The sequence below is a fragment of the Exiguobacterium sp. s183 genome (assembly GCF_018617655.1).
GTDB classification, from domain to species: Bacteria; Bacillota; Bacilli; order Exiguobacteriales; family Exiguobacteriaceae; genus Exiguobacterium; species Exiguobacterium aestuarii_A.
Genome location: NZ_JACSKN010000001.1, coordinates 516394 through 574064, shown reverse-complemented (window position 1 = coordinate 574064; position 57671 = coordinate 516394). Strand labels below are relative to the sequence as shown.

General features: G+C 46.5%; 59 protein-coding genes, 1 other RNA gene and 3 riboswitches (2 of these 63 only partly in view). Of the genes, 20 read left to right on the top strand and 40 right to left on the bottom strand.

Going from position 1 to position 57671, the window contains the following annotated elements; translation table 11 throughout:
* Both KNP62_RS02990 and KNP62_RS02985 read right to left on the bottom strand, forming a co-directional pair.
* On the bottom strand, positions 1-1076 hold the 5' portion of the coding sequence (locus KNP62_RS02990; protein WP_214782929.1) for a hypothetical protein. It extends 136 nt beyond the left edge of the window; the window shows 1076 of its 1212 coding nt (coding positions 1-1076); the start codon lies at positions 1074-1076; the stop codon falls past the left edge of the window.
* 55 nt (positions 1077-1131) lie between these two features.
* Positions 1132-2304 (bottom strand): MalY/PatB family protein, encoded by a 1173-nt coding sequence (locus tag KNP62_RS02985; protein ID WP_214782926.1) that lies wholly within the window; start codon positions 2302-2304, stop codon positions 1132-1134.
* Positions 2305-2419: 115 nt separating this feature from the next.
* Between KNP62_RS02985 and KNP62_RS02980 the strand changes: the two genes are divergently transcribed.
* Positions 2420-3073, top strand: a complete 654-nt coding sequence (locus KNP62_RS02980; RefSeq protein ID WP_214782923.1) for a M48 family metallopeptidase — start codon at positions 2420-2422, stop codon at positions 3071-3073.
* A 21-nt stretch (positions 3074-3094) separates the two neighbouring features.
* On the opposite strand, the gene KNP62_RS15635 is transcribed toward KNP62_RS02980, so the two are convergent.
* The 4 genes from KNP62_RS15635 to KNP62_RS02960 form a co-directional block, all read right to left on the bottom strand.
* A complete protein-coding gene (locus KNP62_RS15635; RefSeq protein WP_214782920.1) occupies positions 3095-4000 on the bottom strand; it encodes a methyl-accepting chemotaxis protein in 906 nt (301 codons plus the stop codon).
* A 157-nt stretch (positions 4001-4157) separates the two neighbouring features.
* Positions 4158-5456: a hypothetical protein gene (locus tag KNP62_RS02970; RefSeq protein WP_214782917.1), complete on the bottom strand. Its 1299-nt coding sequence runs from the start codon at positions 5454-5456 to the stop codon at positions 4158-4160.
* Complete coding sequence (locus tag KNP62_RS02965; protein ID WP_214782915.1) at positions 5453-6742, bottom strand: hypothetical protein; 1290 nt, start codon at positions 6740-6742, stop codon at positions 5453-5455. Before KNP62_RS02965 ends, KNP62_RS02970 begins: the two co-directional genes overlap by 4 nt.
* A 97-nt stretch (positions 6743-6839) precedes the next feature.
* The gene (locus KNP62_RS02960) at positions 6840-7223 is read right to left on the bottom strand and encodes a DUF302 domain-containing protein (RefSeq protein WP_214782912.1); all 384 of its coding nucleotides are present in this window, start codon (positions 7221-7223) and stop codon (positions 6840-6842) included.
* Between the two features lie 161 nt (positions 7224-7384).
* Between KNP62_RS02960 and KNP62_RS02955 the strand changes: the two genes are divergently transcribed.
* Positions 7385-7780 (top strand): Spx/MgsR family RNA polymerase-binding regulatory protein, encoded by a 396-nt coding sequence (locus tag KNP62_RS02955; protein WP_012726343.1) that lies wholly within the window; start codon positions 7385-7387, stop codon positions 7778-7780.
* Between the two features lie 30 nt (positions 7781-7810).
* On the opposite strand, the gene KNP62_RS02950 is transcribed toward KNP62_RS02955, so the two are convergent.
* The 5 genes from KNP62_RS02950 to KNP62_RS02930 form a co-directional block, all read right to left on the bottom strand.
* Positions 7811-8473 (bottom strand): methionine ABC transporter permease, encoded by a 663-nt coding sequence (locus KNP62_RS02950; RefSeq protein WP_214782909.1) that lies wholly within the window; start codon positions 8471-8473, stop codon positions 7811-7813.
* Positions 8445-9479 carry a methionine ABC transporter ATP-binding protein gene (locus KNP62_RS02945; protein WP_214782906.1) on the bottom strand — a complete coding sequence of 345 codons (1035 nt, stop codon included), beginning with the start codon at positions 9477-9479 and terminating at the stop codon, positions 8445-8447. Before KNP62_RS02945 ends, KNP62_RS02950 begins: the two co-directional genes overlap by 29 nt.
* An 11-nt stretch (positions 9480-9490) precedes the next feature.
* A complete protein-coding gene (locus tag KNP62_RS02940; RefSeq protein WP_214782904.1) occupies positions 9491-10312 on the bottom strand; it encodes a MetQ/NlpA family ABC transporter substrate-binding protein in 822 nt (273 codons plus the stop codon).
* A gap of 73 nt (positions 10313-10385) precedes the next feature.
* Positions 10386-10489: riboswitch (SAM riboswitch) on the bottom strand.
* A gap of 41 nt (positions 10490-10530) precedes the next feature.
* Entirely contained in the window at positions 10531-11547 is a 1017-nt protein-coding gene (locus KNP62_RS02935) for an iron-containing alcohol dehydrogenase (protein ID WP_214782901.1), read from the bottom strand.
* Entirely contained in the window at positions 11544-12719 is a 1176-nt protein-coding gene (locus tag KNP62_RS02930; protein WP_214782898.1) for an aminotransferase class I/II-fold pyridoxal phosphate-dependent enzyme, read from the bottom strand. Before KNP62_RS02930 ends, KNP62_RS02935 begins: the two co-directional genes overlap by 4 nt.
* Positions 12720-12797: 78 nt before the next feature.
* Positions 12798-12897, bottom strand: a riboswitch (SAM riboswitch).
* Between the two features lie 158 nt (positions 12898-13055).
* Between KNP62_RS02930 and KNP62_RS02925 the strand changes: the two genes are divergently transcribed.
* The 3 genes from KNP62_RS02925 (at position 13056) to KNP62_RS02915 (ending at position 17309) form a co-directional block, all read left to right on the top strand.
* Positions 13056-14156, top strand: a complete 1101-nt coding sequence (locus KNP62_RS02925) for an AI-2E family transporter (protein WP_214749008.1) — start codon at positions 13056-13058, stop codon at positions 14154-14156.
* Positions 14157-14425: 269 nt separating this feature from the next.
* Entirely contained in the window at positions 14426-15670 is a 1245-nt protein-coding gene (locus KNP62_RS02920; RefSeq protein ID WP_214782895.1) for an MDR family MFS transporter, read from the top strand.
* 145 nt (positions 15671-15815) lie between these two features.
* Entirely contained in the window at positions 15816-17309 is a 1494-nt protein-coding gene (locus KNP62_RS02915; protein ID WP_214782892.1) for a peptide MFS transporter, read from the top strand.
* Positions 17310-17351: 42 nt separating this feature from the next.
* Here the strand turns inward: KNP62_RS02915 and KNP62_RS02910 are convergent, their stop codons facing one another.
* Entirely contained in the window at positions 17352-18647 is a 1296-nt protein-coding gene (locus KNP62_RS02910) for a glutamine synthetase family protein (RefSeq protein WP_214692487.1), read from the bottom strand.
* Between the two features lie 189 nt (positions 18648-18836).
* Between KNP62_RS02910 and KNP62_RS02905 the strand changes: the two genes are divergently transcribed.
* A complete protein-coding gene (locus KNP62_RS02905; RefSeq protein ID WP_214782889.1) occupies positions 18837-19877 on the top strand; it encodes an SDR family oxidoreductase in 1041 nt (346 codons plus the stop codon).
* A 27-nt stretch (positions 19878-19904) separates the two neighbouring features.
* On the opposite strand, the gene KNP62_RS02900 is transcribed toward KNP62_RS02905, so the two are convergent.
* Together KNP62_RS02900 and KNP62_RS02895 are read right to left on the bottom strand one after the other, a co-directional pair.
* Positions 19905-20225 carry a YflT domain-containing protein gene (locus tag KNP62_RS02900; RefSeq protein WP_214782886.1) on the bottom strand — a complete coding sequence of 107 codons (321 nt, stop codon included), beginning with the start codon at positions 20223-20225 and terminating at the stop codon, positions 19905-19907.
* 88 nt (positions 20226-20313) lie between these two features.
* Complete coding sequence (locus tag KNP62_RS02895; protein WP_214782883.1) at positions 20314-20532, bottom strand: hypothetical protein; 219 nt, start codon at positions 20530-20532, stop codon at positions 20314-20316.
* Between the two features lie 84 nt (positions 20533-20616).
* Between KNP62_RS02895 and KNP62_RS02890 the strand changes: the two genes are divergently transcribed.
* Together KNP62_RS02890 and KNP62_RS02885 are read left to right on the top strand one after the other, a co-directional pair.
* Positions 20617-21675, top strand: a complete 1059-nt coding sequence (locus KNP62_RS02890) for a GTP pyrophosphokinase (protein ID WP_274664382.1) — start codon at positions 20617-20619, stop codon at positions 21673-21675.
* An 88-nt stretch (positions 21676-21763) separates the two neighbouring features.
* Positions 21764-22201: a MarR family winged helix-turn-helix transcriptional regulator gene (locus KNP62_RS02885; protein WP_074034413.1), complete on the top strand. Its 438-nt coding sequence runs from the start codon at positions 21764-21766 to the stop codon at positions 22199-22201.
* A gap of 91 nt (positions 22202-22292) precedes the next feature.
* Here the strand turns inward: KNP62_RS02885 and KNP62_RS02880 are convergent, their stop codons facing one another.
* The 5 genes from KNP62_RS02880 to KNP62_RS02860 all read right to left on the bottom strand — a co-directional run bounded on the left by KNP62_RS02880 (position 22293) and on the right by KNP62_RS02860 (position 27714).
* Positions 22293-22940 carry a class F sortase gene (locus tag KNP62_RS02880; RefSeq protein WP_251125563.1) on the bottom strand — a complete coding sequence of 216 codons (648 nt, stop codon included), beginning with the start codon at positions 22938-22940 and terminating at the stop codon, positions 22293-22295.
* Entirely contained in the window at positions 22885-23682 is a 798-nt protein-coding gene (locus tag KNP62_RS02875; protein WP_214782880.1) for a DUF4397 domain-containing protein, read from the bottom strand. The genes KNP62_RS02880 and KNP62_RS02875 overlap by 56 nt, the downstream gene beginning before the upstream one ends.
* A gap of 248 nt (positions 23683-23930) precedes the next feature.
* Positions 23931-24638 carry a glycerophosphodiester phosphodiesterase gene (locus tag KNP62_RS02870; protein ID WP_214782877.1) on the bottom strand — a complete coding sequence of 236 codons (708 nt, stop codon included), beginning with the start codon at positions 24636-24638 and terminating at the stop codon, positions 23931-23933.
* Positions 24635-26107 (bottom strand): carboxypeptidase M32, encoded by a 1473-nt coding sequence (locus KNP62_RS02865; RefSeq protein WP_214782874.1) that lies wholly within the window; start codon positions 26105-26107, stop codon positions 24635-24637. Before KNP62_RS02865 ends, KNP62_RS02870 begins: the two co-directional genes overlap by 4 nt.
* Positions 26108-26181: 74 nt before the next feature.
* On the bottom strand, positions 26182-27714 hold the full coding sequence (locus KNP62_RS02860; RefSeq protein WP_214782871.1) for an FAD-dependent oxidoreductase: 1533 nt from the start codon (positions 27712-27714) through the stop codon (positions 26182-26184).
* Positions 27715-27907: 193 nt separating this feature from the next.
* Between KNP62_RS02860 and KNP62_RS02855 the strand changes: the two genes are divergently transcribed.
* On the top strand, positions 27908-28879 hold the full coding sequence (locus KNP62_RS02855; RefSeq protein ID WP_214782868.1) for a D-alanyl-D-alanine carboxypeptidase family protein: 972 nt from the start codon (positions 27908-27910) through the stop codon (positions 28877-28879).
* A 337-nt stretch (positions 28880-29216) separates the two neighbouring features.
* Positions 29217-30698 carry a sodium/proline symporter PutP gene (putP, locus tag KNP62_RS02850; protein WP_214782866.1) on the top strand — a complete coding sequence of 494 codons (1482 nt, stop codon included), beginning with the start codon at positions 29217-29219 and terminating at the stop codon, positions 30696-30698.
* A 50-nt stretch (positions 30699-30748) separates the two neighbouring features.
* Here the strand turns inward: putP and KNP62_RS02845 are convergent, their stop codons facing one another.
* The 8 genes from KNP62_RS02845 to rnpB form a co-directional block, all read right to left on the bottom strand.
* Entirely contained in the window at positions 30749-31054 is a 306-nt protein-coding gene (locus KNP62_RS02845) for a hypothetical protein (protein WP_083600139.1), read from the bottom strand.
* A gap of 15 nt (positions 31055-31069) precedes the next feature.
* Complete coding sequence (locus KNP62_RS02840; RefSeq protein ID WP_214782863.1) at positions 31070-31624, bottom strand: hypothetical protein; 555 nt, start codon at positions 31622-31624, stop codon at positions 31070-31072.
* 79 nt (positions 31625-31703) lie between these two features.
* On the bottom strand, positions 31704-32525 hold the full coding sequence (locus KNP62_RS02835) for a YihY/virulence factor BrkB family protein (protein ID WP_214782859.1): 822 nt from the start codon (positions 32523-32525) through the stop codon (positions 31704-31706).
* A 102-nt stretch (positions 32526-32627) separates the two neighbouring features.
* Entirely contained in the window at positions 32628-34046 is a 1419-nt protein-coding gene (locus KNP62_RS02830; RefSeq protein ID WP_214782855.1) for an alanine/glycine:cation symporter family protein, read from the bottom strand.
* Between the two features lie 59 nt (positions 34047-34105).
* Positions 34106-35017, bottom strand: coding sequence for a Gfo/Idh/MocA family protein (locus KNP62_RS02825; protein ID WP_353047503.1), 912 nt, complete (start codon positions 35015-35017; stop codon positions 34106-34108).
* Between the two features lie 44 nt (positions 35018-35061).
* Entirely contained in the window at positions 35062-35244 is a 183-nt protein-coding gene (locus tag KNP62_RS02820; RefSeq protein WP_251125562.1) for a hypothetical protein, read from the bottom strand.
* 117 nt (positions 35245-35361) lie between these two features.
* Positions 35362-36528 (bottom strand): THUMP domain-containing class I SAM-dependent RNA methyltransferase, encoded by a 1167-nt coding sequence (locus KNP62_RS02815; RefSeq protein ID WP_214782847.1) that lies wholly within the window; start codon positions 36526-36528, stop codon positions 35362-35364.
* A 125-nt stretch (positions 36529-36653) separates the two neighbouring features.
* Positions 36654-37021, bottom strand: an RNA gene (rnpB, locus tag KNP62_RS02810) — RNase P RNA component class B.
* A gap of 120 nt (positions 37022-37141) precedes the next feature.
* Between rnpB and KNP62_RS02805 the strand changes: the two genes are divergently transcribed.
* Positions 37142-37546 (top strand): hypothetical protein, encoded by a 405-nt coding sequence (locus KNP62_RS02805; protein WP_214782845.1) that lies wholly within the window; start codon positions 37142-37144, stop codon positions 37544-37546.
* A 44-nt stretch (positions 37547-37590) separates the two neighbouring features.
* Here KNP62_RS02805 and KNP62_RS02800 read toward each other — a convergent pair whose 3' ends face one another.
* Entirely contained in the window at positions 37591-39039 is a 1449-nt protein-coding gene (locus tag KNP62_RS02800; protein WP_214782842.1) for a S8 family peptidase, read from the bottom strand.
* Positions 39040-39133: 94 nt separating this feature from the next.
* The gene (locus tag KNP62_RS02795) at positions 39134-39541 is read right to left on the bottom strand and encodes a type III PLP-dependent enzyme domain-containing protein (protein WP_214782839.1); all 408 of its coding nucleotides are present in this window, start codon (positions 39539-39541) and stop codon (positions 39134-39136) included.
* A gap of 169 nt (positions 39542-39710) precedes the next feature.
* Between KNP62_RS02795 and KNP62_RS02790 the strand changes: the two genes are divergently transcribed.
* The 5 genes from KNP62_RS02790 to KNP62_RS02770 all read left to right on the top strand — a co-directional run bounded on the left by KNP62_RS02790 (position 39711) and on the right by KNP62_RS02770 (position 44400).
* Positions 39711-40604 carry a hypothetical protein gene (locus KNP62_RS02790; protein WP_214782836.1) on the top strand — a complete coding sequence of 298 codons (894 nt, stop codon included), beginning with the start codon at positions 39711-39713 and terminating at the stop codon, positions 40602-40604.
* 70 nt (positions 40605-40674) lie between these two features.
* A complete protein-coding gene (locus KNP62_RS02785) occupies positions 40675-41340 on the top strand; it encodes a response regulator transcription factor (RefSeq protein ID WP_214782833.1) in 666 nt (221 codons plus the stop codon).
* Positions 41337-42683, top strand: coding sequence for a sensor histidine kinase (locus KNP62_RS02780; RefSeq protein WP_214782830.1), 1347 nt, complete (start codon positions 41337-41339; stop codon positions 42681-42683). Before KNP62_RS02785 ends, KNP62_RS02780 begins: the two co-directional genes overlap by 4 nt.
* Before the next feature lie 68 nt (positions 42684-42751).
* The gene (locus KNP62_RS02775; RefSeq protein WP_214782827.1) at positions 42752-43765 is read left to right on the top strand and encodes an ABC transporter permease; all 1014 of its coding nucleotides are present in this window, start codon (positions 42752-42754) and stop codon (positions 43763-43765) included.
* Complete coding sequence (locus KNP62_RS02770) at positions 43762-44400, top strand: ABC transporter ATP-binding protein (protein WP_214782824.1); 639 nt, start codon at positions 43762-43764, stop codon at positions 44398-44400. Before KNP62_RS02775 ends, KNP62_RS02770 begins: the two co-directional genes overlap by 4 nt.
* Here KNP62_RS02770 and KNP62_RS02765 read toward each other — a convergent pair.
* Positions 44390-44800, bottom strand: coding sequence for a hypothetical protein (locus KNP62_RS02765; RefSeq protein WP_214782821.1), 411 nt, complete (start codon positions 44798-44800; stop codon positions 44390-44392). The genes KNP62_RS02770 and KNP62_RS02765 overlap by 11 nt on opposite strands.
* 179 nt (positions 44801-44979) lie before the next feature.
* Between KNP62_RS02765 and KNP62_RS02760 the strand changes: the two genes are divergently transcribed.
* Entirely contained in the window at positions 44980-45903 is a 924-nt protein-coding gene (locus tag KNP62_RS02760) for an alpha/beta hydrolase (protein WP_214782818.1), read from the top strand.
* On the opposite strand, the gene KNP62_RS02755 is transcribed toward KNP62_RS02760, so the two are convergent.
* Positions 45836-46531, bottom strand: coding sequence for a CPBP family intramembrane glutamic endopeptidase (locus KNP62_RS02755; RefSeq protein WP_214782815.1), 696 nt, complete (start codon positions 46529-46531; stop codon positions 45836-45838). The two genes, KNP62_RS02760 and KNP62_RS02755, sit on opposite strands and share 68 nt — an antisense overlap.
* Before the next feature lie 86 nt (positions 46532-46617).
* Here KNP62_RS02755 and KNP62_RS02750 point away from each other — a divergent pair, with 86 nt between their 5' ends.
* Positions 46618-47301, top strand: coding sequence for a lytic transglycosylase domain-containing protein (locus KNP62_RS02750; RefSeq protein WP_251125600.1), 684 nt, complete (start codon positions 46618-46620; stop codon positions 47299-47301).
* A gap of 28 nt (positions 47302-47329) precedes the next feature.
* A complete protein-coding gene (locus tag KNP62_RS02745) occupies positions 47330-47920 on the top strand; it encodes a DUF1643 domain-containing protein (protein ID WP_074035263.1) in 591 nt (196 codons plus the stop codon).
* Positions 47921-47933: 13 nt separating this feature from the next.
* On the opposite strand, the gene KNP62_RS02740 is transcribed toward KNP62_RS02745, so the two are convergent.
* The 7 genes from KNP62_RS02740 to KNP62_RS02710 all read right to left on the bottom strand — a co-directional run bounded on the left by KNP62_RS02740 (position 47934) and on the right by KNP62_RS02710 (position 53858).
* Positions 47934-48668, bottom strand: coding sequence for an energy-coupling factor transporter transmembrane component T family protein (locus KNP62_RS02740; protein ID WP_214782808.1), 735 nt, complete (start codon positions 48666-48668; stop codon positions 47934-47936).
* The gene (locus tag KNP62_RS02735; protein WP_214782805.1) at positions 48650-49993 is read right to left on the bottom strand and encodes an ABC transporter ATP-binding protein; all 1344 of its coding nucleotides are present in this window, start codon (positions 49991-49993) and stop codon (positions 48650-48652) included. The genes KNP62_RS02740 and KNP62_RS02735 overlap by 19 nt, the downstream gene beginning before the upstream one ends.
* Entirely contained in the window at positions 49986-50561 is a 576-nt protein-coding gene (locus KNP62_RS02730) for an ECF transporter S component (RefSeq protein WP_214782800.1), read from the bottom strand. Before KNP62_RS02730 ends, KNP62_RS02735 begins: the two co-directional genes overlap by 8 nt.
* The gene (locus KNP62_RS02725; protein WP_214782797.1) at positions 50554-51144 is read right to left on the bottom strand and encodes a Ykof family thiamine-binding protein; all 591 of its coding nucleotides are present in this window, start codon (positions 51142-51144) and stop codon (positions 50554-50556) included. Before KNP62_RS02725 ends, KNP62_RS02730 begins: the two co-directional genes overlap by 8 nt.
* An 82-nt stretch (positions 51145-51226) precedes the next feature.
* Positions 51227-51327: riboswitch (TPP riboswitch) on the bottom strand.
* 59 nt (positions 51328-51386) lie between these two features.
* Positions 51387-52586: a GTP-binding protein gene (locus KNP62_RS02720; RefSeq protein ID WP_214782794.1), complete on the bottom strand. Its 1200-nt coding sequence runs from the start codon at positions 52584-52586 to the stop codon at positions 51387-51389.
* 111 nt (positions 52587-52697) lie between these two features.
* Positions 52698-52964 (bottom strand): hypothetical protein, encoded by a 267-nt coding sequence (locus KNP62_RS02715; RefSeq protein WP_214782791.1) that lies wholly within the window; start codon positions 52962-52964, stop codon positions 52698-52700.
* Between the two features lie 12 nt (positions 52965-52976).
* A complete protein-coding gene (locus tag KNP62_RS02710; RefSeq protein ID WP_074034353.1) occupies positions 52977-53858 on the bottom strand; it encodes an SMP-30/gluconolactonase/LRE family protein in 882 nt (293 codons plus the stop codon).
* Positions 53859-54006: 148 nt separating this feature from the next.
* On the opposite strand from KNP62_RS02710, the gene KNP62_RS02705 reads away from it, so the two are divergent.
* A complete protein-coding gene (locus KNP62_RS02705; RefSeq protein ID WP_214782788.1) occupies positions 54007-54606 on the top strand; it encodes a class I SAM-dependent methyltransferase in 600 nt (199 codons plus the stop codon).
* Positions 54607-55038: 432 nt separating this feature from the next.
* On the opposite strand, the gene KNP62_RS02700 is transcribed toward KNP62_RS02705, so the two are convergent.
* The gene (locus tag KNP62_RS02700; RefSeq protein WP_009374086.1) at positions 55039-56361 is read right to left on the bottom strand and encodes an ISL3 family transposase; all 1323 of its coding nucleotides are present in this window, start codon (positions 56359-56361) and stop codon (positions 55039-55041) included.
* Between the two features lie 160 nt (positions 56362-56521).
* A protein-coding gene (merA, locus tag KNP62_RS02695) for a mercury(II) reductase (protein ID WP_002440486.1) crosses the window boundary here: on the bottom strand, positions 56522-57671 show its 3' portion. The gene runs 491 nt beyond the window's last position; 1150 of the gene's 1641 nt are visible here — the last part of the coding sequence; its start codon lies beyond the right edge, outside the window — the gene reads right to left on this strand; the stop codon is at positions 56522-56524.

Here is a 57671-nt window from a genome sequence, read left to right as displayed (position 1 = left end):
ATACGTTGTTGATTTGCCAGGGCATGACCGATTTTCTCTTCCATCTGAAATTTCGAGATGTCACGATACGCGACTTCTTGGATGTACGTCTCTTCATCGGTCTCAAACTGTTGCCAAATCCCCATGACAAGTTGACCGAGGGCTGAAACCCGTCGTTCCGGTAACGTGATCGTCCCTAACGTCTGACTCACTTCCTTGAGACATTCGTTAGGGTCATCCGATACCGCAAACAATCGCTTGGCCGTATTGTTCATAACGCGATAGCGACGCTTCCCGCTCTCGAGTCTGAGTACTTGCGCATAAGGTTCGACCGGCACTCCGTGAAAGAATGTCTCTGTTCCACCCCATGCGAACCCGAAGGAAGGGTCGAACTTTCGAATCGTCTGCATGAACGACATCATGAAGTCCTCGACTTCTCTCCGCTCGAGTCGGAGCCATTCGGCAAGGGCGAGTGTGCCTTTGTTTTTTGAGATACGGTCGACTGGGAAGAAGAGTTCTCCGTCTGCCAGACGATGAGGCTTTAACTCGACGCCATCCGCCCGATAATCGGTCGATGGTCTACCGCCCCTACCCGCGTAAATGACCCATTCCTCATCTGTACTCTCGATGGCATACGCCTGGTGGGCCCAAGGTGGGGTCACATACAAGGCAGGATACTCCTCGAATGTGTCGAGATGGATATAGGAGCGGTCATTCCACAAATGGGCGACGAGTCGGACGACCTCTCCCGTCTCAGAATCTTTCGGGGTGATGTAGTTTCCCGTATCACCGATGAACGTCAGTACATGGAACCCGTATCCGTTGTACAAATGACGTATGATCCTTTCGAACACGGCAGTCACCATCCGCTCGAATAAGGGATGGTCCTCGTTTCGATCAAGAGTCGGCGAATCGACCGCACACATGAGCCAGCCCATCCGCTCATACAATCGGACACGGAGCGGATAAGAGATCAACGGAGAAGAGCTCGCATGAATCTCAGTCAAGCGAATATTGGACATGTTTTCGACTTGCAAGGTGAATCCACTGCGCCTTAACTGTTCCTCCATTTTTTTCTTCCAATTGATCGTCTCCATCCCATCCACTCACTTTCTCTCATCATCTCATTGTGAATTTTTCCCGATTCTCGTTTTACACAAACGCTTTTCGTTCCATTTGCGTGCTGAGACGATGGATTGCCTCGTCTAGCAATTCGCGACGCGTCCCGATATTCATCCGTTCAAACGCTTCACCTTGAGGACCGAACGGACTACCCGGTGACAAGAAGATTCGTACGTCTTGATGTAGCCAAGACTTTCTCTCCTCGACAGACATCGGGAGCTCCGAAAAGTCAATCCACAATAAATAGCTCGCCTCAGGACGCGCCGTGCGGAGCATCGGTAGATGGGTTTCAATCGAGTCGATGACCTCGCTCATTTGTTGCTCGAGTTCTTCACGTAACTGATCGAGCCATTGCTCCGCACGTTTGTCTGTATAGGCCGCGATGATGGCTGTGTTCGCAAACGGAGTCGGGAGGACGTGATGTTTGTTCTGTACTTTCGTGATCTGTTTCCGCCATTCATCGACCGGACAGATGATGTAGGACGCAAATAATCCCGCGATGTTAAACGCTTTTGAGGGCGCACTTACCGTGATGACGCGGGAATCGAGTGAGCCGATTGCGGTATGTTTGTGAGAAGGGAACGTCAAATCCGCATGGATCTCATCTGCGACAACGATGACATCATATTGATTTGCAAGCTCGACGACCTTTTCCAGTTCTGCTCTCGTCCAAACACGTCCGACCGGATTATGCGGAGAACAGAGCAAGAAGAGCTTCGCTTGTTTCATCGCTTCCTCCAAGGCGACAAAGTCCATCTCATAGCGTCCATCGTTCTCATTCAATGGCGCATCGAATACCTGTCGCTTCGAACCGATGACGAGTTCATGGAAAGGTGGGTAGACGGGTGACTGAATGACAACACCATCCCCGACTTCCGTCAGCGCCTCGACGATATGTGTCAATGCGGGAACGACCCCACTTGAGAACAAGACATGTTTCGGGTCAACATCTAAATCGTGACGTCGTCCATACCAAGACTGAACCGCTTCCTGCGCTTCAGGTGCGAACAAGGTATAGCCGAATTCTCCTTGAGCGGCCTTGTTGGTGAGTGCCTCCGAAATAGACGGTGCTGTACGGATATCGATGTCGGCCACCCAGAGCGGCAACACCTCTTCTGACAGATGGAACCAACGCTCCAACCCATCCCACTTCACTGAGTTCGTACCAGTACGTTCAAGTTGTTGTTGTAAAATTGATTTCATGTTCATCCCTCCTCCTCTTACTGTATCAAAGTTGATTCGACTGCGTGCCAAAAAAGCATGGCAGTTTCTTGCCGACTTCGTTATACTCAATCGAGATATAGAGAGGAGGTAATGTATGAACGTCAACATCGTCAGACATAAACGAAGAAAAAAAGCCGCATTTTATGTCACACCAAATGGCATCGAGCTACGTATCCCAGCACGTTTGTCAAAACGAGTCGTCGATCGCATTTTAGAAGAGCACGACTCATGGATTCGTCATACATGGCACAACCTTCCGAAACAGACGTCTGTTCTTGATGAGGGGCTCGTCTTTCATGGAAAAAGCTATCCGACCAAAAAAGATGATGGCACGACACTCAGACATGACGGTTCCTCATTTTTCGTCCCGAGGACATGGGACGAAAACACTCTGTCTAAACATTATGAGGCATGGCTACGCGAACGTGCACTTGAATATGTGACCGAGCGGGCACCGACTTACGAAAGAATCTTAGGCGTGAAAGCGAAAAAGATTCGGATCGGTCACCAAAAGACACGTTGGGGGGCATGTAGTTCAAATGGGACCATCTCCATCAATGTCCGCCTCATGCTCGCACCAAAAGAAATGATGGACTACGTCATCGCTCACGAATGGGTACATCTCGTCCACTTCGACCACTCTGCCTCATTTTGGAACACATTACGTACCGTATATCCAGAAACAGATCAAGCGAAAGCTTGGTTGAAGCAGAACGGTCATACATTACAGCTCAAAAAAACCGACTGACCCATCAAAGGGTCAATCGGTTCACAGGTTAGAAGTGAACGTGTCAGCCGTATCATGTAATTCGGCTGCGGCCTGCTCGAACGCATGGAATCGATCCATGGTCTGTTCCATCGTCTTTGCACTCAACTGAATTTCTTGATTGGATGCGGTGACACCTTCTACAATTTTTCGTAGTTCAAAGTTCATCCCTTCCGTATTTGAATTGACGTCGACGACCGCACGTTCCACCATACGGGAGAGATTCCGCACTTCCGTCGCCACGACATTAAATCCAAGTCCATGTTCACCGGCGCGAGCGGCTTCGATGGCGGCATTCAGGGACAATAGATTCGTTTGTGCGGCAATCTCTTTGATGGACAGTGCGATTTTCGCGATATCATCTGCTTGACGACGCAAGTTCTGAAGGGCATCGAGGTTGTCCGCTGCATCTTTAGCAAGCCGTTCAATCGTCTCATTCAATACTTTCGTATCTTGCATACCCGTCTTCGCCCGTTCATCGAGCACATCGGTCATCGATTTGAAGCGATACGCATAATCCTCAATCACCTGTTGCCGCTTCGTGATATCCGATGCGATTTTGACGACACCGATTACGTCATCCCCTTCAAAGATTGGCATATACGTCGCCTCGAGCCAAATCGTCTCTCCTTTTGCATTCTCACGCTCCACTTTATCCGAGAAACTGAATCCGCTCCAAAGTTTCTCCCAAAATGCCGAATACTCTGGACTATTGACAAAGGAAGAAGGGCAGAACAAATGGTGTTGCATGCCAACCATCTCTTCGCGTCTATATTTCATCGCTTTTGCGAACGTATCGTTCACATCGACGACCCGGCGTTGGCGATCAAATCGAATCAGCGCCATGTTCGTCTCGATGGACCGGAATACGTCATCTGAATGGATCATTTTCTGGTTCAATGTACTCATTAAAGATAGCAACCTTTCTTCTTCGTAGGATATTCGTACTAAATCGTGAACCTCAGTGTAACGTATTGTGAAGCAATCCATTGCATCCTTTTTATACAGAAGGTCAATATCTTAAGTTTGAAGTATTTACCAAATGAAAAGACGCCAATTGGCGCCTTTACTCTTTCAAATCGGGAAAATAGCTGAAGAATGTCTCTGCTCCTGTGCTCGACAATTTGAACGTCTGATTTCGCTTTGGATCGGTTAAGTACACATCCAGCTTTTTCGAGCGTTTCTGAAAGCTTAATTGAAACTCCTGACCGACCCACCCGTCGATAATCGTAAGCAGCGAATACTCCTCTATCTCCCCTTCTCGCTTGACCGGTTCTGCCTCATCGATTGCTTTCATCAACTCAGACATGTCAATCCCTGCAGCCTTTAGCACGTTCGGGTAATCAATCGTTGCCTTTTCGTCTAAAGGAGTCTTGTGGACGAACACGAACGGACCACTTGGTACGGCGGGATTCGATTCTATGTCTGCTTCAATTGATTCATTCGTTGCAAATTCGCGATCTGTATAGATGAGACGGGCGTCTTCCGTCACACGTTTCCCGTTCTCCATGTAAGAGAATGTGTAAATCGGTGTCTCGACACCTGGTTCGAGCGATTCTGCTTGCAGTACCCGCTCGACTTTGAGCCCTTCAAATTGCTTTGGTTGCTGCTCTGGTTGCGAATAATCATCTTTTGTTATAAGGACAATCGGGTCATAAGAAAGTAACCCACCTTCCGACTTAGCGAAAAAGTAAGCCTCTTTGGATTGTTCGTCGTAGCCGAGTGCGATTGTCATGCTTCCCATTTGCGCGTGATAAGGTTCAATGATTGAGAGCGGAAAGATCCCTTCGTCCTCTCCGATGGTTAAATGGATACTTCCATTCAAGGAAGGGGTCACTTGAATCATCGTTTCGTCAATGAGATGGACGGGATCCTCGAAAACATCGGAATAATCGCTTTCCTTCAAACTCTCTTCTTGTTCCGGAGTTCCATTTGCAATTGTCGGGTTACTTGGGATGGTGACACCTTCAGAAGCCTGTACAAACGAAGGGAACTTCTCAACAAGTCCGACTCTCATCTTTGGAGAAAAGCCGTCCTGACAAATGACATAATTCTGTTCGCCTTTTACATACGTCACTAGCTTATAGGCATGTGCATCGTAGTCGGAAATCATGGCTTTTCGGTTCAAAACATACGAATGATAGACCGTGACGTCCTCATTGATTTGGGGAACCGGGTCATCGGTGCATGCAAGGAGTAAATCGCTCGCCCACGTCTCAGGACCAGTAGTAAAGCTGTTCGAGTTCATGTCTCGTACATCCCATTGTGAGGGCATATGGTCCAGTTTGACGACCTTTACCTCTTCACCACCACAACCCGATAAAATTCCAACTGTACATAACGTGAATAATAGTCGTTTCATCATGATTTTTCGTACTCCGGGAAAATATCCAAGAACACTTCCGCCCCTTTACTAGATAATTTAAATGTCTGCTCGCGAAGCGGATCTGTCAGATAGATGTCGATTTTTTTTGACCGCTGTTTATAGCTGATTTCAAATTCTTGCCCTTTCCATCCATCCATCAACGTCAAGTATCGATAGTCTGCAGGCTCACCTTTGCGGCTGACCGGTTCTGCCTCCTTCAATACTTCCATGAATTGTTCAGATTCTTCCGTCGAGATTTCAATAAAATCAGGATAAGCGAGCTCATTTCCATCAAACGGTTTCCGGTGTGAGACGACTCTTGGACCATCTTCTTGGGCCGGCATCCACTCTTCATACATCGAATCGGGTTCTTCGCCTTCTTTCAGCAACGTACCTTCAACAAAGCGAACCGTCATCGTTTCAGTCACGGGTTCACCATCCCGCATGTAATGGAACGTATATATGGGAATCGCTTCTCCTTCTTTTAGCTCTCCAGTTTCGACGATGGTGTCGACGCTTAACTTATCAAAGGCCTTTTGTTCTCTTGACGCAGGGTCTTCTAGTTCTTCAAACTGTAATGGTTGAAAAACAAAGCGTTCATTAAGTGCGAAAAGAATGTAAGGCTGAGATGTTTTTCGATCGAGTCCAATGGCGATTTGTCGATGCGGCATCTCGATTCCAGTCGGTCCAAACTGGGCAAGAGGGTGTCTCGTCGCTTTACCATCCAGTTCTAGTTCAATTTCTCCGAATAGTGCCGGTTCAATTTCAAGTAACGTATCTCGGAACGGAATGATGTCGATTTCATCGATGTTCAGTTCGTCTGTTTTCATTAGCTTGTCCTTTGAGGATGATGATGTTTGATGAAGGTTAGGTAATCGGGGGACGCTGATTCCTTCAGAAGTATTCACGAAGTCCGGGAACTCATCAATCGCCTCCGCCATCAATTGATTCGTATAATCTTCGCGACAGACGACATATCGCTCGTCACCTTCTAAATAGGTAACTATCTTCATCGAGTACGGATCAACGGATGAAACTCCAGCTCTCCCTGCAATCACCGTTTGATACGTGGTAATCTCCCCTTTCAACTCTGTCACCCGTTCGCCCTCACACGCCTCGAGCACTTCTCGCACCTCATGGATTTTAAAAATTTCTCCTTCTTTCGTATAACTCTCGAGATTCCATTGATTTTCTATGTAATCTAGTTGAATGACTTCTATGTCAGATGCTCCACATGCGCTTAACATGAAAGCGCCAAGCAACATCGCCATACCACGTTTGAACATCCAATCCCTCCACTCATGCTTCTATCCAATTTTACCATTATCTAACTATCTTATACAAAAAAATCCGCTCATGTTTCATGAACGGATAGTACATCGATTATTTACTTTGGTCGATCGCACGTTGCAATCTAGATTCGACGTCCGCTGCGACGGCTTGTAAGGATTCGTCATCTATGAGGCGAATCAACGTTGTCGGTTTCGGCATGCCGATTTGTGTGTGATTGTCCTTTTCGAAAACGGCAATTTTACACGGGAGGAAGTAGCCTCCCTCTAGATGGTGTGACAGCACTTCTTTTGCTGCCTTCGGGTTGCACACTTCTAAAATGCGATACTTCCCTTCAATGGCCTGCCCTTTTTTCTCTAACGTGTCGCTCAAATCAAAGTCCCATAATACACCGAATGCCTCATCTTTTAGCGCTTCTCCAAGACGGTCGATGACGTCCTCAACGGTACGGTCAGACTGTACAGTATAATCAAACATCTTCATTCCTCCTTATGTGGTCACTCTTGAAATCTGTACCCGAACGAAGTCTTCTTCAATCAAAAAGAAACTGTATGTGATTTGAAACATAATCACGAAACGTAACGTATAAAAAGAGATAATAGTTAGAACCAAACTGATGTAAAGGAGAAGTGGTTGTCGTGACGGTCACGGTATTCACGCATACGAGCTGCAGTTCTTCCAGAAAAACGATTGATTGGTTGCGGGAACAAAAGATTCCCTTCATCGAAAAGAAATTGACAGACCAAGGCTTATCCTTTGGTGAATTTAAAGAAATGCTAAGTCTGACCGAGAATGGGACGACCGACTTGCTGTCGGTACAGAAGAGCGTCTATAAGCAAGCGGCTGAGAAACTCGACGAGATGTCGATCCGCGAACTGTACAGTTTTGTCGCATCAAACCCTCAAATCCTGAAGAGTCCGATTGTCTTCGACCATCATCGCATCCAGGTCGGTTTCAGTGAGAAAGAGATTCGGACGTTCATTCCTCGGCATGACCGCATCGCTGAACTAAAACGTTTGCTCCACAACGCATAAATCGTGTCGCCTTGGCGACACGATTCTTTTTTAGGCTCGTTTTAATCTAGCTGCCAATCGGATTCCGAATGACTGAATCGATTGAACAAGGAGGATAAGGACAAAAATCGTCACATACATGACTTCCGGTTCGAAACGAAGGTGTCCGTATTGATACGCGATATCTCCAAGCCCACCGGCTCCAACGAGACCTGCCATGGCTGTCGCACCAATCAACCCGATTGTCGCAATCGTCAATCCGAGAACGATGGAAGAACGTGCCTCACGGATGAGGACGTACCAGATAATCTTTCTCGTTGAGATGCCCATCGCCTCATACGCCTCGATGACCCCGCGGTCGACTTCAAGAAGAGCAGACTCCATGAGCCGTGCGATGTATGGGGCGGTGAAGACGATGAGTGGTAGAAGCACACCTTGGACACCAATCGTTGTACCCATGATGAAACGTGTGAACGGCAAGATGAAAAACAAGAGAATGATGAACGGAATCGAACGGATGACGTTGATGACGCTCGATAATCCACCGTACACGAACCGGTTCGCGAGACGCCCGTTCGGTCTCGTCAGTACAAGCAACGTCCCGAGCGGAAGTCCAATCAAGGTCGAGATGAGGAGCGCGATACTCGTCATCGTCAACGTTTGAATCGTCCCCGTCCAAATCAGGTCACCCCAGTCTGTCCAGAACTGTTGCATGGTTCGACACCTCCCTTACGTGTACGCCGCTCGTCTTCAAATAACGGACAGCAAGTTCTGTTTGATCGTGATCCCCGTCAAGGTGAACGAGCAGATTTCCGACAAGACCCGCTTTCAATTTCTTGATCCCGCCTCCGATGATGTTCGGTAAGATCCCGAATCGTTTCGTCAACTGCGCGAGCACCGCTTGCTCCGTTTGACTACCGATGAATGATAAATGAACGAGCGTGCCTCGCGTCTGTAATTCCGACACCACTTCTTCCGGAACATCGAGATTCGTCTTCAAGAACCGCTGCGTCGTTTCGTGTCTCGGGTTTGAGAAGACATCCAACACGTTGCCTTGTTCAATAATTTTCCCATGATCGATGACGGCGACTCGGTCACAGATTCGTTCAATCACTTCCATCTCATGCGTGATCAAGAAGATGGTCAATCCGAGTTCTCGGTTGATCTCGAGCAACAACTCTAAGATCGACTCGGTCGTCTCAGGGTCGAGCGCACTCGTCGACTCGTCGCTGAGGAGGATGTCCGGTTCATGGGCGAGCGCTCGCGCAATGGCGACACGCTGTTTTTGACCGCCTGATAATTGTTCCGGATAATGGTTCCGATGTTCAGATAAACCGACGATGTTGAGATAGCGGTCGACCCGTTCACGGATGACTTGCTTCCCGAGCCCTTCGAGGCGGAGCGGGATGGCGACATTCTCTTCGACGGTCGCGGTCTTTAATAGGTTGTAATGTTGAAAGATCATGCCGATTCGCTGACGTAAATTCGACAGACCTTTTTTCTTTAGCAGCGTGATGTCTTGTCCCTCAATCTCAACGACACCTGTCGTCGGGCGTTCTAATAGATTGATCATCCGGATAAGGGTACTCTTTCCGGCACCGCTTCGGCCGATGATGCCGAAGATCTCCCCTTTTTCGATTGTAAGGGAGACGTCGTCGAGCGCGGTGATCGTATCTCCATTGACGTGAAATTGCTTGGTGATTTGTTTCAGTTCAATCATCGAATCCCTCCTCAGAACGCTGGTACGACAGATCCATTGAATTCCTCTTCGATGAAGGCACGTACTTCATCCGAATGGTAGTAAGACTTCAACGTCTCAACGACCTCATCTTCTTTGTTGGCCGAACGGACAACCACATAGTTCGGATACGGGTTGTCGACCGTGTCCTCATGGAACAGGGCATCCTCGTTGATAGAGAGACCTGCACCCATCGCGAAGTTCGTATTGATGGCTGCAAGGGCCACTTCCGGAAGTTGTGTCGGGAGCTGTGACGCTTCGAGTTCGATGAATTCGAGATTGAGCGGGTTTTCCGCGATATCTCGTTTCGTCGCTTTATCCGTCAGACCTTCTTTTAGTGTGATCAGACCTGCTGTTTCATATAGTCGCAAGGCACGAAGTTCGTTTGCCGGATCGTTCGGGACGGCAACTTTATCTCCTTCTTTTAAATCCTTGATATCTGTCAACTTCTCAGAATAAAGACCCATCGGGAATGCGACCGTTTTGAATACGTCGTCAATTTTATACCCTTTGTCTGACTTTTGAAGTTCGAGGAACGATAACGTCTGGTAACTGTTTACATCAAGGCTTCCCTCGTCGAGTGCCGTGTTCGGTGTGTTGTAATCATTGAATACTTTGATATCGATCTCAAGACCGTCCTCTTTCGCGAGTTCTTGTACTTTCTCCGCAATTTGCTCGTGTGGGCCACCAGTCACGCCGATCGTCAGTTCTTCCGTGCTGAGCGTCTCGCTCGCCTCGGATTGTCCACACGCAGAAAGTGCGATTGCTGCAAGGAATGACGTGCCTGCCAAAAGTGTTTTTTGTTTGATGTTCATGAATAGTTCCTCCTCCAAATGAAAAGCCCGCTACTCACGAAGAGCGGCGGGCACGACAAGTGAAAGTCGGACACGCTCATCTCCCAGACGTCTCGTCTGTTGGAATTAGCACCATGATCATACTGATCTGGTTGCCGGGTTTCATCGGGCCAGTCCCTCCACCACTCTTGATAAGCAAACGGTTTTATTATTTTGTTATTATATTACTGATAAAAGCATTATTTGTAAACTACTTCTTGAAGATTGATGAGAATTTCTTTTAACTGCTCTGAATCTTGAAGATTCCGAATCCCTTGAATCGTGATTTCTTCGACGATCGAAGTGACCAATTCATCGACTTGATCAGGATGAATCCCAAGTTGGGTAAGTGAAGTTGGCGCATCGATGGATTGAAGCCAGTCCTCGAGCAGGAGGGTGTCATCGGATCGAATCAACCGTTCTTGAACAATCAATCCGAAGCCAACCTTGTCTCCGTGTAGCCAATGGTGGGTCGATCCAAAACGACTAAGTGCATTATGAACGGCGTGAGCGACAGCAACACGAGTGCCGGCATCCCCAAACCCACCAACCGCACCACCGATTGCGAGAACATGGTCGACGATATACCGAATGTCCTTACCGTAGCGACGGAAGTCCTGTTCGCGGATTGACAGGTCCATCAATTTACCGCACTGCGCAGCAAGTGATAACCCTGACTGAATCCCTGCATCCTTTGAAGTCGTCCCGCTAATATAACGAGCCTCGAACCACTTTGCGACCGTGTCGATGACGCCAGCCTTGAAATAGTCATAAGGCGAATCACGTAACAGTCGTTCATCTGCGATGACGCGTTCGATGACGACCGGAAACGTGTCATAGCGAATGTAAGACCCTTCCTCACTGTAGATGACGCTGAGTGGTGTGAAGGCTGCACAGTTTGATACGAGTGTCGGGACGACAATGAGCGGGACCGACTGGGTGAATGCAATCCGCTTCGCCGTATCGATCAATTTACCTCCGCCGACGGCAATCCATACGTCGGGTCGATAGGCATTCAAACGATTTATTTCTTCGTCTGTACATTCCCCGTTGAACTGTACACTCGGAAGATTTGCTAGACGAGGGAACACGCGAACCGCTTCACCGTATCCGTTCGATCCTTTCAAAACGAGTGCCTTCCGGTTTCCAATCAACGTATGAAGGTTCTCGAGCGCATCATGCGAATGGTCATATTCGAGCACGGCCTGACGAATCACAAATGTACCTCCTCATAGGCTGCAAACAGTCTCTCAATCCGTTCTACCGCTTCATCAATCTTCTGTTCAGACGATACGAGACCGAAACGGATGTGGTGCTCTCCCTCTGTTCCGAAGAAGTAGCCTGGTGTGACGGCGACTCCCGCCTCGTGGAGTAACTTTGTCGAGAACGATTTTGCATCCCCCTCAGGTACTTTCGCCCATACAAAGAACGAACCCTTCGGTGCCTCAATCTCCCACCCCGCCCGGCGTAACCCATTAATCAATCGGTTTCGTCTTGTTTCGTAAAGTGAGGCTAGGTCATCACGTAAGTCGCGCGGGGATTCTAACGCCACAATCGCTGCCTCTTGAATGGCTGAGAAGACAGACACGTGGACGTGATCTTGATACGTGTTGATGGCTTCAATAATATCGGCATTTCCGACCGCGAACGCGACACGCCACCCCGACATATTGAACGCCTTCGACATCGTGTATACTTCAATTCCAATTTCTTTCGCACCATCTGCCTGAAGAAAGCTCGGGGGAACATAACCGTCGAACCCAATGCTTCCATAAGCGAAATCGTGGACGACCATCACATCATGCTTCTTTGCAAACGCGACGGTCTCTTCAAAGAATGCCGGCGTCGCGACAGCCCCAGTCGGATTGCTCGGGTAGTTCAAATACATGAGCTTTGCGTGTGCCGGGTCGAGTGTTGAATAGTCCGGAAGAAAGCCGTGTTCCTCTTTTAACGTCAAATCGATGATTTCCGCACCTGCGAGCCTCGCTCCAGAGATGTAATCCGGATAACCCGGGTTCGGGAGTAAAATCCCGTCACCTGGTTCGAGAAGACATTGTGGGAGTGTGATCAAACCTGATTTACTACCAATCAAGATGGCGACTTCTCGTTCCGGGTCGAGTTCGACACCATATTCACGAGAGTAAAATGATGCGACCGCTTCTTTCAATCGGGTCTGTCCTCGAAATGGACCGTATTGGTGTGTGGTCGGGTCCGTGATGGCACGTTCGAGCGCCTCACAGATTGGAGCGGGTGTCGGTAAATCGGGTGTCCCTTGCCCGAGTCGGATGACGCTCTTTCCGCTTGCCTCTACCGCTGCGACCTCTTCTGCCAATCCGACGAAGTGTTGCGTCGGTAAAGATTTTAATAACTGTGAACGTCTGTCTGCCATGATTCTTCCTCCTGATACGAAAAAACACCCCTTTCTGAGGAAAGGGGTGCTCAATACAGACGTATGTAGTCAACCACCTTCCCATCTCTCAAGGTCACCTTGCTGGAATTAGCACAGTATTTTGCAATCTGTTGCTGAAGCTTCATCGGGCCAGTCCCTCCGCTTCTCTTGATAGAAAGTGTTATTCGCTATGTAATTTTTGTATGTCCCTAAGTTAACCAGACATTTCCAACGGTGTCAAACATTTTTTTCAAAGTGAACATCTATTGAATCCTTTTCAAAAAACATTCATAGTAAAAGAGTAGAAAAATTATATTTGTATGAGGGGATAGAGCATTGGAGCTTAATCGTCAACTTATTTGGAAACTCAGTGTGATCGGTCTGATTTTACTCGTCTTATGGCGGGTCATCAGTGAACCGGATACCATCTCACGTGTTTTGCAGTACACGTTTCAGTTACTGACCCCAATCATCATGGGGATTGCCATCGCTTTATTACTTAACACCGTACTCTCTTATATTGAAGAACGGTTCCATTTGAAGCGATATCAAGGTCTGCTCATCGTCTATATCACGTTTATCGGGATTTTAGCGATCTCGGTCGTCACGTTGTTCCCGCGGATCTACTCGAGTCTTTCATCACTCATCGAGGAGTTACCCGTCTACATCCGTCAAATCGATGCGTTCTTAGGTGATGTAAACAATTACTTGAAAGACTATAATGCGACGATCGCCCAGGCGATTGATTTTGCACGCTTCGAGGATCGTTATTCCGGATGGGTCGAGACGGCCGTCCTCTCTTCTGTCAGTTATGTCTCTAGTTTCACGATGACATTGATCAACTTCTTGATTGGGATTGTCATCTCCATCTATCTGTTAAAAGACAAAGAAGTCTTCGCTCGCATGTTCAAACGCCTTCTCTACGCGCTCTTACCAGTGGGCACTGCGAAGACGACAATCGATATCTTTCAGGAGATGGACTACATTTTTAAACGATACATCATCGGTAAATCACTCGATTGTCTGATCATCGGTGTTCTCGCTGTCATCGGACTCTTAATCATCGGGGCGCCATACGCGTTACTTCTTGGTGTCATCGTCGGGGTGCTCAATTTTATCCCATACGTCGGTCCGCTACTGGGGATGATCCCAGCGTTTATCATCACTTACTTCTATGATCCGTTCACCGCCGTATTGGTGCTCTTGTTCATCTTCTTGTTGCAGCAATTTGACGGGTTATGGCTCGGGCCGAAGATTTTGGGTGACAGCGTCGGAATCACTCCGTTTTGGGTCATCACATCGATTATCATCGGAGGAAGTCTATTCGGTCTCGTCGGCATGTTTGTGAGCGTTCCGATCACGGCGATGATTCAAGTCGTCTTGTCTAGACTGATTGATTATCGTTTGAATCGAAAAAATTTAAATGAATTACTCTAAATCCTCCCAATAATTTGTTGACACATTGATGAAATGTGTCATACAGTTGAAGAGAAGAACAACAATTAACAGAAAGGAGAGGTTCCCATGTCAGTAGTATCTTCGAAACCATTCATTCAAGTTCATACTGATTGGCAGGCACCTCTTCGATTGATTCATATCTAAGACGCCTGCCTAACTAGGCATGCATAAACAACGTGGGACGTCGTATGCCTTCATGCATATGACGTCCCTTTTGTGTCTAAAATTAAATAAAGCAGGTGACCTGTATGTTTCAATCACTCAAGCAACTCGACCGCAACATTTGGATACGTTTCTTAGGAGAAACGATCACGGGAATCATGATGTTCATGATTGCCCCATTCTTAGTCCTTTATTATAGTGACCAGTTAGACAGCTATCTTCAAGTCGGAATCATCATGGCGACGGGACCAATCATGGCGCTCCTCGGCTCGATGATTGGGGGACGGCTTGCTGATCTATACGGACGCAAACCAATCATGATGATCGCCATCGTTGGTGACGCGCTCGCCCTCATCGGTTTTGCGTTCGCCGACTCGTTTTGGCCGTTGCTCTTACTCAATGCCATGCTCGGCTTGACCAATTCATTGTTCCACCCCGCTGCCAGTGCAATGGTCGCTGATGTCACGGAACCCGAGCATATGAACGAGGCGTTCGGCCTCTTACGAATGGGGCATAACATCGGAGCCGCATTCGGACCGCTTCTCGGGAGTGCGGTACTGTTTATCGACAGGGAGCTCATTTTCTTTGCGGCTGCTTTCATCTTTGGATTATATGCCCTCGTGCTTGGGGCATTTATTCACGAGTCGTTGCCGGAGTTCACGGAAGATGAGACCCCGAGCAACCGTGAAGTGTTGCGCGTATTCTATAACGACCGCGTGTTTCTGATCTTTATCTTTGCGGGTATATTCATATCAATGGGGTTCTCGGTCGTCGAAAGTATGTTGCCGCTCTTTTTGAAAGAGTCGCTCCCGACGTATACGGATCAACAAAACCCATTCCCTTACCTGTTGGCACTTAACGGGATTCTCGTCGTTCTTTTCCAGTTCCCGATTGCATCGAAGCTTGGGAATAAGCCTTTTGGGAAAGTCATGTTTGCTGGAGCTACCGTATTCGGGATTGGGATGGTCTTGATTGCAATCGTCCCGAGAGCATTGTACGCTCTCGACGTTCCTTATCTCCCACTCGTCGGGATTTTACTCGCCGTCTACGCGTTTTACACGTTTGGTGAGATGATCATGTCTCCTGTCCAACAGACATTCATCGCCTTGATTGCGCCAGAGAACATGCGCGGTGCCTACAATGGTGCTGCGAGTGTCCAGTGGCTGATCGGCGGTGTGACGGCACCGATTATCGCGAGTGTCTTCTTCGATCATCGTGCCGGACATATCGCACTGATTTTGATCGGCGGAGCGAGTTGTCTGTCAGGTATTATTTACTGGCAACTCGGACGTCACGTTCAAGCGACAGAAGCAAAGCAAAAATCCGCGTAATCACTCATTGACCACACTCTCTGTTTTTTAGAAAGTGTGGTCTTTTCATTCTTTTCATTCTTATTAAAATTTGAAATTATCATTCAATTCACTTTACAATCATAATAATCCTTTTTATGATAAAACGGTTAAGGAGGGATCTTTCATGGAAAGGATCGATAAACAGACAATCGTGGACAGTGTTCCACAAAAAGGCTTCTTCGGACAACCGAAAGGGTTGTTCACCCTATTCTTCACGGAGTTTTGGGAACGTTTCTCGTACTATGGCATGCGGGCCATCCTCGTATTCTATATGTACTATGAGGTTTCTGAAGGTGGACTCGGACTCGACCGTAATGTCGCGCTGTCCATCATGTCCGTCTATGGTGCGCTCGTTTATATGTCAGGGGTCATTGGGGGATGGCTTGCGGACAGAGTATTCGGGACGTCACGTGCGGTCTTCTACGGTGGTGTGTTCATCATGCTCGGGCACATCGTCCTCTCGATTCCAGGTAGCGTCGTCTTCTTATTCATCTCCATGGCGTTGATTGTTATTGGTACAGGTTTATTGAAACCGAACGTATCAAGCATCGTAGGAGATATGTATAGCGAAACGGATCGCCGTCGCGACGCTGGATTCAGTATCTTCTACATGGGGATCAACTTGGGCGCGTTCATCTCACCGCTCATCGTTGGACAAGTTCAAAAAGACTACGGCTTCCATTGGGGCTTCGCCCTTGCAGCAATCGGGATGTTCGTCGGACTCGTCGTCTTCGTGTTGACACGTAAAACGAACCTTGGCCTTGCTGGTTCATATGTACCGAACCCGTTGTCTCCAGACGAGAAAAAGAAAACGATTCGCATCGTCAGTCTCGTCACGATCGGGATCGCCATTTTGCTCGCGATCTTGATTCCGCTCGGATGGTTCACGATCAACACGTTCATCTCGCTCGTCGGAGTGTTCGGGGTTGCGATTCCGACGATTTACTTTATCATTATGTACCGCAGTCCGAAGACGACAGAGGTCGAGCGTTCGCGCATCATCGCCTATATCCCGCTCTTCATCGCCTCCGTCATGTTCTGGGCGATTCAAGAGCAAGGGGCAACGATCCTTGCGAGTTATGCCGATACACGGACTGACCTTGAATTCTTCGGATTCACATTGTCACCAGCATGGTTCCAGTCGTTGAACCCGCTCTTCATCATTCTGCTCGCACCGGTATTCGCTTGGTTGTGGGTTCGCCTTGGTGACCGTGAGCCGAGTATCCCGACGAAATTCGCTTTCGGGATCTTGTTTGCAGGGATCAGTTTCTTGGTCATCCTACTCCCTGCTTACTTCAGCGGTCCGGATGCCCTCGTCAACCCACTCTGGCTCGTCTTGAGTTACTTTATCGTCGTGTTGGGCGAGTTGAGCTTGTCGCCGGTCGGTTTGTCGGCTACGACTAAACTTGCACCCGCTGCGTTCTCTGCTCAAACGATGTCACTCTGGTTCTTATCGAACGCTGCCGCGCAAGGGATCAATGCCCAGCTCGTCAAGTTCTACTCACCAGAGAATGAGATGCTCTATTTCGGAGTCATCGGCGGGGTCGCCATCATCTTAAGTTTGATTCTGTTCGCACTCGCACCAAAAATCAAAGTATATATGCGCGGAATCCATTAATCATCAAAAACGCCAGCCGATTCGATCGGCTGGCGTCATTTTTTATTTGCGTACTTGAATGAGTGACAAGTAGCGGTCAATCATATTGTGGTTAAAGTAATCATGGAAGTTGTCTTGTTTCAGCGATTGAATCGATTCATGGAATGTCGCAGGAAGAGATGCGATTCCTTGGCTTTCGATTTGTTTCGCTGAATACTCGAACAAGTCGTCCTCGTTCGGCTTAGACGGTTCGAGCTTCTGCTCGATTCCTTCTAAACCAGCGTAAATGAGGGCAGCAAGTGCCAAGTATGGGTTTGCACTCGGGTCAGGGTTTCGGACCTCTACTCGAGTCGCGCTTCCACGAGAAGCCGGGATTCGAATCATCGAACTACGGTTCGATGGACTCCAGCAAATGTTGACCGGTGCCTCGAATCCAGGAACGAGACGCTCATATGACTCAGGAAGCGGATTTGTAAAGATGGCCGTCGCACGGGCATGCTTTAAGATCCCTTCGATGAAATGACGAGCTGTTTGAGAGAGGCCATAATCGGCGTCAGCCTCGTCAAACGCGTTGCTTGTCGCTTTGCCTGCTTCGTCGTTCTTCCATACCGAGATGTTCAAATGCATCCCAGAACCGTTCACGTCACGCAACGGCTTCGGTAAGAACGAGACAGATGCCCCTTTTTCTTTCGCCGCGATCTTGACGATTTCTTTGAAAAACTGAATGTTATCTGCCGTATGGAGCGCATCGTCATATTTGATTCCGATTTCATGTTGTGCCGGAGCGACCTCATGGTGGACCGCTTCGATGTTGAATCCGACATTGCTCAAGCGATTTGCAATATGCTGACGTACTTCGTAACCTTTGTCTTCTGAACGAGTCGAGAAGTAACCGGCCTCATCATAAAACTCTCCATTTTCATCAAAGATGAAGAATTCTGGCTCTGCGCCGACGAAAACCGAGTAGCCATCGCGTGCAGCTCGCTCGAGTGCATCCTTCAACACATTACGTGGGTCGTATTCATATCGCTCACCCTCTGGTGTACAAACATCACAGAAGAACGCCAAAATACTCTCATCACCATCTTGCTCATAACGTGGACGATCTAAATCCGGTCTCAAGAATAAGTCGGAGTTTTTGATGGAAGAGAATCCGTTGATTGAAGAGCCATCAAACATTGTTTTTCCTTCAAAAACCTCTGGCAACAATTTTGCCGAAAGCGTCAAGAGTTTCAAATCACCGAGGACATCTGAAAAGTAGAGATGGATTTGGGTAATATTTTTCTCTTGTACCGTTTTCTCAATTTCTTGTTGCTTTTTTGCTACGTCATCCTTGTCTGTTCCGAATAGATTTGCCATGATTCTTAAAAACCTCACTTCAATGGATTTGACAGGCAAGCTGTCGTTACGCACCTTTCGTACGCTTCTCTATAGTTCATAACCGACTTCGTTTTTTTCTAAACATGAAATTTTGAAAGACGCAAAGTGGCTACATGACGGAAGACTTGATATGATGGATGCAGAATGTCACAGAGAGGGAGAACGCGATTGTATATTTTTATGACTGGTGGAACTGGATTTTTAGGAGGTCGACTCGCCAAAGAGTTGATTGAACGGGGGCATCGGATTTGCATGCTCGCCCGAACACCGGAAAAAGTAAATGCTCAGTTCACGGTGGAAGAAAGAAAATCAATCGATGTGTTGCCTGGCGATTTGACGGCACACGCACTCGGTGCTAATGAACAATTTATCGATTCACATAAAGGAAAAATCGATTTATTCCTACACATGGCAGCACTCGTCAAATTTGATGAAGAGTTACGCGATGAATTGTTTGAAACAAATGTAACGGGGACGAAAGAAGCTCTTCGATTAGCTAAGTTGATTGATGTTCCTCGGTTTTTCCATGTAAGTACCGCCTATACACTCGGGGCAAAAGAAGTCGGCGGCGAGACATTGTATGATGTATCCCAATCCTTTTTAAATCCATATGAAGAGAGTAAGGCACATGCCGAACAGGCTGTCTGGCAATCACGGGATGAACTCGACGTATCCATCTTCCGTCCAGCCATCATCGTTGGTGACTCTAAGACCGGAGAAGCGGATTCAAAGTTCACGATGTATGGCTATATGCGTGCACTCGAGCTGTTCAAACGGAAATTGGAGCGCCGCGGTCATGACTTTGAATCCATCCGTTTAATCGGATCGGCGACGGGTACCTCAAATCTTGTACCCGTCGATTATGTCGCGGACGTACTTCTGGCCGCTATCGAGCATGCGAAAGCGGGCACGATTTACAATGTCACGAATGATAAGCCACCGCACAATGAGATGATGCTTGACTATATGAAAGAGTCGCTCTCTTTCCCGCATTTGACGATCACGGAGACGCCATCGTCTACACTCAGCTCTGTCGAACAGTCATTTAACGACATGGTGAAAGTATTCAATCCTTATTTGAATCGAAACATCACCTTCCATGATGAAAACACAAAACAATTGTTAAAAGATGCGGGATTCTCTCCACTTCGACTTGACCAGCAGTCGTTGCGACGAATCGTGAATGCCTATTATCAAACAAAACACTAAAAAATGGACCGGGCTTCCGGTCCATTGTCATTTATCACAGACTAATACGATTTTTCCATCTTTGATTTCGCGCTCGAGTGAGTCGACCATCTCTTTCGTAAGACCGAGGCTTTCCATCTGTTCCATGCGATCTTCCGAGTTGCTCGTGAATTTCGAGAGCAACGATTCGAACATTCCCTTTTCCGGGATGCGGTACGGTTGGATACCAGCTTCCGCTGCCAGTCGAATCGTCAGTTCTTCATCTTTAGCAAACAAATAGATGTGTTCGTTCACACACCCACCTGAGACCATCTCGTTCACTTCATGGTCTACCGTTGTCATATCATTTACTACCCTTGTCTCTAACATGCACCATCCTCCTAAACGTTCACAGTCGTGGTTTTCACTGTTTTTGTTATTCCCGAAAAATGAGGTAGTAAACATAAATCGTCATCGGTTAATCATGAAAAGTCCATTCTTCCACATCAAAATGCTGCACGATTCCTCCGATGCGCTCACGTTCCCCTTCCATGGTGACACGACCCAATAATCGCGCGGTCACAACGAATTGATTCCCATCTTCTCGGATACGCGATATCCGGTAATCCGCCTGTTGCAATAAACCAGCGATGATCTCCAGCTTTTCTCTCTCGGATGACCGAAATGTATGGTTCATATTCATTCCCCCTCTGTATATATGCTACCATATCGTTTCATGATGTAGATGATATACTAAAGACAGCGAAAAGGAGTGAGTGACGTGCCTAAACAAGATCTGAATACAATCATGCTGGAATATTTGAATGAAAAAGAAGATTATGAAGCGTTTGCCACAAAACTGAAAGCGCTCCTCAGTGAATTATTGACGGAAGCCGGGATCCAGTTTCATTCGATTGTCGCCCGAGCGAAAGAAGCGGATAGTCTCTATGCCAAACTCTCGCGTAAACCATACCAATACCGTTCGTTACGCGACGTCCAAGACCTCGCCGGGATTCGGATCGTTACTTACTTTCATGATGATGTTCGAGCAGTCGCACAAATATTAGAGGATGAGTTTACCATTGATCGAGAACAATCGATTGATAAATCGACTCTACTCGATGCGAATGAGTTCGGTTATTTATCGGTGCACTACGTCGTGGAACTAAGCGAGAAAAGACTTGCACTCGGGGAGTACCGACGCTTTGCAGAAAAAGAAGCGGAGATTCAGGTCCGTTCGATTCTACAACATGCCTGGGCTGAAATTGAGCATGATCTCGGTTACAAAAATCCAAATGCCGTCCCTCCTGAAATCAAGCGTAGTTTCAGTCGTGTCGCCGGGCTTCTCGAGATTGCTGACTCTGAGTTTGTGAACATCCGTAAACAACTAAGGACATTTGAACAAGAAACAGTTGAACAAATCCTCGATTCTCCTGAGAAAGTAGCCATTACTCGGGACAATTTAAACTATTATATTGCCAACGACCAAACCGTTGAAAAATTGGATCAAGCCATCTTCCAAAGCGAATGGTTACTCGAAACTGATCTTTCGGCAATCGTGGAACTGACTCGGATGTTCCATTATGCAGATATTCGAACGTTCAAAGATTTGAACGACACGCTTTCGACCTACTTCACGCAAGCCATTCAATGTGCGACCTTACTCCCTTCTTCCCTTTTACCAAGACAAGGGATGGGTGTCGTCTATGCCGTCCTGGCCAAACTATTGGCAGAAGGTGATGATCCGCAGATTGAATTCTTCTTTAGACGTTTCTATCCAGATTTGAAACATTATGAGGAAATCATTCAACAAATCCGTTCAAAAGACGAGCCTTTATAACTTTACAGACAACATGTTTTTAATGTAGAATGTTTCTATGTTCTGAAGTATATATGAATAATATTATCACTAGGAGGTAGTTTCGAGGATGACAACACCTGTACCAACTGCTTCACGTCGTCAGCTCGTCGCTGATGCTGAACGTGGAATCCGGATGAACTATCGCGGAGTGAAAAAAAATCTCCGTTCGATGTTCTCACAATATTTGACTCGTAATGAATTCTTCATTCTACGTTCTCTTTGTCAACAGAGTCCTCAAATCGCCTCTGCTTTGTCGAATGAGTTTCAATTTTCAGCTTCAATGATTACAGCACTCGCTGATGAGTTGACGAAGAAAGGATTAATCTCTCGTGAACGCAGTGAACGAGACCGCCGTGTCGTCGAACTTCAAGCGACAGACGAAGGTCGCGAGTTGTTCGAGACGTTAGAGAGCATGAAAATTGAATACTTGATGGATGTATTTACTGATTTCTCTGATGAAGAACTCATTTTACTCTCGAAATTATTAGACCGCATGGATGCTTAATCCATGAACAGACCTCAGCCGATGGTTGGGGTCTATTTTTTATGAAACATGAAAAAGGAGATGCAAAACGTTTGTTTGCATCTCCTTGCTGTCAGTTTGTTTCAATCAGGTGTGCCGTGACGACAATCCGGTCACGATACCCAAGATTTTCATCGTATGGCCCTGCACATGTAATCAGTTGAATCCGTTTCGCCTGAGTCGCCGCAAAGATTGATGCAAGCGGGACTTGATCAAGGCGATATTGCTTCACACTGACTACTTCATACGTTGCGACTTGACCTTCCGTCTGGAGCGTCACCAGTTCTCCTAGCGGAAGTTGACCAAGATTTGCAAAGATGGCGGGACCGTTCAAGTCATCAAGATGACCCGACAAGACGACGTTTCCAGTCGCCCCTGCTTTCGCACCATACTGATACCAACCGACTTGATCCACTTTAGACGGTGTATCCATTCGACCAGCCTCATCTTTCCCGACCGCTTCAATCGATGCGTCGACATCAATTGATGGAATGACGAGTCGTTTCGGGATAAAACTTTTCGAATGAAACAATTGTCTGTCGACCTGTTTAGAGGTCAAGACGAGTGGTTCAGCGAATTCGGCCGTCGGCATGACAAATGGTTTGTCTGGCGCTTCAGCTTGAGCGCCCGTCACTAGAAAAGTGATGGTACCTAGAAAGAACAGCTTAAGCGTCTTGCTTCTGACGACGAAAGACGAAGAATCCAGCCGCTGCTGCTCCAACTACTGCTGCTGCGAGCAACCAGTTCATTGACGCTGTTTGAGCGAGGCCACCTTGTCCTGTTTCAGGGGCCATCGCCATTTCTCCACCATCAGCGGCAAGGAGTACTTCAAACGCTGGTTCTCCTTCAAGGAGTCCGATTGCGAATGCTGTATAGTTCTTACCACCTTCGAGTGCAACTCCGTCAAGTGCTTTCACGACATCCGTTGCTCCTGCTGGACGAACTTCAAGGTCATACGTACCAGCATCGAGTGTGCCATAATCACTTACTGCTTTGAACTCGAGGTTCGAGAAGAGTGGGTCTCCACCTTTAGGTGCGACATCCACTGCTGGCGCATCTGGTGCAAAGTGTGCGACGCGGACTTTTGATTTACCGTCTTCGAAGTTCGCATCATCTTCCATTGCAGCGATTTCGATGTTTTCAAGTTGACCGATCGCAGCAGCTGTGTAGAATTTGCCTGCTTCGATTGAAAGGTCTGCTGCGACGACGACTGTTTCTGCGTCACCTGCTGGCTTGATTTCAACGTTGTAATCCCCTGCAGGAAGTGTCAAGTAGTCAGTGAGATCCTTGAACTCTGCTCCCTCGACCGCGACTTCCCCATCCACATACACGTCAACTGCCGGTGCATCAGGTGAAGCATGTAGCACACGGACCATCGCATTTTCATGTCCATCGGCGCTAACCGGTAGGATGAAAGCGAAGGCCAGTGCTAGTGTACCCAGTAAAGACATCAACTTCTTCATGTGAAATTTCCTCCTTTTGTCTACGGTAACCTACGACTTGCATACAACAAGTGTGATGCAGTGCTACATGGTGTGCTACATCTGATTGCTATGTAGCTCGGTGACATCTTAAACTTAAGACAATCCGACAATGACGTAAAGGGGACACTATGTCCTGAATGTGCTCCAATATGCTAGCGCATGAAAGCGCAACCTTTACATTATTGTAGATTCCCAATCTCGACAAAGTAAAACCCTTTAGTCTGTGACTAAAGGGTTTTACTTGCCCATTCGATATCATTGACGAAAATGGCGTCGACTTGTAACGCTCGGCAGCGATCGAGTTGTGCCTCTGTCTTAATCGTATAGGGTCTGACGGGCATACCATGTCGTTGCAACGATTGAATCTCCTCATTCGTGATGCGATCGATATGCGGATGAACTGAATCGGCACCAACCGATTCCAAATATCCTACGATGTCATATAGTGGCTGTGCGAGTAAGATGGCCGCCTCGATGTCTGGTCTCATCTTTTTCAATCGGTGAACTGTCTCGTGATTGAATGAAGAAAAGAGGATACGAGACGGGTTGATGCCCGACGACTCGATTGTATCGAGCAACCGAGATTCGATGCCAACGTATCGTAGCACATCCGTCTTCACTTCAAGATTTAATCGAATCGATTCACCTCTCACAAGTTCGAGAAGTTCTTGTAATGTCGGGATGACCTCTTGTTGAGAAGATCGAACTCCGGCGTTAAATCTTCTCAATTCGTCGAGTGTGTATGAAGACACCAACCCGCTCCCGTTCGTCGTACGTTCCAAGGTCTCATCATGAATGAGAACAAGCTCACCATCTTTGGTCAAGTGAACATCAGTTTCGATTCCATCTGCCCCCGTATCCAGTGCGAGCCTGAACGCCGACATCGTATTCTCCGGTTGTAGTGCCATCACACCACGGTGCGCGAACCGTTTCATTTGGACACAGTCTGATACTTGTCCGTCAAATAGCGAACGAGAGGTTGAACCGAGATTTCTTGCCCCGTCACTTTTTGGATGAGTTCATTCGGTGTCAGACGTTTTCCATATTGATGAACGTTTTCTTGTAACCAGGCTTTGATTGGCTCAATCTCACCATCTTGAATTAGTGTCTCAAATTGAGGTAGGTCTGTTTTCAATGCCTCCGTCAACTGAGCTGCATAAATGAGGCCGAGCGCATAACTTGGGAAGTATCCGAACGAACCACCCGCCCAATGTACATCTTGAAGTACGCCTTTAGCGTTTGTTGGAACATCGAGTCCGAGATACTCTTTATACTTCTCATTCCACGCGGCCGGAAGCTCGTCGACGGATAACGTTCCTTGAATGAGTGCTTTCTCGAGTTCATAGCGGATGATGATGTGCAGGCTATACGTCAGTTCATCCGCTTCGATTCGGATAAGTGAAGGTTTTGCCTCGTTTACTCCACGATAGAACGTATCAAAATCGATGTCACCATATACCGGGTAGAGCTCTTGGAGTTTCGGATAGACGCGGCGCAAGAACGCCTCACTCCGACCAATAAAGTTTTCAAAGAAGAGCGACTGTGATTCATGGATTCCCATCGATGCGCCACCGCCTAGCCCGAGCTCGTCAAGCATTGGGTCGATTTGTTGTTCATACGTCGCGTGCCCTGCCTCGTGCATCGTTCCGAACAAGGCATTACGGAAATCAGCCTCATCATATTTCGTCGTGATTCGTACGTCGCGACGGTTGATCGTGATCTCAAACGGGTGCACCGTTGCGTCGAGACGACCACGGGACAAATCGTATGCAACGACATTCATCCAGTCATGACAAATCTTTTCTTGAATGTCTGCCGGCATCGACCAATCTAGTGAAAGTGACTCTTTTGGAAGCTGTTGAATGAGCGGCACCAGCTCGTCTCGGAGAGAAGCGAACAGCTGATCTAACAATTCGACGGTCATCCCAGGCTCATAGTCATAAAGCAGGGCATCGTATGGATGCTTTTCATAGCCAAAATATTCCGCAAATTTTTGTTGGAATCCTATGATCTTTTTCAAATATGGAGCAAACATGTCCCAATCGTTTTGATTCTTTGCTTTCTCCCAAGCCGTTTCCGCTTCAGATACGAGCGTCACGTACGCTTGATACTCATCATGAGGAATCTTTGCGTTTCGTTCATATTGCGTTTTTGCGATTTCAAGCGAACGCGATTCGACTTCAGACAGTCCACCTTCTTCAGACATGCGTCCTAATAAAGAAGCAAACGACTCGCTCGTTTGTCGTTTGAACGCCTCGGTCGACAAATATCCGATTGTTTCCGCACGAAGCGGTGCTGACTGTTCCGGCATCTGAGTACGCATATCCCAATATAAGAGAGAGATTGCTTCATCGAACGCACGCAATTGCTTAAAATGTTCACGCCATTCTTTTGTTAGTTCCATCTGTCATTCACCCCTATGTGTTGTTCTGTTCTCTTTCTACTTTATTATAGCTGTCAACCTTTGCCTATACTAGTTTACAAATCTTCTCGCATCTTGTAGGGAAGTGGTTTTGTCGCAGGACCTTCTAGGACGGCTCCTTTAGCATCAAAACGAGACCCATGACAGGGACAGTCCCAAGTCCGTTCCGCATTGTTCCATTTCACCGTACAACCGAGATGGGTGCATGTCAGATTGACTATGTGACAATGGTTGTCTAAATCTCGATACACTCCTTTTGTCTGATGGTCCACTCGCACGATTCCGCCTTCATCTAGTTGAAGCTCCTCAACACCCCTGCGTTCGAGTACGCGTTCCGCGGTTCCTTTTGCGAATTGTGTCGCCGTATCGAGATTGGTTTTAACAAATGAGCCGACATCCGTTGGTTTGATGGTTTTCCGAAGTGGAGACACCAACTCCGAAAATCGATTCGACTGACCGGTAAGTTGATCTGCGAGTAAATTCCCCGCTGCAATCCCATTAGTCATCCCCCATTTTAGAAATCCTGTAGCTAGTAAGATGTCTGGTTCCCGTTTGAACATTTGCCCGACATAGGGAAGCGAGTCCAACGTGATGAGATCTTGAGAAGACCAGCGATACGACGCCCGATTCGTCCCAAAATAATGTTGGGCATCGCGCTCAAGATGATCATAACGATTTCGTGTATCCGTGACCTGTCCCGCTGTATGTCCTTCTCCACCAATTAATAAATATGTTTTTCCATCATCGACATATGACCGATACGATCGACTGTTTTGGTCAACACTTAAATACATCCCTTTCAGCGGAGCTGTATCCGTTTCACAAGCGACGATATAGGAGCGCTCTACTGAAAATTTTGACACGTATAGGCCGCGTAGGTCATTGAATGGATAATGGGTCGCAATCACGACCTGATTGGCCTGAACCCGTCTTCCTGTAGCAGTCGTGACAATAGGGCGTGGACCTTGACTTACGTCTAGCGCCCTCGTCTGTTCATAAATCCTTCCACCCAGCCGGACGAATCGATCTGCCAATTCACGTAAATACTTGACTGGGTGGAACTGTGCTTGCTTTCGTATTACGAGCGCTTGATCAATTGGAAAGGGAAGCGTGTTTCTGACTTCCTCCGTCGCCTCCCCTCCGTCAAGTTTCAACCGACGATAAGCATCTAGTTCTCTGGACAGTTCTTCACTCGGTTCCGTTGAATATAAAAACGAGTCTTCTATCGAATAGTCACATTCAAATCCTTCATCGATTTGCTTTTGGAGATAGACGAGTGCCTCTGCGTTAAATTCGTAGTATAGTCGGGCAGTCGTTTCATCGAAATGTCGAATCAGCTTCTGATATATCGCTCCGTGTTGGACAGAACACTTCGCCGTCGTGTGTCCTGTCGTGCCGTGTCCAATCTCTAGCGCTTCTAGGAGCGTTACTTGTTTTCCTCGCTTTTGAAGTTCATAGGCACAGACTAGCCCGGCGATTCCGGCTCCGATGACCACGACATCAGATGATTCCGAAGCGGTTAACGGTGGATAAAGTGTCCCTGTGTCATGTTGTCGCCAGATGGAGTTCGTGAACGGATAACGTTGCATGGCTTATTCCCCTCTCAAAAATGGCATTCTTACCTCTATACCCGATACACCATCGTTTCATCATCAATCATTGACCTAGTTCTTTATTTTATTGGCGCAATAAATATGCGTTTTCTATTATCTTTATAGAGTAACGATAAAGGAGGGACTTGTTTTGACCCGTAGAAGGAGACACCGAAGAAGAACGTACATCATGCGAAGAATGGTTGCAGCGGTAGTGTTGCTTGGAATCGTCGCACTGATCCCGACATTGGTCGGATTTAAGCAGGATAAAGAAGCACCAACACCCGCTGAAACTGCGGCTCCCAAAGTGGAACCGATGAAGCAAGGTCCCGTGTTCCCCGACATCAAGATGGGAACTTGGCACCCAAGTGAAACGATGTTACTCCATAACGAGGACATTTCAGTCGGTGCGATGACTTTCGTAAATGTGGACAAACAGGAAATCTTGATTGATAAAAATGCTGACGACCGTGTCTTCCCAGCCAGCACGACAAAACTGATGACGGCTTTACTCGCTTACGAGAAAGCAGCGGCGGCAAACGAACTCGACCAGCCGCTCATTTCGATCCAGACCTCAACACTCGACATCCCTTGGGATAGCCACATCGCGCATCTCGAGATTGGTGATGCATTAACGGTACGCCAGGCGCTATACGCCACGCTTCTTGAATCAGGGAATGATGCCGCAAACAGCCTGGCAGAGTATACGAGCGGTTCGACCGAAGCATTCGTTCAATTGATGAATGAACGGGCAAAAGTTCTTGGATTGACAGGTACCCACTTTGTGAATGCTCACGGTTATTCTGATCCAAATCACTACACGACGGCGAACGATATGGCAAAAATCGCATACGCATTTAGTACATATCCTGAACTCGTTGAGATTGCTGGTACATATGAATTTAAAGCAGAATTCAATGACAAAGACGGAAATGGCAAACGACGCTGGTGGTATCACCTCGGCTCATCCGTCAATGAGAGAAGTATCCACTACTCAAAGTATGTGACCGCTACGAAAACGGGGTATACCGATGAGTCGGGCTATACGATGGTGTTTATCATGAAACATCAAAACGAGACGTATATCTTGGTCACGATGCAGGCAAAATCCGGTCAAACTTTCCCGACGATGCGTCTGGTCGAAGAGAAGGCTTTTCAATAATGTAAGAAAAGGGCATGTAAATCCATGCTCTTTTTTCGTTTTTTCTGAAAAAACATCGCCTAATGTTACAGTAGTGTTACAACAGGAAGTCCTCAACATTTCAAATATTCAGAATATTTAAACTTTTTAACGGCTGATTTTCGCTCTTATCCGTTGATACGACGGGCTTTAGAGCCATTTTTTTGAAAAGGTGACAGTTTGCAATCATTTAAATCGTTCGGTAAGGTAAGACACAAGTTCGCCTTTTCAACTTTTGTTATTGACTGTGTGATGTGTTCACACAATCGCGAACGAGTTTAATCAAATAGATTTTCTTAACTTAATAGGAGGTAATTCAATGCTATGGCAAGAATGGGTATCAATCGCGCTTTATCTCGTGATGATGCTTCTTATCGGATACGTTGCGTATAAACGAACGACCGATTCATCAGATTATATGTTAGGTGGCCGTAAAATGGGGCCAGGAGTTACAGCCATGTCAGCCGGAGCTTCGGATATGAGTGGTTGGATGTTAATGGGACTACCGGGTGCAATGTACGCAACTGGACTATCAGCAATTTGGTTAGCCGTTGGATTGGTCATCGGAGCTTACTTGAACTACTTGTTAGTTGCTCCACGACTTCGCGTCTTCACAGAGATGGCGAACGATTCGATTACGATTCCAGACTTTTTAGAGAATCGGTTCCGAGATCACTCGAACTGGCTACGGATCCTATCTGCATCCGTCATCATCATCTTCTTTACGTTCTATACGTCAGCTGGACTCGTTTCTGGCGGGAAGTTGTTTGAAAGCTCATTCGGATTAAACTATCAGACAGGTGTCATCGTTACAATTAGTGTCGTGATCTTGTATACCCTCTTCGGTGGGTTCACGGCAGTTAGTTGGACAGACTTCGCACAAGGTGTCATCATGTTCTTGGCACTCGTGCTCGTTCCATTTGTTGCTTTGACGGATCTCGGTGGAGTAGACACTGCTGTCAACTCTGCAACGACAATTAATGCCGACTTGTTTGATCTCTTCAAAGGGACAACGACACTCGGGATTATCGGTCTCCTCGCTTGGGGACTTGGCTACTTTGGTCAGCCACACATCATTGTTCGCTTTATGGCCATCCGTGATGTGAAATCATTGAAAACAGCACGTCGTATCGGAATGAGCTGGATGACCGTATCGATCATCGGTGCAGTCATGACAGGTTTCGTCGGAATCGCTTATTTCCGTGGACAAGGAAATCCACTCGGTGACCCGGAAACAGTCTTCATTCAATTCTCAGAAGTCTTGTTCCACCCGTTCATCACTGGATTCTTGTTAGCCGCAATTCTTGCTGCAGTTATGTCGACTGTATCATCACAATTGCTTGTTACTTCATCTGCTTTGACAGAAGACTTCTATCGTAAGTTTTTCAACAAAGAAGCAAGTGAAAAAACAATGGTACGTGCTGGACGTATCGGTGTCTTGCTCGTCGGATTTGTGGCGACGCTTATGTCACTCAACCCATCTAGTACAATCTTGACACTTGTTGGTTATGCTTGGGCCGGTTTCGGTTCTGCATTCGGACCAGCAATCCTTTTATCACTCTACTGGAGCAAGATGACACGCCAAGGTGCCCTCGCTGGTATTCTTGTAGGTGCCATCACCGTTATCCTTTGGATCGTGACTGGACTTTCAACTGTCCTTTACGAAATGGTTCCTGGCTTCTTCTTAAGTATGTTGGCAATCGTACTTGTCAGTAACTTTACAAGCCAGAAAGAACAGAAGCGCATCAACCGTGAATTCGGTGAAATGGAAGCTGAATTGGCAGCTGCGAAAAAAGAATAATACAGATCAATTTAAAAACTCGGTCCCTTTGAAGGGACCGAGTTTTTGTATTACATCGATGCTGCGATTAACCAGACACGAATCACAAACGGCACGAGCACCAACACGAGCATCGCATTACGCATCCATTTGCTTCGATTCCAATAGTACGCCATTAACACGAACGGATGAAGTGCGACCAGTTCATATGGGTTGAACCAGAACCATGTGATGATCAAAACAATCAAATAATAAAGAACCGACTTTTCCTTCGTTGATCGATATTCACGCCACATGTCATATGCACCTTTAAAGAACGCAATGAATGTTGCAATCCAAAACAAAATGACGATTATATTATCGAATCCACTAAACAACTGAGTAACCACCTTTTAGGAAGCATTTTCTACATAAAAACCGCCCCAATAAATATGACGGTACGTAAACTCTTTTCCACTCTCTACAGTAATCACAATTTCGTCTTCCGTCAATACAAGGACATGAACAGGTACTTCTCCTTGGCGTAACATCGGGCTAAACAATTGAAATTGTTTATTGAGCCATTTCCGTTCTGAAAAATTCTGATAGTGATGTAGCGCAAGCATGGGATGGCTCAAATATGCCGCCCCAACGATTGCGATGGCGACAGGTGGAGCCCCAATTTCCATCAGGAATGAAAAGACGAGAACGAGAGACAAAACTGAATAGCCGAACTCAACCAATTCCATGAAAGAGGCACGACTCGCGATGACATATTGTATCACCCGAAACATGAGATACAATATGATACTCACAAGTAGAAACTCAGAGAATGGCGAATGGCGAAACGATACATCCAAATAGAACAAGACAGGTAACAGGAGGATCCATTTCCACAGATGTAAGGCGAGGTAAAACAATGATTGATCGATGAAACGACGATTGTGTACGAGCCGTTGCATATCCATGTTTCCCACCTCCGCTTAGATGATGTGACCTTACGTTACCATTCCCTATTCTTTTAAATGATAACTAGCATTTACACGTCTAACGAAGTTTTTCTTTTCTCTCGATTAATGTTGCGTTTAAGAGTCCTCCTAGCAAAATCACAGAAGCAGCAAGGTAAAACCAAATCAACAAGACGATGAACGCTCCAAGTTGACCGTAGAACTGTTCATAGTTCGCAAACTGGGAATAGTAGCTGAACACGTTTGAAACGATGAGGATTCCTATAGTCGCAAATGCCGCCCCAGCCCAACTATTCTTGAATGTACCTGACACACTCGGTAACCACTTATAAACGAAGATCAATACGGTAAAGAGTAAACCAGTCCCTACAATCCATCTAAAGTAAAACCATATCTGGGCATAGGTCGTGACGATCTCATCGATGAACAAGATATATGAAGACACTTCACGTAACGCGGTTTCGATCACCGGTACGAGTAATGAGAACGGGAGTACAAACATGAGTGCCAATGTGATTGCGATATCTTGCAAGACACCTCTCCAAAACGCCTTATTTCGGACCGCACGATAAGCATCGTTTAATGCCCGAACCAATGACTGCACGGCAATCGATGAAATCCAAAGTGCGGGTAAGATACTGAATGATGCCAATTTCAATTTAGAGTTATCGAAAATCGCTTCGATGTTCCCTTCTAACAGTCGATAACTCGCTTCAGGCATAATGAGTGATAACGCTTGAATCACATCACCGCTCGTAAATGGTAAAAACCCGACAATCCCCAATACAAATAATAAGAATGGAAACGTGGACAATATGAAGTAATAGGCCAACATGGCAGCTTGGTCAAAGAAGCGTTCTGTAAAAAAACGCTTGACGACTGTCGATAAAACTTGTTTCATCTTCATTCTCTACTTTCTTTAGTATAATATAAATGCGGTATTTGAAATATTATTTTTAAAATGAAGGAGAGGCTTCCGGTAACGGAAGCACTCTCATATCGTTTAACTGATTTCTTCTTTTTTCGCTTCCCACGCCTCGATGTGTTCTTTTCCGGGAAGATCGATGCCTTCTTTAAAGAATTCTGGGTCTCGCCCTTCTTTCTTCTGGACCATGTAATCATCGAGTAACGTCTTCGCGACTTTACTCAAGCGGAAGATCGCATACATGTTGACGAGCGCCATGAGTCCCATAAAAATGTCAGCGATGGACCAGACAAGCCCTGCCGACCGTACTGAACCAAACATGACCATACCGACGACTGCAATCCGATAGATGATGAGATAGCGTTTCTTTTCCGAGATGAACTCAATATTCGTTTCACCATAATAGTAGTTCGCCAGAATCGAACTGAAGGCGAAAAGTAAGATGGCGATGGTCATGAGCGTCGTCGCAATCGGTCCAATCTCGACGAGAAGTGCCTCTTGCGCAAGTTCAATCCCTTGGAACGACTCGGACCCTTCAACACCCGAGATCAAGACGATCATCGCCGTCGCTGTACAAATGAACAACGTGTCCACAAAGACGCTGAGCGATTGGATCAATCCTTGTTTGACAGGGTGACTGACTTCAGCCGTAGCTGCCGCATTCGGTGCGGAACCCATCCCCGCCTCGTTCGAGAATAGCCCACGTCGAATTCCTTGAAGGACAGCCGCACCGACCGCACCACCGAACAATTGTTGGAAACCGAGTACACCTTCAGAGAAGATGGCCGAGAAGACTTGTGGCACGACATCAAGATTCGTCAAGACGACCCAGATGGCCAGCAAGATATAGCCTCCTGCCATGATTGGTACGATGATTCCCGATAGTGTTGAAATTGAACGTATCCCACCGAAGATGACGATAGCGGTGACGACTGACAGAATCAAGCCGACCCATACCGTGTCGACCTCAAACACATTGTTCACGGAGAGTGCAATGGTGTTGGCCTGTACCGAATTGAAGGCAAAACCGAACGCAAACGTAATTAAAATCGCAAACACGATGCCGAGCCACCGTGCTCCGAGCGCCCGTTCGATGTAGTAGGCCGGTCCCCCACGCCAAGCCTTGCCGTCATGCACTTTATACACTTGGGCAAGCGTGCTCTCAACAAATGCCGAGGCCGCTCCGATCAAGGCGATGAGCCACATCCAAAACACGGCCCCAGGACCACCTAATGCAATCGCCGTCGATACACCGGCAATATTCCCTGTACCGACACGTGCTGCGGTACCGATTGCGAACGCTTGGAATGAAGAAACTTGACCTTTCTCGTGTTTGAGTCCTTTGACAAATAGTAATTTGAACATCTCAGGTAGCATTCGGAACTGGACGAACCCCATCCGAATCGTAAAATAAAGACCTCCTGCAATCAACACGAAGATGAGAAGGTACGACCATAGATAGTCATTGATTTGCATAATAAGTTCACGGATATCCAACGAAATCGCCTCCTTTTATCGGGTTTTTACCCGCTATGAATCTGACAGAAACAGCGGGTTCATTGCACGTTTTTAAGAATCTCTTCACATAAACGATGTGTCTCTAAACTATCCTCAGCTAGGACTGACTTGTTCGCTTCTCCATTTAACAGTTTGATAAAGTCATCAATCAAGTCGATAAAGCCCCGACGCTTTAGATTCGACTCCCATGGATCAAGCGGCCACTCTTTTACTCCGTCGACACCATAGTCTATGACTCGTTCGACGTCCCGCGTGACACGCTTCACAGATGGAGACATGACTTCCATCACTTCTTCCGTGCATCCATTATCCCGGTTCATCCAGCCGATTGCTTCAATTCCACCTGCCTGAAAATGAATCATCACCTGCTTCAATGTATCTCCTTCATATCGCGGCGTGACAGACAAGCGTTCGACAGTTTGAAGGTCCGTCAAATAACGAAGCGTATCGACGACGTGCACAAAGTCCTCGATGATAAATTCTCGAAGTGTCGCCGGTTTATACGTTCTGTTCTTTTGAATAAGTATCATGTTCTTTTGTTCGACTTGTTTAAGCGCCTCTGTCGCCGTAGCAAATCGGCGGTTGAAGCCCGTGACGAGATGAACACCCTTCTCTTTCGCAAGTGCAACGAGTCGCTCCGTCTCTTCTAGCTTAAATGTGATTGGCTTATCAATGAAGACATGCTTCCCTTTCCGTAAACAATATTCGACTTGCTCGTAATGGGCAGCTGTCGTCGAATGAATCATGACCGCATCGATTTTTTTCATCGGTACGTCTTGAAGGTCCGTATATCCTTTTTCAAAACGATAGGTCGATATGATGTCCTGTAACTTCTGTTCATCTCTTGAGACAAGATACACGTTCACGTTTTTTAATCCGGCGTATACCGGCAGATACGCTTTTTTTGCCACGTCACCTATGCCTACTACTAAAATATTCAATCGGTCCACTCCTTTATGTTATATGTAGAAAGCCCGAAGCGACTGCCTCGGGCTCATGTAATAGATACAATCTCAAAACTGGTGATCGGTTCACGAATCGCGTCGGATACAATCTGGTAAGCCGCATTTAGTTCTTCTTGATTATTCAAATCTGGCACCCGGTTCATTTCCACTTCGACAGTCCGAGTGTTCTGTTCTTTCGCGTGTAATTGATATTCAACGGTATACTTTTGCATCACATGTCCCCCTCTAATTATACATATGTTATGTATAACCTGTTCATCGAATGATGAAACAAGTGAGTTTGTTCAACAGAAGCAAAAAAATGACCGCTCGCTAGAACGGTCATTCGTTTATGACTCCGATTTTGGTGACGCGTCACGATCTGGGCGTGGACGACGTTTTCCGAAAAATTGGTAGTACTGTGTCTCAATGTTACCGTTGTACAACTTCCGTCGCTTCGTCGCCGGGCGACCGTATGCTTTTTCGAAGTCCTCATAGCTCGTCAGCATGTAGACGCTGTATCCAGGATACTTCGCATATTGTGCGCCGATGCGCTCGTACAAGTCGATGATTTCTTCTTCTGACTGTAGTCGTTCCCCGTAAGGTGGGTTACCGATGATGACGCCGTACTCTTCTTTCGGTTTCAATGCGGCCGCATCACTATGGACGAACGTGATCGCATCACGGACATCGGCGAGTTCCGCGTTGTCTTTCGCAAGTTTTACCATACGTGGGTCGAGGTCGATTCCATAGATTTTGAGCGGTTTATCCCACTCCGCTTTCTCGTTCGCTTCGTTCATGGCTGCATACCACGCTTTTTTCGGGATACATGTCCATTCCTGAGCGAAGTATTCGCGATTAATACCCGGCGCGATGTTCCGTCCGATCATCGCCGCCTCGATTGCGAGTGTTCCTGAACCCGTGAAGACATCATAAAATGGCATATCAGGACGCCAGTTCGTCAATTGAATCATTGCAGCAGCCATCGTTTCTTTAAGTGGTGCCTGTGAATGTAACTCACGGTAGCCTCGACGGTGAAGCGGGCCTGACGTATCGATTGTAATGGTCGCTACATCTTTTAACAAAGCAACTTCAATCGGGAATTTCGCACCTGACTTCGGCAACCATTCCCCTCCCTTATGGTAGCCACGCTGCATCGCTTCGACGATTGCCTTCTCCGTAATCTTTTGACAGTCCCGAATTGAGAACAATTTCGATTTGACCGAGCGACCATCAACCGTGAACGCAGCGTCCCACGGCATGAAATCTGTCCACGGCAATACCACAACCCCGTCGAATAGTTCTGTGAACGTTGTCGCCTTGAACTCCGCTACGACGAGTTTGACACGGTCTGCCGTGCGCAACCACATATTTAATCGTGGAATGTCTTCCATCTCCGCATCGATGTAAACTCGACCATTCTCGACTTCACATGTGTATCCTAAGTCTCTTACTTCTTTTGCAACGAGTGCCTCAATCCCCATCGCTGCTGTCGCAATCAGTTTACGTTTTGCCATCTGCAATCGCCTTCTTTCTGCATTAAAATCTTTCATTCATGTTGTAAGTTGTAAAAAAATCATGAAAAAAGGAGCTCAAGTATATGTGCTTGAACTCCTTGTCGTTGTTAGTTGAGACTATGTTGTCCTGTAAGCCATGTTCTGTACTCCGGTGCTCATAGCGGTCTCCCTGGCACGATGGAGTGACAATCATCTATCTGCGCACATCGGCGCCCTCCGTCCCGTTCGGTTCCGGTTCGGAAGTTCCCCTACCATAGTTTGGGTTTCTCGCTCGTGGGGTTTACCTCGTTCCACTCTGAACGTTTCCGATCAGACTTCGTCACTGTGGCACTTTCAAGAAGCGTACACCATATCCGAGGACTTAGGTGTTTCTTCTGCCGTCAACTTGCGTTGCCTACACTTATCTTTTCGTGTAGCACGATCACTACAGCCATCACAGGCTGTGCGAGCATGGACTTTCCTCAAAACTTGCGTCCCGCGATTGTCCAGACCTCATAGTCACTTCAACCATTGTAGCGGAAATTTCAACAATTTACAACTGAAATTCGAAACTTGATTTTACATTCAGTCAGCGCTAAAATAAGGCGTGTTCATTGAATAAGGAGGGATTTTGATGCATCAAGATGCAAAAAACGGTTGGATTCAACGTCTGACTTATGTAATAGAAATCGATGACATTAAAGTGCTCCACCCGAACAACGGCGTGTTCGCCTTCTACCGAAATAATCGTCTCGTCCGAGGGTTTGAACCGTTCGATATTAAAGCACCGAACGAACTCTCAAAGCGATCTTATCATTTTGATCATCATAATTTAGCACATTTAGAAGAACGTTTCCCTGACGCGATTCCGGTGTTCGACGAAACCTATGAAACGCGTCGCGCTTGGAGTGATCGGGTTCGTGTCGGATTATGCGAAATCATCCGCGATGGTAAACTCAGTTTTGAGCATATTGACGATCAAGGAAATGTATTAGAAGCGAGTATCCGTTGGTGTGGAGAAGCCATCACCATCGATTGAATTAGATAAGCCGTCTCTCCGTTCGGAGTAGACGGCTTTTTTCTTTATAATGATTCGACAACTGGCGGTTCTTCCTCGACCGCGGGCGGTGTATAACTCGCCGATACGACTTTTTCACGCACATCTGTCGGCTTTAGAATCACCGTCAACGGTTTTGTCGTATCGCCTCTCACTGGGAACGTCCCGGCGATATGGAGAGCTTCATACATTTTATTGCCATCCGCATCGAGAACGGTGACGACCCCTTTACGAGTGGTCTGTAAGGAGAACGTCTGAGCATCTGCCGCATCAACGGAAATGGACGTTTTGACCGTATTGATATAATCAATCGTCTTACTCGTAGACCGTTTGTATTTTCCATCGGTCATTTGGGCGACAAGTCGATACTGCCCACTCGGTAGCCAATCACCGTATGCAAACATCGTGAAATTTGTATTAGGACTTAACGTTTTAATTTTCTTACTACCCATATACAGTCCATACGTCGTTTTGATTGTCGGACGCTGCATGACATTCAGTTTCACATCGGTAATATAGCGTTGCTTCCAAATAGAATCAGTACTCAGTGTCAATGGTCGAGGGGTCGCATCGAGTAGTTTTAATGTATTCAACTCCGTATACGTTTTCCCTTGAGAACGTGGCATTTTCGCAATCAGGGCATCCACCTCGTCAGGTGTTAAAAATGGATTGATTGATTTGACGAGCGCGAGACTCGCTGTGACCATCGGTGCGGCCATAGAGGTACCGTCCATATAAATAAAACGATTATTCACCCCGAGTGAAAGGATATTCACACCAGGAGCAACGATTTTTACACTCGCATCCATATTGCTGAAGTCAGCAACTTGATGACGAGAGTCAATCGCACCGACAGCAATCACTTCTTTCATGTTTGCCGGGAACGATGTTTTAGTCATCCCATCGTTACCTGAAGATGCAACCACAACCACACCTTTGGCTCTCGCCTGTTTGATGGAAGCAGCTAAGCGACGATCATAGTCATCTCCACCGAGTGATAAATTGATGATCGTGGCTCCTTTTGCCACAGCTGTATCTACAGCTTTTGCAACCGTCCATGAATCTGTATATTCAGAGTTTCTGCCATAGAAAACATTATAAAAATGATATCGCACGTTCGGGGCGAGTCCGGCAATTCCAAAACGATTATGCTTTCCTGCCATGATGCCGGCAGTATGTGTTCCATGGGTGTCCGCGCTATATGGACCTTTCATCGAATTCACGACGCGTGGAACATTTTTTAAATCTGTATGATTACGGTCAGCAGATGAGTCGATTAGCGCCACGACGATGTCTGAGGCACCTCTCGTTTTACTCCACGCCAGGTCTGTTCCGATTTGTCGTACATAATATTGATTCGTGATTCGTGGCTCTGAGACGACATAGCCATGTTTTTCAAGCACGACAGGTTTCGCTGCATCCACACCTACGGGCAATAACAGCGCAATTGCTGTCAAAAGGGCAATCTTTTTCATTCCTTCCGCTCCATTCCAAACTGATAAAGTGATTTCATTATCTCAAACTTTGGATTAGATTTCCCTTTTTTTGAATAAAAAGTTGTCGCCAAGTTTACCAATAGCTTGGTTCATCAGGATGTAACATCTCATATTCGACAATTCGTCCGATGGTCAAATACGTATAATACCGCGCCAGTTCAACTCGACTTGGGTCGGGACGAAATCCTTCTAAATCTTCTCCGAGCGGAGAGCCGTCGATTGTCTCAAATTGCTGACAAAAAAAAGACTCTGTTTCTGCATCCCAGACGATACGATCCCCGATATATCCACTTCCAAAGCGAATGTAGTCGATGATGGACGGGACGATGACTTCAGCTGGTAACCGTTCACTCATCCGTCCGACTAGTTCGTATCTGATCCGGTCTGCCTGATCCGCTTCTTCGAGGGAGACACATTTTAATACTTCTTTATTGATTTCAATCAAGACAACATAATCACCAGGTTCGATGGAGAGCTTCATTGTCTCACCTCACTTTTCATTCCTTCATCCGATTCTCTACACGTTACTATTCGTGATGGGATGTGGAAATCCTGTCCATTCCGTATGTTTTTCCAAATCTCAGTTGAATTCGCAACGATTGCATGGTTTTTGATATACTATTCGTATGAATCTAGAGAGGAAGTGCACCATGGCCAAACGACCGTTGACCCCTCGTGAAAGTGAATTGATTGCGACCGCTTTATATGTCGTCGAGACGATTCCATACGCAGGATATATCGACCGTCTCGAATCACTCACGTTACGAGACATCGCTGATGACTATTTGAATGGTACACTACCTGCCGCTGACGCGATTGACGCGCTTGACCAATATATTTATGTTCGACGCCATCGTTTCAAAAATGTGACGCCCCACAACCTTTGGACGTTGGATGACCGCACCGAACAAGAAGCGCTGCGTCACATCTCGAAACGACCTGAGTTGAAAAAAGGACAGACGCTAAATAAGCGGAACCAACCGTTTCAAGTCGGACAAGACATTGAGTTCAAAGTGGACAAACATGTCGACCGGGGGCAGTTCCGTATTTATATCGGAAAACAACAAGGGTATACATGTAAGGCACAATCTAAAGAACGGGACAAAATGAAATCGGTCACGGGATGGGTAACTCATATCGATCCAAAAGACCGCTTAGTGTTTGTCAACGTCACGGATTTCGGACGTTTGCCGATGGAACAGTCGATGAAGCAAGAACTCGAATCGATGAGTGCCTCATTACTCGGATGGTTCGCGACGGCGACCCTTCCTTCCGAAGAAGAGGCTCTACTTGCAAAACAAATGATTGCCACCCTTCAACGTCGCGATCAACCGTATTGGTTTACGTTGACAACCGCCCTTAATCATCCAAGACCAGAACACGTCAAACGATGGGGAACAGTCGTGAATTTGCTCTTAAAAGCATCAACGGGCGATCAAAAAGCGATTCAGACATTAGAGACACAAGAAGATAAGTACTTCAAAGATGCATTTATCCGTGCGCTTCGCGCCTTGCACGAGGAAATGACGAAACAATTGAACTGATTCGACTCGAGGTGACTTCGTATGGGTCACCTCGTTTCGCGTGTAAGTTTTATAGAAAGGAACGATTGACATGCGTTTACTCATCGTGGAAGATGACCCTTCAATTTTACGTCTTGTGAAAGAGACGTTTGAAGATGCAGGTCACGATGTTTTCATTGCAACAGACGGGAAGTCAGGCGAGCAGCTATATAGGACTCAGCCGATTGATGCAGCGATTATCGACATTATGTTACCGGGTATAGATGGTCGGGAATTGTGTCGCCGCCTGAAAACGGAACTTGATATTCCGGTCATCTTATTGACGGCACTTGGCGAATGGGAAGATAAACGTCAAGGGTTTGAGCACGGGGCAGATGACTATATGACAAAACCTTTCATCCCGGAAGAATTACTATTCCGATTACAAGCCGTTTCACGGCGATATAACCGCTCATCTGCTTCGCGTATTCAAGCAGGACCGCTACAGTTGGATTTAACCGAATATGAAGTGAAGCTCGACGACCAATTGTTCTACCTTCCCAAAAAAGAGTTTGAACTATTGTTTCAGCTCGCTTCATTCCCAGGCAGGGTATATCGTCGCGAAGAATTGATTGAACTCGTATGGGGTTTTGATTTCGAAGGAGATGAACGAACGGTCGATGTGCACATCAAACGACTTCGTCACAGGTTCGACCACCCCGCACTCTCGATTCGGACAGTGCGCGGTGTCGGATATTCACTAGAGGTATTGAAATGAAGACATTATATACTCGAATCATTCTCACCATGTTTTTTATTCTGCTTATTTCTGGAGCCATTTCGTTATTAATCAGTAATGTCGCTTACTATACGTGGTGGCAACCTTCCTATAGTGAGAAGACTGAGACAATCGCAAAACAGGCGTCGACCTATTTCTCGGAGCATACCGATGCAGACGAAGATGCATTTTATTCGTTTTTGGCTGCGACAGGTTACCAATTGGTTGTGATTGATTCGACAAATACACGATCGCGCTATGGTGGTTCGTTTAGAGATGAATCGATTCCTGACGATGTGATTTCATCTGTCCGTTCAGGCACACCTTATCAAGGAATGCGTGATTTCCCATTTCACCTGTTCCTTTTAGGGCTATTTGATAATGAATTGACGAATACGTACGGATGGACACTCGACAACGGAGATGTCGTCTTCATTCGACCTGACCTGAGTGCCCAAATCCGAGAGCTTCACCTTTTTGTAGGCATGTTCTTCGCACTCGTAACCATTCTCGCGTTCAGCTTGATTGCGATGTCGACTCGTTCGCTCGTTCGACCGTTAAAAACGCTCACAACCGCGACGACTGACGTGGCCATGAGACTAGAGCCGAAACATCTGCCTATTGAACGAAAAGATGAAATCGGAACGTTAGCGAGACAGTTCCAAGAGATGACGAATGTGATCAAGCAGACCGAAGCACGACAACGTCGATTCGTCTCGAACGTCTCTCATGAGTTTCAGTCACCTTTGACGTCACTCGTCGGCTATGCGGAAAAGTTGGCTGAAGGTACCGACGGTGTATCGAAAGAATATGCACGCGTCATCGAACAAGAAACGAGACGTTTATCTCAATTGACCAAACAACTCTTACTGTTATCTCGTTTAGATGAACATCCACCGACCCTTGCGTCGGATGTGAACGTGTTACAGTCTATCTCAGAGGTCATACAGATGAACGCCTTTTTGCTCAATCAAAAAGGGATTGCCGTCATGACCGACATCCCGTCTGATGTCGAATTGAAGAGTGACCCCGTCCTCCTCGCACAAGTGTGGAACAATGTACTAGTCAATGCCATCCATGCCTCAAACGATGGTGGGACGATCCGAATCACATGCACCGTCAATCCTCGGATATGCGTCTCCTTTATCGATGAAGGAATCGGAATGGATGAGGAAACGAAACGTCATGTATTTGACCGATTTTTCAGAGGTGATGCCGCACGAACGACTCAGGGAACCGGGTTAGGGCTCGCCATCACATCAGATATCATCGCCTTGCACGGTGGACAAATCACCCTTGAATCGACTAAAGGAATCGGGACGACGTTCCACCTTCATTTTTGACATTGTTCATATTCCGTTCATATTGAACGATTACACTTCCTTCATAGAACATGAAGGAGGTTTTTTTTATGCAATTAGGATGGAAAGAGATGTGGCGACAAAAACGAAAGTTTTCGATGCTGTTCGTGATCACCCTCATGATCGTCATGTTAACGACCTTGATCACGGGGCTTGCCGACGGACTAGCATATGACAACGGTTCTGCCTTACACGAATTGAACGTTTCAACATATAGACTGGACAAAGATTCAGATGGTCAGTTGACGCGTTCCTTCTTGGACGTCCCAACTGATGCTTCAACTGAAACGATGAGTGTCCGCCCGCTCACGGTCACAATTGATGGAAAGAAAGAAGAGGTGACCCTCTTCGCACTTCCTAGCGGGTCCAAGATTGGACCAGTCGAAGGTCTACGAAAAGGTGAAGTGGTCTTCGATTCGAGCCTTTCGGAGAACGTAAAGATTGGCGATACGCTGACCGACTTCGTGTCAGCGTATGACTTTATAATCGCTGGTGAGGCCCTTGGAAGATACAGCCATGGGCCCGTCCTCTATACGACGAATGAAACGTGGTTCGATTATTTACGTTACTCCGAACAACGTCCATATGTATCTGCCGAGATTGGAGCAAACGCTACGGCATCCGATACACTCACAATGAGTCAACAGGAAATCATCGAATCTGTTCCCGGTTATAGCGCCGAGCAGAGCACATTTACGATGATGCGGGCATTCTTACTGGTGATTGGAACCTTTATTTTGACCGCATTCTTTTATCTGTTCACCTTACAAAAGCTACCGGAACTCGGTATTTTGAAAGCAATCGGTCTCTCCCCACGAATCATCGGACAGGCATTGCTCTTCCAAGTCATCGTCATCGTATCATCCGCTGTCGCGGCGTCCATCGGGATGATGTATATCGCTGATGCCGTGATTCCATCGTCGATGCCGTTTATCGTCGACATCGGTCACGTTTCACTATTTGGTTCCATGTTCATCATCTTATCGATTCTTGGTGCATTCCTTCCGCTCTGGAAGCTTCGCCAAATCGATGCGATTGAAATTATAGGAGGGAAAGCATCATGAGACTAGAACATATATCTCATCAATTCGATGGTCAACTCGTTCTGAACGATATCAATTTACACGTATCCCCTGGAGAATGCATCGCTATCGTCGGTCCAAGTGGGAGCGGGAAGAGTACGTTGTTATATATTCTCGGTCTACTCCGAAAACCAGATCAAGGAACATTCTCCATGAATGAACAAGATGTGTTTGATTTGGACGAGGAAAAACGACGGCTTCTCCGACTACATGAAGTCGGGTTTGTATTTCAGCAAGCACATTTGATCCCTTATCTGACAGTGCTTGAACAGCTCGAGCTCATTCAAGAAAACAAAGATACCGACGCAAAACAGCTGCTAGTGAAGCTTGGATTAGAACATCGATTACATCATCTCCCGACGACACTCTCTGGAGGAGAAAAACAACGCGTCGCCGTCGCTAGAGCCTTGATTAATTCGCCACAACTCATTTTGGCGGATGAACCGACGGCGAGTCTAGATTACGAGAACGGACGGCGTGTGATGGAGTTGCTTTCACAACAAGCACATCGTGAAGGACGAAGCGTCGTCGTCATCACGCACGATGAACGTATGCTCGATGTATGTGATCGTGTACTGCGTGTCATCGATGGCACATTGACTGAGGTTAATAGCTAAACATCGGTTCACGTTGACAGATTTGATGAAGCTGATGCGTGAGCCAGCCACCGAAACGTACGGTGACCCCGATTTCTCCCTGTTGCGAGATGTCGGCACCTTCAATGACCATGAACCGCTCCACAATATGATTTGATTCGAGTCGTATACCCGAGAGACAGGCAAACGCACGGACAACCTCTTCTGGTCGGCATCCCGTCGATCTTGCGATTTCCTGAGCCTCGGTGTGTAGGCTCGTTTTTTTATGTAGAAAATAACGATCGAGCAACAAATCGAACACGAGACCGACGATTCGTTCGTCGCCGTCACATGTCCATCTAAAGGTCACACCGCTTTCGAGCGTTCCATTTGGATTACTCAGCACACATTGAATCATTCGATAGCTATCCACTCGTTCCATAACTGTTCCGATCCCCTTTATAGATTGTTTATCGATCATAGCGTGTATCCTTATGTGATGCGAGAAGAGTATCGTCATATAAACTTTGAGGTTATGGCACGTAAGAGCCCAACTTACGTCAAAAAACAGAACGATTTCTCTTCGTTTCGGGTACAATTACGTTGAAAGGAGTCGATCATATGCAACGAAAATGGCAAATCGGATTAGCTTCACTTTTCACTGGTTATTACGCAATCAGCTACTATGCTTTCAAACGGATGACTCGAGGGAAACGGAAAACACCGGAGATGTTACTTGCTCCATACACGGAAGAGGACCGTGCTTTCTATCATGATGTCCCATTTGAACAAGTCTCCATTCAGTCGAGGGACGATTTTCGACTCTATGGTCGAATTTATCGGAATGACGCCTCGACGAAATGGATTGTGTTTGTACATGGTTATACCGCTTCACATAGCTTCATGGCGCCTCATCTCGCCATGTTCCATCGTCTCGGATATAACATGCTTGCTGTCGACTTAAGGTCACATGGGGAATCCGAAGGCGTTTATGCCTCTTATGGATATCATGAAAAAATTGATATGATTGATTGGGTCGAATGGTTGAAAACGAATGAAACGGTCGAACAAATCGGTCTTCACGGAGTCTCGATGGGTGCAGCGACGGTCCTTCAAACGACTCCGCTCACAGACGTCGATTTTGTCATCGCAGAATGTCCGTTTGACGATATGGGGCAATTGATGCGATACCAATTGAAAGAATTGCATCGGATACCGGCAGAGTTCTTCCTTCCCGGAATCAATTATTTCTTATGGTCTCGTGCCGGGTTCACCATGAAGCAAGTACAACCAAAAAAGGCCGTCACTGAAACGACGACCCCAATCTTATTCGTACACGGCTCAAAAGATGATTTTGTCCCGACGTGGATGTCAGTCGAGATGAACGCGTTGAACCGCCAAAACGATTTGCTCTTGATTGACGGAGCAGAACACACAGATTGTATGATCAAGGACGCCCCTGCATATGAAGACGCAGTCAATCGCTTTTTGCACCGACATGGATTGGTCCAGCAATCAAGTCAAGCAGTACATGCAAGACCATGACCGGCCATAAGACACCCATACCTAAATATAGTAGACCGAGACCGAAACCGACAATGCCCGTCGTCAAGATTCCTTTGACGCCTTGATAGGCATGCGCGATGCCAAAGAGTGCTCCACCAATAAGTGCAAGAGTGATGTTCGACCCATCGATATAGAGTGTGATCGTATAAAGTAGAACGCCTCTAAAGATGAACTCTTCAGTCACACCTGCTGTGACCGAGACGGCACTCCACTCCTGTTCCTCTTTCTTCGTTCTAGGCAGGAGAAGCTTTTCTAAATCAAGCTCATAGTAAGGACGTAGGACACCTCGTAGTCGGGATGAGGTCTTGACTAACAAATAAAAAACGAGTGTCACTGTGACGAGAATACATGATAGGAAAAAGACTTGCCACGCCTGTTCGTTGCCTGGTTCTGGCGAAAATGTCAAACCTATTTTCGATGGCGGTACTTGAAATAAAAAAATGAGAGCTACAATCAATAAGGTCAGTCCCCATGCTGATTTAACGGTTTGGTCGTATACCCACGTCCGTCCTTTCGTCTCAATCAATGGACGAATCAGTTTTGCGTTAAAGATTTGGACGACCAACATATACCCAATAACGGCTGTAAAAATCAATCGTTCGAGCATCCATATCCACTCCTGTCCTTCCTCTTAGCTATATGCTACACTATTCGGGTATTGTCTAAAAGCTAGGAGGCGGTATCTTGAAACGTATGATGCTGCGACTGACCGGTTTCATCATTGTACTCGTGCTTTTGCTCGGGGCAATTGGCTGGCTCGGTCAACATGATAAAGTAAACAATGGATTGTATCGAACCTATTATGGCGAGCACGGTGTACCGAACGCTAATCTCTCTGTGTATCAGGACGCCGCGGAGGCATATGACGTGGATTGGCGTCTGCTTGCTGCTGTACATCGCGTCGAGACGATCTTCTCACACAGTTCTTCGATGCGCTCCTCTGTTGGCGCAATCGGACCATTTCAATTTATGCCTCGCACTTGGCTAGGTTGGGAATATGATACGGATGATCAAAAAGGCGATGTTCCAGAAGACGAAGTCGATCTGACAGATCTGGCTTTAATCGATCAATACGGAGGTCTCGGGCGTGACGGAAATGGCGATGGCAAGGCAGACCCGCATAGTCTTGTTGATTCTGCCCATACGGCGGCGTATTATTTAAGTGAACACGGCGGGAAAAAGACGGATTCAGTCACATCGATACGGAACGCCATCTTCGAGTACAATCGAAGTGAGCAGTATGTCACTGATGTCATGACATACTATGAGAATTATGAATCAAGTGTGACGGTCATCCCGGATGAACGGGACACCTTCAGCCAACATGTCGCCTATTATACGATTCGATACGTCGAGTGGTTTAAGACACTCGGCTGATGCTTACATGAAAAAGTGAGGAATGGAAATGAATACGCATATAGAAGAAGTAACCATCCGCGTAAAATCGATTTTCAACGAAGACAAAACGAAACGTTATTTGCGAACGTATGAGTTTACGGATGTCGAGGATGGAGTGATTTGTGCCGTCATCATCTATTCACCGCGCATGAGCGATGCCTTTTTATCAGGTACGACAACGCAACGTGCTTATATGTTGATGCAAAATCATTTGTCGCAACCGATTCGGGAGATGCGTGTCATCAGTCTCGTGCCAACACTTGCCATCAATGATAATCTTCCCTATGTGGAATCACAGCTCGACGAGACGAATTATCACTATGTCGAAGAGACGTTACAAGAGGTGGAGGCGAGCGGCGGGATGATCATCGTCGGTTGGGGCTCGCCTGGTCGATTGATGCACCATGCGACATCCTATAAATCGCTCTTTGCCGATTACGAGTCGAATATGTACTGTATCGGTACGACCGCTAAAGGTGAACCGCAACAGATTCGTATGGCCAACGAGAACACGGTACTCGAGGCGTTCAACAATGAATCGGTAAAACCAAAGTTTCGGATTGTGAAGGAAACGAAGAAGGAAGATGACTCCATGTGAGTCACCTTCCTTTTTATATGCCCGCCCAGATGGCGATTCCAAATAACGCGAATAATACACCTGACCAAACAAAATCACTTGATTTGACCTCAACCTTGTCATAAATCGTTCGTTTTCCACTCGTGAACCCTCTCGCTTCCATCGAAAAGGCGATGCGTTCTGCCCGTCGGATCGAACCTGCAAGGAGTGGCAACAGTAATTTCGGAACGTGCCGAAGGCGTTCCCATTTCGTGTTGAGCGAAATTCCTCGTAACTGATGTGCATAGTGGAGTTGCTGTAGCTCACGCTGCAACAAAGGGATGAAACGGAACCCGACAATGGCACTATAGGCGATTGTTGGCGATAACTTCGCCTGTTGCATCAAACTCATAACGAATCGCTTTGAATCCGTTGTCATCATGAAAAGAAGGGAGAGGACCGTGAACGCCAGGACGCGAAGACTAAGGGCAACGGCAACACGTCTCTCTTCAACTGTGATGTCCTGACCGAGTATGGTCATCCATGTCTCTCCCACAAGATTTTTCCCAAACACGAGCGTCGTCCAAAACGTACCGAGCGCCGTGATGAGAAATGGGATTAAGAACAGCCCCCATCTTTTCCACGATACGTCTGTCGCCACCAGCTGAATCAGTAGCGTACCGACAATGATGACAAGCGGGGTCCATGGGTTGTAAAACAGTGCCAGACCGAACATGATGAGCGTCAATGTCACAAACTTAACCGTCGGATTCATGTCATGGAGTGACATCGTTCTCCCCTCCCTTGCAATCGATAATCAAGGAGCATCTCTGTGTTCTGCCATAGTTCATCCCCGAACGGTCCCGAAAGCTCCCCATCCTTCATCAAATAGAACGTATTGGCGATATTGGCGAACGATAGGTCATGGGTTACGAACAGGATAGTCTGCCCTTGTTCCGCATGCCGCTTCATCAGCGCCTCGAGTGCATGGAGTGACACTTCGTCCTGACCTGCAGTCGGTTCATCGAATGCAAGCAATTGCTTATTTGATAGCGACTGAATTCCAACTGCGAGCCTCCGTTTTTGACCATGGCTAAGGGATAACGGATGGAGGAATCTCTGATTATGAAGCTCCATGTCAGATAACACGGTCTCAATTGATGTTTCGTGACCAAACTGCAACTCTCGCTCAACGGAGTTCATAAAAAATAGATGTTCTGGTGATTGTGGCACGAGTCCGACCCGATGATCGTGTTCGGTTATGCTTCTTAAAAATGTCGACTTCCCGCTCCCATTCGGTCCGAGAACGGCAATCACTTCTCCAGCTCGGACGTGGAGCACCGTCTCGTTGAGCTGAAACGAATCACGTCTGACCTCATTAACCTTGTAGCGTTGAATAGCTGAGAGTGACGCGTTCGACTTCACAAATGCAAAATCCTCGACCGGACGGAATGATTCATTCCTAACGACACACCCTCGCTCTAACTCAATATGCCAGTCAAAGTAATCTCCCCATAGATGAGGACGATGCTCGACGACAATGACATTCAGATCTTTCATTTTGTCGAGCCATTTTACAAATTCTTGCGCGGTCACTGGGTCTAGATGCGTCAACGGTTCATCGAGCAGTAGCCACTGAGGCCTTCCGACTAAAGCGCAAGCGACAGCGATCCGCTGTTTCTGTCCGCCTGACAACGAATCAATTTTGCGGTTTCGATAATCACTCAACTGTAACGATTCGAGGATTTCCGTCACGCGTTGTTCGATGTCTGAGACAGGTGTCGACAAGTTCTCAAGTGTGAAAATCAGTTCTTCTTCCACCCGCTCCATGACAAATTGCGTATCCGGGTCTTGAAACACCGTTGCGACCTGCTGATTGATCTCGCCAGGTGCATAGTCGTCGTATGATCGTCCAAGTAGTTCGAGTCTACCATCAAGGATTCCGTCACAATTCTCCGGATAGAGACGGTTGAATAGCGCAAGAAGTGTCGACTTCCCGCTCCCGCTCGCCCCACTAAGAATCGTACGACCTTGACGGATTGAAACGGTCACGTCTTCAAGAATCGCCTCAGAACTCTCTGGGAATCGAAAATGAAGTGACTCTGTCTCAACCATGGACGTTCCCACTTCGTGAAATCGCATAACCGCGAAGTGATCCTGTCTTCAGCAATAGGTCACTGAGCAACTTCCCACCGATTCCAGCGATGACCATCCCACTGACGGCTCTCAGCCCGAACATCGTCGCCACATATTCTGGTTCGAGCATCGCAAATCCGCTCATGAAGTAAGTGTATACGAAACTCGTGACGGCCGAGCCAAATCCTGCTAGCATGAGAACCCAAAGCTCATATCGACGATAACCTGTCATCGCAAAGACAGCTTCCGCCCCAAGACCTTGGACGATGCCGACCAAGATGATGCGCGGTCCGATTGCATTCCCAATCAACATTTCAATCGTCGCTGCCATCACCTCCGAGATGAAGGCCGCACCCGGCTTCCGGATGATGTACGCCGAGATGATTGACACGATGAACCAGATACCGAAGATCCATTCATAGGCGATGGGTCCGATCAACCCTGCCCACAAGTTACCGATATGAACGAACAATAAATAGACGACCGCGAAGACAACAGATAATACGGAGACAAGGACGACTTCTTTCAATTTCCACGATTTAAGCATGTCGCCCTCCATGTGACGGACTATTTACGCTGAACGTCACCGTCATGACAACATGTCGGTTCTTTTCGCGCGCCCGCTTAAAAGCCGCCTCATAGTACGAGAACACGTCATCTAAGTTCCCATGGACGCCTGATGCATAATGCATCGACTCGTTATAGACACCAGCCTGTTTTGCTTGCTCGATTTCCTCATAGATAAGCTCCATGTAATTGTCAGCACCCATCGGATACAGTGCGAACTGCGAGGACACGTACTGGTCTCTTGATGCACCGTTTGATGGTTCGCTCGGTGCCTCGAGAGCCTCATCTCCCGTTGAATCTCCCGGACAACCGACAGAGAATGTTCCGCTCATCGAGACGTGCTTCCCTTCCTCGGAAGCAAGACTCAAGACCGTTCGAGCGACGTCAAACACATGCTCGACTCGTCCACGGATGACCGTCGACACGTCATCCGTATGTCTCCACACACCTGACAGATCCGTTCGTTTTAGTGCACCTTTGATTGTCCCGACAAAATCGTCTGTCATCGGGCTTAGTGTGAATCGAAACCCGACAATCGGACTCGTACCACATGATTCATTCATTCTTTTTCCCCCTCTAAATGTGTTTGCATAAAAAAAGCCGCATTCATGAGAATGCAGCAACAAAATCTATACAAACTTGCATAGAGAAAGTGCCGCACTTCCTCACGCCAGTATTACCTGGATCGAGTTATAAGGGATCGGAGCCATGCTCACATCTCAGCCGAAGCACCCCTAGTGCAGTCATTGATATGCGGTTACTTATGCAGTCACAGTATAGCGATGTTTCGAAGCTTTGTAAACGGTCAATCTGAATAGGTGACGTATTGACCCGTACCAGGGAGCGGGTCATGGAGCGTATCCCACGATGTTTCCATCTCCTCATCCGTCAACAAAAATGCGTCAAGTGAACGCTCGACAGTCTCCCGGTCCATTCGTTGACCGATGAGGACCAACTCGTTCTGTCGGTCTCCGTACGGTTCGATGTAGTCTTCGCGCAGTTCAGGTTCTGTTGCAAACATAGCCTCTCGTTCGCTCTGCGGAAGTGTCGCTAACCAGCGCCCCGCATGTTCGAGCGTTGATGCATATCCAGCTTGTGAAAACAGACAAGCAAGGTCGTTTCGTGTCGCAATCCACAAGAAACCTTTGGCACGAACGATTTCTTCAGGGTAATGTTCCATCCAATTCATCAAACGCTCAGGATGGAATGGTCGACGCCGACGGTAAACGAACGAACTGATGCCATACTCTTCTGTTTCCGGCGTATGTTCTTCCGACTCGAGTTCTTGAATCCAACCTGCAGCGCGCATCGCTTGGTCAAAATCGAACAACCGGACGTCAAGCAGGTCGTCTAACACCACATTCGAGTAGGTCGACGTCAACAACTTAGCACTCGGATTGAGCGTTTTCAGTAATCCCTTCATTTCCTGCAGTTCTTCTTCAGATACCCTGTCCGCCTTGTTCAATACGATGATGTCCGCAAACTCGACTTGGTCGACGAGAAGGTCGACGACTTCACGTACGTCACCTGTATCGACGGCTTGTTGACGTTCCATAAGCGATTCACCGGAATTGAAATCTTTGAAGAAGCGGTACGCATCAACGACGGTGACCATCGCATCGATATAGACACGTTTCGTCAAATCGATTCCGAGCGCGTCGTCAGCATACGTGAACGTCTGTGCAACGGGAATCGGTTCAGAGATACCAGAAGACTCGATGATGATGCCATCGAGGTCGCGATCTTTCGTTAAATCATAGACGGCTGTCAACAAATCTTCGCGAAGCGTGCAACAGATACATCCGTTCGAAAGTTCGACTAATTTTTCATCGGTCCGGGAGAATCCTCCCTGCTCGATCAACTTCTCATCGATATTCAGTTCACCCATATCGTTCACGATGACGGCATATTTCTTTTGATCTCGGTTATGTAAGATGTGGTTAAGCAGCGTCGTCTTGCCGCTACCAAGATACCCCGAGAGTAATGTAATTGGAATTCTTTTCATGATTTATCCTCCATTTAAATCGTAATGATTACTTTTTATATAATGGAATGGTAACATCTTTTTGTCAACAAAAAAACACGCCACACGGACGTGTTTTCGAAGAAAGTATAATCATTCTTCCAACGCTCTTCGTTCTGCCTCTGAACGCGGATAAGCGTTCGCCTGCCATTCAGCCCGATAAATCGAGTCGAGTTGAGTCAATCCGACTTCATCCTCGTCTTTGTCTGCATCGACGCTCGGCACCTCATCCCACTTCGGGTCGAGGTACGAATGGTCTTCTTCACGTGCTCGGTTTTCTTGGATCTTTTGAATCCCCATCTTAACTGCTGCTGCAATTGCGAACCCAATACCTGCTCGAACCAACAGTCGTTTCACCATCGTATTTCCTCCTCAGCGACCGAAACGATACAATGGCATCCCTTTCACTTCTGTGTCGACGATAAATACCGATCCTGCATCCGGATATTCGGCAAGCGCTTCTTCATCCATTCCTTCACGAGCCGTCGTGATGGCTAATCGATTCAGCCCATCCCCGATAAAGGCGCATGAGGTGACATTCGGCGCAGGAACATGCACTTCCAATAGTTTCACACCTGTTGACGGGTCCCAACGTGACACTCGTCCACCAGCAAAATGTGCAATCCATAGGCAGCCTTCAGAATCGGACGTCATCCCGTCAGGAAAACCTTCTTCCTCGGAAAAATCAATGACGACCTCTCCGTTTGAGAGCGTTCCTGACTTCAAATCAAAATCATATTTCCAAATTTTTTCAGTCGGTGTATCGATATGATAAAAAACGGAATGGTCAGGAGACCACGTCAACCCGTTCGAAAGTGTGAGCTCATCCATGAGTGTCGTCGTCGTACCATCCCGATCGACACGATATAATGTCGCTTGATTCTCTTTGTCTTCGAGATGAAGCGTTCCGGCGAAGATTCGACCGTATGGATCGGCTTTTCCGTCATTGAACCGCAATTGACCGTCCGGATCATCCAACTCGACAATCTTCTTCAAGTCCCGATTAATCTCATCCCATTCATAAATGCCGTCCTTCAAACCGAGGACAACGCCATCCGTCACTTTTGGAATGACGAAACCGACTTGTTTCCCGACTTCAAACGACGAGATTTCGTCTTCTCGCTCATCATACCACCACAATGTATGGCCTTCGATATCTACCCAATAAAACCGCTTCAGCTCGGCATCCCAACACGGACCTTCACCAAGCGTATTTCGTACACGAATCCACAACGACGCATCTACTTTCTCCATCACTTAGCCTCCACTCTATCCATTAGTTCAGAAATCTATTCCCCTCTCGCATCGGGACTATGCATGAATCCAGAAAATCGTGATGGATTTTCACCGTCGTCCGTTCGTTTTGCTATAGTGAAAGAAACGTAGCGAGGGAGTGAATGGCTTGTCGAAATGGGATAAACGATTTAGTTCGGAAGAGTATGTGTATGGGACCGAGCCAAACGAATTTTTACGCGAATGGGTCACGTTTCATCAACCTGAAAGAAAACATGTATTGGCCATCGCTGAGGGCGAAGGTCGAAACGCGGTATGGCTCGCCACGCTCGGCTTTGAAGTCGAGATATGGGACACTTCTATAGCAGGGATCGCCAAAGCGAAGCGCTTGGCGACGTCACGAAACGTATCCATTCAGACGAAACAAATCGATTTGAATGAAGCCGATTGGCCAAACGAGGCGTATGACATGGTCATCTGTATCTTTGGCCACTTCCTTCCACACGTCAGAAAAAAAGTGTTTGCGGGTATCCAACAAACGCTTCGACCTGGTGGTTTGTTTCTGAGTGAAGTCTACGCTACACATCAACTCGCTTACGGGACAGGTGGACCAAACGACGCCGCACTTCTTTACACCGAAGAGATGTTCCACCAACTAGAGGACGATTTCGTACCGCTCCTCTTACATGAGACGGTCGTCTGGCGAGAAGAAGGCACGCTCCATCACGGCGAATCTGCTGTGATTCAATATGTCGGGCAAAAATGGTAAACGAACGGCCTTTTCGTTTAAACGAGCCCAGTTTTATGGACTGAGTAACTCGAACTCTATACGGCAATCAGATGGCTCCAGTATTACCCCGGGGTCATCTCTTTTATATTCCGCTGTTTGTGTTCGTCAATGAAAATAAGGGCTTTAGGCGATTAATTCTGCGCCTGACATATTTGTATACGGTCGTTCTTACTCTATATACGCTTTAAAAATAGCGCTGTGCTCTTCCTCAGTTTATATAACGAAGAAAAGTTGAGTCTATTTTATAAGCGACAACTAAAAACATCTTGTATACGTTTCGACGTCGAAACGTATACAAGATGTTTTAATTTAACGATGAAGTAGACTTGTATCCCCTATGTTGATTTTAAGTCACTTTGGATTGTGGTACTTAGTTTTATTGGGTATTCGGATTTTATGGTGGAAAAGGGCTTATAAATCACCCTTCTCCAAATTCTTAATAAGTGTGGAAAAATCGACACCAAAGTTGTCTGTAATGTCGTGATCATTCACTTCATACCAATTGAAAGTATCGTATAACATAGCTTTATTGAAAGCACTTGAATTAAATCGTGGCTTACGCTTTTTATGGAGCTTCTCATTGAAAAGGATTTTGGCTCGTAAGGCATCAAACGAGTAACCTCTACCCATTCGTTCTACCTGCCTAATAATGCTGTTAATTGACTCCGTATAAGCATTAGTGAGCCTTTTATCAAAGTAGTTGAATATTTCGACATGCCAGTTGTCTACGGCTCTCACGAGGTCTTTATATGCGTCTTTAGAGTTGCTGGACATACAACGGTGTCTCCATTGACTATAACGAAGATGACCTTCATCTGGATCAGGAGTATCCCATATCCAGTAAAACTCTTCTTTGAGTTCATAGGCTTCTTTTAAAGCAGGAAGATTACCTAACCAAGTATCTAAGAGGAATGATTCACGTTCATTTAGATCGTGTTTACGCTTTAGAAGGATAAACCTTTCACGCATAAGGGTACGTCTTTCTTTTTGGCTCATATGGGCTTTCAAAGACTTTCTGACGTTATCTAAGGCTTGATTAGCCATTCTAACTACATGAAACTTATCTACGACAACTTTAGCGTGTGGAAGGATAGTGTTCACTGCGTCTTTGTAGGGCTTCCACATATCCATTGTGACGTACTCAATGTAAGTCCTGTCACTGATTTCTGAAAGACGTTGGATGACTGTTTCCTTGTTACGGTTAGGCTTGATGTCATAAATAGTCCTGCGTTCAATATTAGTCAATACAAGCCGAGGTCTACGGATAATATGTATCTCGTCTATCCCAAGCCACTTAGGAGTTTCAAACTGGTATTCACGTTCTTTGAGTGCCACATAGTCCTTAAAAACGTTCCTAATGGTTTTCTCGTCAACACCAACGCTTTCTGCGACTTCTACAAAGGTCTTAGACATGGATTGCTCTTGAATGGACTTTAAAAGCCTTTTGGTCATACTACGCTTTTCATCTACAGATATTAGGCGTTCCCAGAAGGTAGATCCGCATTCACGACACTTGTATCGTCTACGGTTCAATTGTAAGCCCACTCGCTTTAAACGAATGGGCAAATCCATAATTAGTTGATTTCTTGAACTGTGTTTGTACAACTTGTCAAAACCACATTCAGGACAACGTTCAGGTGGTCCGACTGCTTCAACTTTAAACATCATATCGGTTTCATTTTCTTGTGGCGGTTCTATTGTTTTAATGTCTGGTAGGGATAATAAGTCTGACATATTATTCATCCTTTATTACTCTGTGGTGTTAAGGTATCAATTATAGATTTGATGTCGAAATCATCAGTGTTAAATTATTTTTTGTGACCACAAATGCACTTAGAAAATCCCTTAAAGCATTAGCTGGTTCACTTGAATAGGGAGTTGTAAAAAAGTTCCCTTAGCCTGCACAACAAGATAATTTCGAAATATCTTTATCGAACGTAAGTGCAGCTAATTTTAGCCCTTCAGCCATTGTTAAATATGGTGCTAGGGTTTCTGTTAAATCTTCTATCGTTAAGCCAAATTTAACAGCTAATGATGCTGCATAGATGACATCTCCTGCATTCTCAGATACAATATGAACCCCTAATACTTTTAGTGTTTCTGCATCTGCTACTAGTTTAAATACACCGGTTGTTTCACGGTTTACAATTGCTCTTGGAACAGCATCTAAAGGTAATACAGATGTCTTCACATCATACCCTTTCTCTTTTGCTTGTTCTTCTGTTAAACCAACCGTTGCAACCGTCGGATTCGTAAACGTAACAGCAGGAACTACCGATAAATCTATTTTTTTGTTTAATCCACCAATAGCATTATCAGTAATAATTCCACCTTCATAGGCTGCTACATATACAAATTGTGGTCCTAAAGTCACATCTCCTGCTGCATAAATCTTTTCATTACTTGTTTGACCAAAATCATTGATCAGGATTTCATTATTTTTTCCAGTTTCAACACCTGCTGCACTTAAATTTAAAGAATCCGTATTTGGTTTTCTTCCAGTGGCAACAAGTAACTGATCTGATTCAATGACTTCTCTACTGCCATTTACTGTTACGTAAACCCTTTTTATCTCTCCACTTTGTTCAACACGCTCAAAAGTTGCCCCTTTGACAAGGTTTATACCCTGTTCAATTAACGCTTTTTCAACTGACTCTGAAATCTCAGGATCATACTCCTTTAAAAGTCGCTCACTTCTTTGCATAAGCGTTATTTCTGAACCTAAATGATGAAATAGTTGTCCAAGCTCCATTCCAATGTATCCTGAACCAATTACAGTTAATCGTTTTGGTATTTTCTTTAACTCAAGAAGTGTTGTACTAGTTAAATAGTCCATTTTTTCAAGTCCTGAAATTTGGGGCAACGAAGGCGATGCACCTGTTGCAATTAAAAAGCGTTTTGCAGATAACTTTGCCCCATTGACCTCAACCGTACTAGCATCAACGAATTTTGCTTCACCTTTAATTAAATCAAAATTATATTCATCAATTAAATCCATATATTTTTGATTCCGAAGTTCGCTCACTAATTTATCCTTTTGCGTG

What these genes read in the sequence shown, in the direction of transcription:
- KNP62_RS02985 (WP_214782926.1), bottom strand. Translation starts at nt 2,304, where the DNA reads ATGAAATCAATTTTACAACAACAACTTGAACGTACTGGTACGAACTCA.
- KNP62_RS02980 (WP_214782923.1), top strand. Translation starts at nt 2,420, where the DNA reads ATGAACGTCAACATCGTCAGACATAAACGAAGAAAAAAAGCCGCATTT.
- KNP62_RS15635 (WP_214782920.1), bottom strand. Translation starts at nt 4,000, where the DNA reads ATGAGTACATTGAACCAGAAAATGATCCATTCAGATGACGTATTCCGG.
- KNP62_RS02970 (WP_214782917.1), bottom strand. Translation starts at nt 5,456, where the DNA reads ATGATGAAACGACTATTATTCACGTTATGTACAGTTGGAATTTTATCG.
- KNP62_RS02965 (WP_214782915.1), bottom strand. Translation starts at nt 6,742, where the DNA reads ATGTTCAAACGTGGTATGGCGATGTTGCTTGGCGCTTTCATGTTAAGC.
- KNP62_RS02960 (WP_214782912.1), bottom strand. Translation starts at nt 7,223, where the DNA reads ATGTTTGATTATACTGTACAGTCTGACCGTACCGTTGAGGACGTCATC.
- KNP62_RS02950 (WP_214782909.1), bottom strand. Translation starts at nt 8,473, where the DNA reads ATGCAACAGTTCTGGACAGACTGGGGTGACCTGATTTGGACGGGGACG.
- KNP62_RS02945 (WP_214782906.1), bottom strand. Translation starts at nt 9,479, where the DNA reads ATGATTGAACTGAAACAAATCACCAAGCAATTTCACGTCAATGGAGAT.
- KNP62_RS02940 (WP_214782904.1), bottom strand. Translation starts at nt 10,312, where the DNA reads ATGAACATCAAACAAAAAACACTTTTGGCAGGCACGTCATTCCTTGCA.
- KNP62_RS02930 (WP_214782898.1), bottom strand. Translation starts at nt 12,719, where the DNA reads ATGGCAGACAGACGTTCACAGTTATTAAAATCTTTACCGACGCAACAC.
- KNP62_RS02920 (WP_214782895.1), top strand. Translation starts at nt 14,426, where the DNA reads ATGTTTCAATCACTCAAGCAACTCGACCGCAACATTTGGATACGTTTC.
- KNP62_RS02915 (WP_214782892.1), top strand. Translation starts at nt 15,816, where the DNA reads ATGGAAAGGATCGATAAACAGACAATCGTGGACAGTGTTCCACAAAAA.
- KNP62_RS02910 (WP_214692487.1), bottom strand. Translation starts at nt 18,647, where the DNA reads ATGGCAAATCTATTCGGAACAGACAAGGATGACGTAGCAAAAAAGCAA.
- KNP62_RS02900 (WP_214782886.1), bottom strand. Translation starts at nt 20,225, where the DNA reads ATGTTAGAGACAAGGGTAGTAAATGATATGACAACGGTAGACCATGAA.
- KNP62_RS02895 (WP_214782883.1), bottom strand. Translation starts at nt 20,532, where the DNA reads ATGAACCATACATTTCGGTCATCCGAGAGAGAAAAGCTGGAGATCATC.
- KNP62_RS02885 (WP_074034413.1), top strand. Translation starts at nt 21,764, where the DNA reads ATGACAACACCTGTACCAACTGCTTCACGTCGTCAGCTCGTCGCTGAT.
- KNP62_RS02875 (WP_214782880.1), bottom strand. Translation starts at nt 23,682, where the DNA reads ATGAAGAAGTTGATGTCTTTACTGGGTACACTAGCACTGGCCTTCGCT.
- KNP62_RS02870 (WP_214782877.1), bottom strand. Translation starts at nt 24,638, where the DNA reads ATGAAACGGTTCGCGCACCGTGGTGTGATGGCACTACAACCGGAGAAT.
- KNP62_RS02865 (WP_214782874.1), bottom strand. Translation starts at nt 26,107, where the DNA reads ATGGAACTAACAAAAGAATGGCGTGAACATTTTAAGCAATTGCGTGCG.
- KNP62_RS02860 (WP_214782871.1), bottom strand. Translation starts at nt 27,714, where the DNA reads ATGCAACGTTATCCGTTCACGAACTCCATCTGGCGACAACATGACACA.
- KNP62_RS02855 (WP_214782868.1), top strand. Translation starts at nt 27,908, where the DNA reads ATGCGAAGAATGGTTGCAGCGGTAGTGTTGCTTGGAATCGTCGCACTG.
- putP (WP_214782866.1), top strand. Translation starts at nt 29,217, where the DNA reads ATGCTATGGCAAGAATGGGTATCAATCGCGCTTTATCTCGTGATGATG.
- KNP62_RS02840 (WP_214782863.1), bottom strand. Translation starts at nt 31,624, where the DNA reads ATGGATATGCAACGGCTCGTACACAATCGTCGTTTCATCGATCAATCA.
- KNP62_RS02835 (WP_214782859.1), bottom strand. Translation starts at nt 32,525, where the DNA reads ATGAAACAAGTTTTATCGACAGTCGTCAAGCGTTTTTTTACAGAACGC.
- KNP62_RS02820 (WP_251125562.1), bottom strand. Translation starts at nt 35,244, where the DNA reads ATGCAAAAGTATACCGTTGAATATCAATTACACGCGAAAGAACAGAAC.
- KNP62_RS02815 (WP_214782847.1), bottom strand. Translation starts at nt 36,528, where the DNA reads ATGGCAAAACGTAAACTGATTGCGACAGCAGCGATGGGGATTGAGGCA.
- KNP62_RS02805 (WP_214782845.1), top strand. Translation starts at nt 37,142, where the DNA reads ATGCATCAAGATGCAAAAAACGGTTGGATTCAACGTCTGACTTATGTA.
- KNP62_RS02800 (WP_214782842.1), bottom strand. Translation starts at nt 39,039, where the DNA reads ATGAAAAAGATTGCCCTTTTGACAGCAATTGCGCTGTTATTGCCCGTA.
- KNP62_RS02795 (WP_214782839.1), bottom strand. Translation starts at nt 39,541, where the DNA reads ATGAAGCTCTCCATCGAACCTGGTGATTATGTTGTCTTGATTGAAATC.
- KNP62_RS02790 (WP_214782836.1), top strand. Translation starts at nt 39,711, where the DNA reads ATGGCCAAACGACCGTTGACCCCTCGTGAAAGTGAATTGATTGCGACC.
- KNP62_RS02785 (WP_214782833.1), top strand. Translation starts at nt 40,675, where the DNA reads ATGCGTTTACTCATCGTGGAAGATGACCCTTCAATTTTACGTCTTGTG.
- KNP62_RS02780 (WP_214782830.1), top strand. Translation starts at nt 41,337, where the DNA reads ATGAAGACATTATATACTCGAATCATTCTCACCATGTTTTTTATTCTG.
- KNP62_RS02775 (WP_214782827.1), top strand. Translation starts at nt 42,752, where the DNA reads ATGCAATTAGGATGGAAAGAGATGTGGCGACAAAAACGAAAGTTTTCG.
- KNP62_RS02770 (WP_214782824.1), top strand. Translation starts at nt 43,762, where the DNA reads ATGAGACTAGAACATATATCTCATCAATTCGATGGTCAACTCGTTCTG.
- KNP62_RS02765 (WP_214782821.1), bottom strand. Translation starts at nt 44,800, where the DNA reads ATGGAACGAGTGGATAGCTATCGAATGATTCAATGTGTGCTGAGTAAT.
- KNP62_RS02760 (WP_214782818.1), top strand. Translation starts at nt 44,980, where the DNA reads ATGCAACGAAAATGGCAAATCGGATTAGCTTCACTTTTCACTGGTTAT.
- KNP62_RS02755 (WP_214782815.1), bottom strand. Translation starts at nt 46,531, where the DNA reads ATGCTCGAACGATTGATTTTTACAGCCGTTATTGGGTATATGTTGGTC.
- KNP62_RS02750 (WP_251125600.1), top strand. Translation starts at nt 46,618, where the DNA reads ATGATGCTGCGACTGACCGGTTTCATCATTGTACTCGTGCTTTTGCTC.
- KNP62_RS02745 (WP_074035263.1), top strand. Translation starts at nt 47,330, where the DNA reads ATGAATACGCATATAGAAGAAGTAACCATCCGCGTAAAATCGATTTTC.
- KNP62_RS02740 (WP_214782808.1), bottom strand. Translation starts at nt 48,668, where the DNA reads ATGTCACTCCATGACATGAATCCGACGGTTAAGTTTGTGACATTGACG.
- KNP62_RS02735 (WP_214782805.1), bottom strand. Translation starts at nt 49,993, where the DNA reads ATGGTTGAGACAGAGTCACTTCATTTTCGATTCCCAGAGAGTTCTGAG.
- KNP62_RS02730 (WP_214782800.1), bottom strand. Translation starts at nt 50,561, where the DNA reads ATGCTTAAATCGTGGAAATTGAAAGAAGTCGTCCTTGTCTCCGTATTA.
- KNP62_RS02725 (WP_214782797.1), bottom strand. Translation starts at nt 51,144, where the DNA reads ATGAATGAATCATGTGGTACGAGTCCGATTGTCGGGTTTCGATTCACA.
- KNP62_RS02720 (WP_214782794.1), bottom strand. Translation starts at nt 52,586, where the DNA reads ATGAAAAGAATTCCAATTACATTACTCTCGGGGTATCTTGGTAGCGGC.
- KNP62_RS02715 (WP_214782791.1), bottom strand. Translation starts at nt 52,964, where the DNA reads ATGGTGAAACGACTGTTGGTTCGAGCAGGTATTGGGTTCGCAATTGCA.
- KNP62_RS02710 (WP_074034353.1), bottom strand. Translation starts at nt 53,858, where the DNA reads ATGGAGAAAGTAGATGCGTCGTTGTGGATTCGTGTACGAAATACGCTT.
- KNP62_RS02700 (WP_009374086.1), bottom strand. Translation starts at nt 56,361, where the DNA reads ATGTCAGACTTATTATCCCTACCAGACATTAAAACAATAGAACCGCCA.